A 57,671-nucleotide genomic window follows, 5' to 3' on the forward strand; every position below is an offset into this window, starting at 1 on the left:
TTATCTCAGTTGGAGCGCTCCATAAGGAAGGCTTCGGCAGCATTTGCATCGCACGAAGGGAAAGCGTTAGCTTTTCCGAGGAGGCCATACGCCGCTGAACGGGCGCTTGCGCCTTTTGTCTTTAAAACTCTGCATTCCCTGTTGTTCTTGGGAACGGAATTACATCTCTAATATTTGTCATTCCGGTTAAGTACATAATTAATCGCTCAAAACCGATTCCGTAACCTGAATGCTTTGTGCCACCGTATTTTCTTAATTCTAGGTACCACCAGTAATCTTCTTCGTTCATGCCAAGCTCATTTATTTTGTCTGCCAATATCTCTTCACGTTCTTCACGCTGACTGCCGCCAATTAATTCGCCTATTCCTGGGACAAGTAAGTCGGTTGCAGCGACTGTTTTATTGTCTTCATTCAGTCTCATATAGAACGCTTTAATCTCTTTAGGATAATCAGTAACAAATACCGGGCGTTTGAATACTTTTTCGCTTAAATAACGTTCATGCTCGGTTTGCAAGTCAAGTCCCCATTCTACTGGATAAGCAAACGTTTCTCCAGACTCCCGGAGGATATCTATCGCTTCTGTATATGTCACCCGGCCAAAATCTGCTGTGTAAGCATTATTTAGACGTTCTAATAAGCCTTTTTCGATAAAGCTGTTAAAGAAGTTCATTTCTTCAGGTGCTTGTTCGAGCACATACCCGATTACATACTTAACCATTTCTTCCGCCAAGTCCATCACATCTGGAAGTTCTGCAAATGCTAGTTCTGGTTCAACCATCCAAAATTCAGCTGCATGTCTAGCCGTATTGGAGTTTTCAGCTCTAAAAGTCGGGCCAAAGGTATAAACATTCCGGAATGCCAACGCAAACGCTTCAGCTGATAGTTGACCGCTCACAGTTAAATTCGTTTCTTTATTAAAGAAGTCTTTGGTTAGATCTGTCTTCCCTTCCTCATTTTTTGGAAGATTGTCCATATCTAGGGTGGTCACTCGGAACATTTCCCCTGCACCTTCCGTATCACTGCCAGTGATAATTGGTGAGTGTACATAGACAAACCCTTTGTCTTGGAAAAATTTATGAAGGGCATAGGATGCAAGTGATCTAACCCTGAAAACAGCTGAAAATGTATTCGTTCTTGGGCGTAAATGGGCAATCGTCCGTAAATATTCAAACGAATGCTTTTTCTTTTGTAATGGAAAATCCACATTAGATGTACCTTCAATGACAATGTTGGTAGCTTTAATTTCAAAAGGCTGCTTAGCTTGAGGAGTATGAATAAAATCTCCCTCAACTCTAATAGATGAGCTTATTGGAAGCTTAGCGATGTCTTTAAAGTTCGCTAATTGCTCATCAAAAACAATCTGCACACCTTTAAAAAAGCTCCCATCATTTAACTCAATGAACCCAAAAGTCTTTGAATCGCGTATGGTACGAATCCATCCCGATAATTCTACCTTTTGTTCTATGTAGCTTTCTGTATTTCTGTACAAATCCTTGATTAAGGCCTGTTTCATTAGTTTTCCTCCTAAATCTTATGTAAAAAAACAAATAACCTTCCATCCCGTTTGGGACGAAAGGTAAAATTCCACATTTCTATCATCGGTTTTTCTTTTATCCCTTCAATATTATATAAAAATCATATCAAATTAGCAATATTCAACAAGATTTCTGATTTAAATACGAAATTATTCTAGTTTGCCGTAGATTTCTTTGGAAACTTGCCACTCGCTCCAAAATTTTGTGTAAAAAGCCATTCATGCCTGTCATATATTGCCGCTTCGCATGTAGAAAATAAATGATTACAATCATACCACATTAATTTTTTGGGAGAGCTGGCAGCTGAATAAAAAGAGCGAGCCTGACTCCGATCAATGTATTCGTCATTTTCAGCAAATTGGAATAGGATTGATGCAGGAGAAGCATTTTTCACGTAATGTATAGGATCTAATTTATTTAGACTCGAGATAAAATATTCGTATCGTTCAAGTGGCAGGAAGCTCCTGATTAATAAGGCTATTGGATGCTCACTGGTCATTTGCATCTCAGAAACCTTTCCATAACCAGAAATTAGGATAAACGTTTTGATTCTGTTATCGATACCGGAGAGAATGCCTCCCCATGATGCCCCAATGCCGTGCCCGATAAAAGCAATCTTTGATTCATCCACATTCGGCATTTTCCCTAAAAGAGTAACTCCCCTCCGTATATCCATTACTGTTTGAATATACTTTTGAATATCTGCCATCTCTTCGATTCTTTTTGCAAATTCTAACTTATTTTGTGATTCTCTCCCTCCATCATCTCTTAAATATTGAGCTTCAATTAGTAGCGAAATGAAACCCTTAGTTGCTAATAATTGAGCTTCATGATAGAAAGTTTGCCTGTTACCTTGACTTGGGTGCATAAAAATTAACGCAGGTAGTGGTCCAGCAATATCAGGTACAAAAAGATAGGCAGACACTTTCCCTTTGAAAGGGCTTTCATATTTAACATCATAAATACAAATACCATCTATGGAGTGTGAGGCGATCACCTCAAATCCAGAAAGTCGTTCTTCCTTAAAATCAAACATTTACTACCGCCCCCGCAAGACTCTTTTGTATAATTTATTTGAATTTTCAGATTAACAGAACAATTAAATAGGCGAATCTCTTATTTCGATTTTTTTGAAAATATTCAGAATATTAGCAGGAAAACGTTGCAAATCGTCGAATATTAAAAATATTATACTTTCGAGGGGTGTTAGTGTGGACAAGGTAACTTGTATTGCCTACCTACTATACAAGTCATCCAAGAATCAAGGCATTAGAGAAAAAGCCATACAATTATTAAATGGAGATGTGTCTATCCGCGAATTAAAAAGAATTACGTCCATTCAAGCAAATGTAGTTATTGCCGAATCCTTATTGAAAAAAATCAAATCGACAAAAACCAAGTACAGCTCTTTGCTGAGCAATTTATGTTTCAAGAGGTTTGATATAATCGTTTGATAGGATTTATCCAATTTGTTTTTGATAACAAAAAATACCACTTCCATTTTGTGCGGTAGTTGTTTTATAATAGATAAATCCTAATTCTTCCCAAAACCGTTGTGCTCTTATGTTCTCTTTTAACACACCTATTCTAACGGATTTCTTACCTCGTTTAAGCATCTCATTTTCGTATACTGCATATGCCTGTGCGCCGAAACCATAACCTTGATAATCACCATGAAGCATTAATAAGCCTAGCCATGGGTACTGGTCCCTTGGATTTTCTAATAAGTAGTCTATTATTCCAATGTAAGTATCATCAAGCTTTATAAATGCACTAATAGAATTAGGATTTAAGAATTCTTCTTCCATGTCAGCAAGTGTTCTTGCATCTTTGCCATTTTCAAAGATATTATAGTCTGGATTCGAGTTAACTATTTCTAGTGCAATAAACAACGATTCTTTTTTTACCTCTTCAAAGTACATTGTATTCATTAACCTCCCTTCGTTTTCTAAACCAATTATATCAAATCTGATATTTTTAGTAACGTATGTCGAAAAAATATCGTCATAAATATTTAAATGTCTAAATATGCTTAATCATTGTGATGCAATTGATCACATAACAACCTAATATTTTTTAATAAAAAAGGAGATTTAATTATGGTACAAGTAGAAGTAACAGTAACTTTTGAAGGAAAAAGCTATTTAACAAATGTTATTGCCCATCGGGAAACATCCGAGGATGAAATATTCCAAACAGCACTAGAACAAGTCAAAAAGCAATGGAAGAAATAAATAAGAAACTGTATGTTCGGTTACCGAATCATACAGTTTCTTTTTTTTATTTAGTTTTCAAGTGTATAGGTATCTTTCGGTACCTTCGCCATAAGCGGGGTAATACCCGACCTAGCAATTAGGTGAAGTTCGTGCATGGCCCTTGTGCAGACAGTATAAAATAACTTCCGCTCATTTTCTTGTTTGTATTGGGAGCAATCGTATAAAATAACTGCATCGAATTCAATCCCTTTCGCTAGATAGGATGGAATGATAAGAATCCCTTTTTCATAGGAAATGGTTCCTTTTTCAATGAGATGAAGCTGAAATTCGTTCTTGAGCAATTCAAAAGCATGTTTGCTTTCATCCGCCGTCCGGCAAATGATTGCAATCGTTCGATGCCCTTCCTTTTGAAAATCTTGTACTTTCTTTACTATTAATTCAGTTATATCTTCATTTTTGACCATTGTGACTAATGGCTTTCGTCCTGTTCGGTTAAATGGGACTATATTCTCTCCGCCCTCAATCAACGCACTGGTAAATTGAACAATTTCCTTTGTCGACCGATAGGTTTTTGAAAGGACAAATGATTCAATATCTTTCTCAGAGGTATTTAGTTCAGTTAAGACAGTTTCCGCTCCAGTTGCCCCAGAAAATATGGCTTGATTAAAATCACCAAGTAAAGTCATTTTGCTATATGGAAACAGTGTCTGTATGAAGGCAAATTGAAACGGTGAATAGTCCTGTGCTTCATCAATAAAAATATGACGAATGGCGGATTTGGACTTTCTCCCCTCAATTAAATCCTGAAGATAAACATATGGGGTCGCATCCTCATAAGGAATTTCCATATTCGTTAATTTTTCCAATGTCTGCCTGCATATTTCGCTCCATTCCACCGGGAGGCTTTCATCCATGTTTTTAGCATGCTTAAACAGTTGGTAATACACACGGGGTGAATCAATAAATCGTAAACTTTTCACGCGTACAAATAATGGTTTAAACTTCTCCTTTACGACCATTTCTGCAAGGAATTTTTGTTCCTGCTCAAAATCATCAAAAGAACGATCTGAAAATTGATTTTTTTCCTGAAGTTTTTTATAAGCCTCCATAAAATCTTCTTTTTCGAGATACTGAATTTCTTCTTCCACCCAGCTCCTAGAACGCTCTCGTTTTACTTTTCTCTTTAAATCTCGCAGCAGCCATTGTTTTACAAGCTGCATTCGGTTGGGGATAGTCATCGTTTCATCCAAGGAATAAAAATAATCATGGATTTCCTTTTTAGAAATTAGAACATCTCCTCTAAATTTTAAATCTCTAAAGATGAGTCCGCTTTTCGCTAATCCTGCGGCATAGCGGTCGATGATGGTCTTGAATTTAAGACTTGCTTTATAGCGGATGCCCTCCACCCTTACCTGATAACTATGGTCATTTTTCCCACTAAGTAAAAATTCCATTTGCGTAAATGGATCTTCGACAGAAAATTCTTTCCCTAAACGAGAATTTAAATATTCCTGGAACGTGGATTGCTGCATATTATCCTCACCAAGTTCAGGTAAAACAGTCGAAACATAACTATTAAATAATGGATTAGGCGAAAACAGCATAATGTTTTCTGAATTTAATGTTCCTCGATACCGGTAAAGCAAATAGGCAACCCGTTGCAGGGCAGCAGATGTTTTGCCACTGCCAGCTACTCCTTGGACAATCAATATTTTCGAACGATCATTCCGAATGATTGCATTTTGCTCTCGTTGAATCGTCGCAACAATACTTTTCATTTGCGTGCTGGCGTTATTTCCAAGCACCTCCTGAAGCATCTCATCTCCAATCGTTACTCCTGTATCAAACATTCCTTTTATTTCAGAAGCTCTAATTATAAATTGACGTTTTAAGGTCATTTCCCCTTCAATTGTCCCTTCAGGGGTATGATATTGTGCGGGTCCAGGTGGATAATCATAATATAAACTGGATATTGGTGCACGCCAATCATAAATTAAGAAATTTTCATCGTGCTCATCCATAAGCGAAGCAATTCCAAGGTAAACTTGGTCTGTCGAACCTTCCCCTTTTTCTAAAAAATCGATCCGTCCAAAGTAAGGGGAAAACTTCAATCTTGAAAGCGTTTTGAGATGTTTATCTAAATTTTTATGAGTCCGTTCACGTTCAGACAGCAACTCCGCTTGCTGCTTAATACTAGCTGCCGTTTCAATGACATCATCAGGTTCATCTAAATTAACCGTTACATCCGCCCAAAAATCTTTTCGAATTTCGAGAACGTCAGCACTTACCAAACCAGCATTTAATTTTAATTTGCTGATTTTCTTTTCAATTTCATTTACCACTGACGTGACTCTTCGTTGTTCCGTTTTCCAGTCTGTGCTCTGCAAATCGCTCATCCAACCACTCCCCAGACAAAATTTTGGTTCATTGTTGACAATAGAATTAAATTGTGTTAATGTTATAATAGGTAAAATTTAATAATTACATATTATAAAAATTTCTGCCAACTGTCATTCTATCATGCTCTCTTCGTATTTACAAGGAGATTTTTTATATAATAGCATCTAACGCCTTCTGGGCGTTTTTTTTATTGGCTCTCTGGCTCTCTATCTTCCTCAAACACACCCTGCTATCGAAAAACTAACCTCTCGATTATAAAAGTCTGCCTATCGTTAGTATTGGAAAAAATTCTTAAAAAAATTAATTAAATTTAATTGACATTAGCTTGGTCAACAACATATAATTTATCTTGAATTAAGTTATTTCAGTTTCAAGATAAATGATTTTAAAACAAACATACTGGAGGAGAAATAACATGACAAAAAAAAAATGGGCCCTTGATCCATCACACAGCAGTGTAGATTTTTCTGTTCGTCACATGATGATTGCCAACGTGAAAGGTACATTCAATAAGTTTGACGCAAGCATCGATGCCGATCCAACAGATTTAACCACAGCAAACATTGAATTTTCCGTAGAAACAGCAAGTGTTGACACTCGCAATCAAGATCGTGATGGACATTTGGTTTCAGCAGATTTCTTTGATGTCGCAAACCATCCAACCATGACTTTCCAATCAACAAAGATTGAAAAAACCGATGATGGTGAATATAAAGTTACTGGTGATTTAACCCTTCGCGGTGTAACGAAACCGGAAACTTTTGCTGTTACCTTTGAAGGTCAAGGGAAAGATCCATGGGGCAATGAAAAGGTTGGCTTCAGCGCTGAAGGAACCATCAATCGTTCTGAATATGGTCTTGTATGGAATGCTGCCCTAGAAACAGGCGGCGTCTTGGTTGCAGATAAAGTAAAAATCAATCTTCAAATTCAAGCAGCAAAAGCTTAGTACTATAATAAAAAATGGAGGCTTTCCCATTGAACAGCCTCCATTTTACTTTATTATTATCTTAATGAGCCACCGGCTGGCCGCTCATACCAATTCCAAAGTTCTACCTCTCCTAAAGAAGCCAATTTTATTTGCGCCGAGAAAAACCAGAAGAAGATAAAAAGCCAGTCCATATCAAAGGACTGGCTGAGCTGAATTTTCTATACGGTTAATTGATCTAGTTCCAACTTAAGATATTTTGCAATCTCCAGCATCGCAAATTTTCCCGCCTTCGCTTCTGCGTCCGAATTGTAGTTCGTGTTTGTATTAATGTCATACGTATATAGTTCACCCGCTGCATTACGGATAAATTCGATTCCGGCAATTTGAATCTGGTTGGCCGCGAGTACCTGCTCGTACTTCTTAATAATCGGGTCTGAAAAACCAGCAATAATCTCAAACTTTGGTTTCTCTTCCTTATCTTCTCCAACTGGACAAAATAGATCACCAATCTGGCAGGCATCAGCCGGACATAGTTGAAACCCGTCCGTCGTATCCACTTTAACTGCATAAACGAATTTCCCGCCGATAAACTCGCAGCGTGTTATAAAACTCTCCGGTGCCTGGATGTAATCTTGAATTAAAGTTACCCCATCGATTGATTCTTCAAAACTAGGTCCCTGAACATAGTTTTTTAACTCTTCTAGGGATTGGAAGAGCTGTACACCCAACCCTTTCCCCGCCCGGTTATGTTTGGTAATAAACGGTTTCCCAACGAATTCCACAGCGGCCTCAAGTATTTGTTCCTTCCCCACGGCAGCAATGGTTCGAGGGGTTTGAATTCCATATTTATTTAGTTCTATGTATTGAATCACTTTACTCACTTCAAGCTGAAGAGATCGCGTTCCGTTAAAAACCTTGCGACCATGTGCCTCAAGCCAGGCGAGAACCTGGGCAGTAAATTCAGGGGCAAAACGGTGCCCTCTCGTATGTGAGGAAGCACTCATCCGATTATAAAAGATCCCTTCTGGAGGTTCTTTTGAAAGATCAAGACGTCCTCTGTCGAGATGCCATTCTTCATACGGCACTCCGAGTTCGTCCAAGCGTTTGGTTAAATGAATGGTCCAGTCACTATTTTCATGGATGATATAAACTTTATTCAAAAGAAAAGACTCCCCTCGTACTGAACGTTAATATGTTTAAATTTCAGAAATTCAATCCCATAAAAATTTCATCCTACCTTTTATATTAGAATTCTATTGTCCATTTGTGAAGTGGCTATGTTAGTTCTCGAATTATTTTTCCTAAGGATTTGATAAAATTATTCAAAAAAAATAGATTTTCCGTCGATATATAAGATAATACCTTCGATAAGTGTCCGAATAAACAGAATATTGCAGAAACATTCATATTGTTTTGTTTCAATATTCGAAATATTATTTAATAGCAAGCCAATAAATTTAGGGGGAGTTTTATGAAGAAACTATTAAAAACAGGTTTAACTACTGTAGTAATGGCTGGTACATTATTCGCAGGATTTCCCGGAAACTACGCAAGTACTTCAAGCGGGGACAAACTCCTACATAAAAGTCCTAGTACTGTCTCTCAATCTTATGGTTCATTAGATTTGTCTGTAGTAAACCTAGACAAATTGCTAGAATCATTAATTAAACAAGGGGTTATCTCTAAGGATGCATCATCTGCTGAGCAGCAAAAGGCCTTACACAAATACTTAGAATTAAAAGGAAAACAAGAAAAGGTAACTCAATCTGATCCACTTGCCGCAAAGGTAAAGGCGGCAGAATCAAAAAAACAACGGAAATTTAAGGATTTCACTAATGGCCTCCTAAAGGGTAAGGGGAACAAATATGGGCAGTTAAAGGGCAATCCAGATCCGGTACAAGAAGGAAAATCACCAGGAATCCAAAAGGAAGGTAAGCTTCTAACACTCGTAGTGGAGTTTTCTGACCTACCACATAATAGCATTGAACCAGGTGAAACGAATAATTATTACAAGGATTATTCAATTGACCATTTTGAGGAAATGATTTTTGGTGTAAATGGCGTAACTGGTCCGAATGGTGAAAATCTTGTTTCCCAGAAGCTATATTATGAACAGCAATCTGGAGGAACATATACAGTAAATGGACAAGCATATGGCTGGTTAAAAGTACCTGGTACTGCAAGCTTCTATGGTGCTGACAGAGCAACCGGCGGTCATGATAACGTTACACCAGGAGGATCAAAAAAATTAGTTGCTGATACCTATGCTGCTGCTAAAGCTGCTGGCGTTCCTCTACAAGATTATGATTTAGAAGATCCGCATGATTTGGATGGAGACGGTAACTTCTGGGAGCCAGATGGATTAGTTGACCACTTGCAAATTATCCACTCTGGCATGGGTCAAGAAGCTGGCGGAGGAAAACAAGGCGATAACGCCATTTGGTCACACCGTTCAGCAGTATTTGTTGATCCAGATGGACTAGGGAAAGGGTTACCTGGATTTTACGATTACACAATGATGCCTGAAGACGGGGCGACTGGCGTATTTGCTCACGAATATGGCCATGACTTAGGTCTTCCGGATGAATATGATACGGCCTACTCAGGGACAGGAGAGGCAAACGAATATTGGTCGATTATGTCGAGTGGTTCATGGGCTGGGAAAATTCCTGGGGCAGAACCAACAGGCTTCTCTCCTTTTGCTAAGCAGTACTTCCAAAGCACACTTGGCGGAAAATGGACAAATCCAACGGTTGTAAATTGGGAAGATGTGTCTACAAAAGGAACACAATTCTTACTTGATCAAGCAAATTCACCACTCGGACAGAACAATCAAGCTATTCGTGTAAATTTACCTAAAAAGAAAACTCCTGTAAACACCCCTGCTGCTGGAAGCTTTGAATATTGGGGCGGACAAGCCGATGAAATGGATTCAAACATGGTAACAGACGTTGATTTAACAGGAAAGACTTCAGCTACGTTAACATTCGATGCATGGTACGATATTGAAGAACAATGGGATTTTGGTTTTGTTCAAGTATCTACAGATGGTGGTAGTACTTGGAAATCATTAGGAAACGATCATACACGTTCAGATGTAGTCCCTGAAGGATATCCGACAATCCTAAATTCTATGCCTGGATTTACAGGTAAATCCGACGGCTGGGAAGCACAGACTTTTGACCTTTCATCATATGCAGGTCAAAAAATCAAACTTCGCCTTCGCTATGCAACAGACTGGGGCAGTTCTTTCGTTGGTTTCTTTGCTGATAACATTAAAGTTGTTGCCGATGGAAAAACAGTGGTCGATGATGGGGCTGAAAGTCCTACAACACCATTTACATTAAATGGATTTACAAAAATGGATGGTAATAAGCTTACCAACCATTACTATTTACTGGAATGGCGCAACCATAAAGGTGTCGATGAAGGTCTTGCTCATATTAAACGCGGAAACTCTTTAATGAGCTATGATGGTGGTTTAGTAGTTTGGTATGTTGATGACAGCTATACAGATAACTGGACTGGGGATCACCCTGGGGATGGATTCCTAGGAGTTGTTGATGCTCACCTTGGTAAGAGTATAAAATTAAGCAATGGTGATGAAGCTATATCACGTTTCCAAGTGGCAGATGCTGCGTTTGGATTAGATCCTACATCAGGATTAAATATTTATTACCCGACTTACTCGATTTTGTTCCCTAGCCAACCGGCAGTATCACTGTTTGATGACAATAACTCTTTCTTTAACACATTTATGCCTGATGCCGGCCGTAATATTGGTCACTTCGGACTAAAAGTGCGAGTTAACGGGCAAGCCACAGATAAATCTGTTGGATCAATTGTAATCTATAAGTAATAAAATGAGTCCCACCCTCTAACTTTAGAAGGTGGGACTTTTTTAGGGACGTATTGTAACTCTCGTTCCATTGGGCACCATATCAGCCAGTTGCAAAACATCCCGATTGTACATTCTTACACAGCCGTGTGAGACTGCTTTGCCAATTGAACTAGGGTTGTTCGTTCCGTGTATGCCATACCCCTGTTTTGATAAGGAAAGCCACAAAACACCAAACGGTCCACCAGGATTATACTGCCGATTAACAATTACGAAATCACCCGTCGGCGTATTCGTCAGCATTTTCCCTACCGCGATTGGAAAAATTTTTACTAGCTGACCATTGTTGTATAATGTAAGTCTTCTTTTTCCAACCGAGATTTGAATCGAATAAGGTATGGTTGAAGGCTCTGGCAGGCCGGGAATTTGAATTTTTTGTCCAGCATGTAAATGCCCCACACCAGGATTTGCTGCATAAAGGCTTTGAAGGCTTACGCGATAGTTAGCAGAGATACTACCTAACGTTTCACCGGGCTTAACTGTATGAATCATGAGATCCCACCTTTCTCTAGCTAGCATATGCCCAAACGAGTTTGTGGGTCATTATTAGTTAGGTTCAAAACTCAACCTCTAAAGGAATCAAGTAAACCGAAACAGTGGCGCCATATCTGCTCTTTTGTGGTGAACATAAAAGTAATCATTGCTTGCTTTATCATAGAGATAATCGTTTTTCCATTCCTTAATATTTAAGGTGATTTCTCTAATCGCATTCACAAAAAGAATAATTTCATCGTTTGTCATAATCGGATGTAATGAAAACCGCACCCAGCCTGGTTTCTCAGACATATCACCTTGATTAATTTTTTTAGATATTTCCGTGGAGGTTTGTTTATCAATTTGAAGCAGATGGTGCCCGTAGGTCCCTGCACATGAGCATCCGCCTCTTACTTGAATCCCATATCGGTCATTAAGAAGGCGAACAATCAAATTATAATGGATATTTTCAATATAGAACGAAACGATACCGAGACGTTGGGCTTGCTGTCCATCGAGTACATGAAGTCCCGGAATTTCTTTTAATCGAGGTAATAAAATGCCTAACAGCTCTTTCTCTCTTTTCAATATATTTTCTACACCCATTTGAGTTTTCAAATTCAAACAAAGAGCGGTCCGAATTGATTGCAGGATCCCTGGGGTTCCGCCATCTTCTCGATGCTCAATATCAGAAAGATACTGATGCCCACCCCATGGATTCGTCCATGTGACCGTGCCGCCACCAGGGTGATCCGGGATATGATTAGCATATAATCGAGTATCAAATACCAAAACACCACTCGTCCCTGGTCCCCCTAAAAACTTATGGGGCGAGAAAAAGATCGCATCTAATTTTTCCAGTGGATCGATTGGGTGCATATTAATGGTTACATACGGGGCAGAGGCTGCAAAATCTACTAAGCAAATACCGCCATGTTGATGCATAATTTTCGCCAATTTATGATAAGGGGTTTGGATTCCAGTTACATTGGAGCATGCGGTAAAGGATCCAATCTTCATTTTCCGATTTTTATATTGATGGAGAAGATGAACGAGTTGGTTGGTGTCTACACCCCCATCCTCGTCAGGGGGTACAATCACTACGTCCCCCAGTGTCTCAAGCCAGGATGTTTGATTGGAGTGATGTTCCATATGTGTAATAAAAATAATGGGCCGTTCATTTTCAGTTAACTCTAAACGTGTCTTCCACTTCTCATGAACTCTCAGGCCTAATAATCTTTGAAACTTATTCATCACCGAAGTCATCCCAAATCCATCCATAATCAGAGCATCATGTTCGTCAGCATTAACATGTTCTTTAATGATTTGTTTAGATTGATTATAGATTCCTGTCATCATTAAACTGGTTATATTTGATTCAGTATGTGTATTTGCCATAAATGGCCCAAATACCTCAGAAATTTTCCGCTCGATTGGCCGATAAAGACGCCCACTAGCCGTCCAGTCCGCATAGATAATTTTCTTACTTCCATAGGGAGATTCAAATTCCTGATTCATCCCTATTACTTGTGAGCGAAACGGGTGAAAATATTCCTCAAGATTATCTGGAATTCGATAGGTCCTACTGCCAATATTTGCGGTGATCATTTGTTTCACACCTCACAATTTAAATCTGTTATTAATATATGCAGGACACTATCGTACTGGTTCATAACCGAAAGCTAAAAAAGCAACCTAATCAAATGATCAGGTTGCTTTCTAAAGTTATTGGCCTAATAAGTAGTAATTTTCGCTGATTCTTTTCTGGTTACTTCCTCAATCTTTTGAATAAACATTTGAAACACACGCCTTTTTTCCTCTAGGTCCTTTATGTATTCCTTAAGCTGATTATAGCTTTCTTCAAAGGGTTTATGATACATGTCACGAATTTTTTCAATAATTTCTTCGTTTACTGTGGATTGAATTACTTGCTTTGTAATCCCATATTTGTAGGAATAAACCTTTAATTCCTGTGCTACCTCATCATATTCATTTGCAATTTCAGCTAAAACGAGTGAAATATCATCCTTCCACTCATCAAGTGACTTTTGCAAGTAGGATTTTGCCATTGTCTCATCCATTTAAACACCGCCTAATAATGTCAGATTACATTTACACTATTATAACGTTGTTTGATTACATAGAGATTTCGGCTAGTTTACATTTTAATAAAAAACTGTGCTTGCCGACAAAGTGGCTGCACAGTTTTTCCTCATTTAACTAAATGATGGTTTTCGTAAGGAACAATTTGTACTTTCGGAAAGGAGTTCTGGTGCAAAAACAGCAAGCTTCTTAATAAAGTAACAGGTCTCTGGAAAATGATGCTCTAAAAATCTTAGCGTGGTTTTATTTAATATTCTTTCCCCTTTGTACTTTTCAACAACGGTTCCTATATACTTATTCATCTCGATTACAGTTCTACCTACTTCTAAAGCCAGTTCATTTTGGCGAGGAAACCCTTGTTCAGTAAATCGTAGAAATCCTTTTATATGATGGTTTTGTAGTATAAACATCTGAAAACGCTGGGAATAAAGATCTGTTTGTCGTTCAACCGCTATTTCAATCGGGTCTATCAAATTCCTTAATAAAATGATGTGACCCAACTGGTCCTCCAGCCATAAATCCAGCAGTTGATCAAGACGCTGCGGCACAGCTTCCTGACCATTGACATAGTAAGACAAAAGCCGTAAGTATTCTTGATTCTCACTCAAAGTACCGTTCAAATAGGTAGGTGATAAATTAAAATTGATTTGGTTTTTAATTCTTAGATTTTGTAAATGTCCTTCGTACCGGTAATATTCATAGGCAACAGAATACGCTTGTTGTGCAAAAGAAACCCATTCACTTCCTGAAGAACTCAAGGCTGGGTCAATTTTTCGAAGATTATTTAGCAAAATACCGAATGAAGAAATAAACCTCTCTGCCATAGCAATTTCGTTTTTTTCTTCAGGTGACAAATGATCGCGAACAAATATGGCATGATCTTGAAGAATTTCTAGCCAAAATAAATGTTCCTCCCACACACTAATAGTTGTCATAATACTCCCCCCTTTTAGAGAATATTCATCACCAACAACTATATATGTAACATTTTTGTTTATTTTTATCTTTCGAAAATAATAGCTTTAAAAAACGATTACCTTTGTAAAGTATTCGTTCATTAATTAGTTCACATTAACCAATTTTTCGAATTCAGCCAGTGTCGTTGAATATTTTATATATATTCGCGGTAAATAATAGAGTTCATTTTTATATCCTGTCAGCGAAAATGGACCTGGCGTAGTCGTGAGTCCATATTGATAATACTTTTTCGTTTCAGTCACGACATGTTGATTAGTATTCCCATAGGGATATGCAAGTGCAATAACTGGTTTGCCAGTTATTTGTTGAATTTTTTCTTTGGATTCCTGTAGTTCATATTTTAGATTTTCCACTCTGGTTAAATCAGGATGTGTAGCAGTATGAGATTGAATTGAGATTAGTCCTGAGTTTGCTAACACTCTCAAATCTGATTTCGTTAAGCGGTTTGCCCTTCCAATAAAATCGGAAATGACAAAAAAGGTAGCAGTCGGCCGAAAGTTTTCATTAGTGAGCTTTTGAAAAATTGAAAATGCATGGAGATTATTTTTATAGCCATCATCAAGGGTGATAAAAATCGGCTTTGGTACTGATTCAATATCCTGCCAACGTTCAAATGTTAATAGGGTATACCCATGGTTTTTTAAAAAGGTCATTTGCTTCTCAAAGTTTTCAGGAGTTACATATAGCTCCTTCGAGCCAATGCCGGTAAATTCATCGATGGAGTGATAAACTAAAATCGGAACTTTTTGCTTAGCGGACACATTTTTTGGAAGTCCTAAAAGGAGAAGAGTTAGGAATAGCAGGAACATCTTTTTCATAAATTTGCCTCACTTTTATCAGTTTGCCTATCCCCCTTAATATTCCTCCTAACTTCTCAAATCACACGATTTAAATAACAGAATTAGCCGTAGGTCCTGATGAATGTTTCTTACTGTTCTTCGTTCTCCATTCAACAAACAAGAGGTTCATTGCAATCGATAAATAGACTGCGATTGGAAAAGCGACTGAACTATCCAAAAATATCGAAAAAGGGATGACGAAAATCCGAAAAGTGACAAACACCCATGTAATCGCGTAACTACGTAGGATCCATAGCTTATGTTCACTTATTTTTCGCTGGGTAGCTTTGATAACACCCATGGCAGTTGTCCACAGCCAAAAGGCATTTAGGACTAGAAAAGCAATTGTTGAGCTTCTTCCACCTGTAGCAGAAAGAGAAATATATGGGACTACAAGAATATTTATGAATATGGCTGTTGCATAAATCTTCCCTAACAGTTTGTGCAATTTTGGTTTCCTTCGACTGATCTTAGTCAGTTGAAAAGGGCCAATCGCAAGTGAGATCGTGCCAAATAAAATATGAGGATAAAAAAACAATTTCCAGGTTGACAATGAGAAATCTGGATTTTCCATTTTCCCCTTAACCATAGGGGCCCACTCGACTCCATTTAGTAGAAACATAATAAAGATATAAATAGCGAATAAAGCGATCGTAAAATATAATCCACCAATTGTAAGTTTCCTTTTTGTCTCAATTTGCATTTTATTTTTCTCCCTGTTCTAAAATTTTTTCAAAACATTTATATGATACTGACCGAAATGGAAAGCGAATGGTCCCTCTCTCTTGAAATCCAGACCGTTCGTACAGAGTTAATGCCCCTGGATTTTGTCTATATACATCTAGACGAATGCTTGAATACCCATTTTGAAGGGCAAATTCTTCAGCAAATTGGAGCAATTGCTTCCCATATCCTTTCCCTTGAAACTTAGGATGAACCACTAATCGATGATACCGACAGTCGGTTTGTTTTATCGTGCTACCCACCCCTTACCAGGGGGGTTCAGCGCAAGAATCATGTTAAGGTCTTCATTATCATATTAAAAATATCACTAGCGTCTACTTTGTCTTCCTCTGATGAGCTTAGACTTTGTGTTACCCGCAAACCATAGGAAAAGGTCATCATCAGGGTTGACATCTTTTCTGCATCAATTGTTGAAGGAATCACCCCATTTGCCTGCCCCAATTTAATCCATTCAGTACCTGTATCTTTGCTGTAGCGGAAAAGATCCGTGAGTATTCTTTTGACCTTTTCATTATCCTGACTTAACAGGTATATAAAAATTAAGTTTCCAATATCCTTGTTATTTTGCCGCGAGTGAAAAAATTGACTGACAACCCCAAATCGACCTTGATTAGGACTCTCTTCTTTCAAGGATTTAGTAATGGTCATTAGGAATTTTTCATTCATTTCTTCTATTTTCGATTTTAGAATGAGCCCGAATAATTCATCCTTACTGTCTACATAGTGATAGATGGCCCCTTTTGATAGCCCCGATCTTTCAATAATGTCTTTTAAAGTGGTATTTCTACAGCCTTTTTCGAGAATGATTTCTTCAGTTATTGAGAGGATGTGTTGAAAGCTGGGATTATTATAAATAGTTGAATTAGCCATACTACTACCTTCCTTAATATCATGATGTGTTATTGATTATTTATTAATTGGTCTAGACGTATTTTCGCATACCTGCGATATCCTATTGTGAATAGTATCGCCGCACCTATCACACCGTAAAAGATCAGTTGTGATACGGCTAAAAATGTAGAGATTGAAAGTTCGTAGACAAGAATAATCTTGACCACAGCCTCACCTAGTAAAGCAATTCCCCATATTGCAGTCATGATTCGAAGGACAAAACGGAAATAGGGGACCTCCCAATTCTTCTCAAATTTACCCTCAGTTTCATCCTTTGCACTGAATCTGATTGCGAAATGATAAATCAATGGCTTTGCAAAAAACAAGGATGCGATAAATATTAGACCTAACAAGCCAGTAACCACGGATTCCCTTAAGAGAATCAGCCTTTCATTTCCACCAAGAACGAAGGCCAGTAAACTTAATACAAAGCCAGTTAACATAAATAAACCAAATGCATCCGCTATTCGATATTTAATGATATGGTACAAATTATCCCCTAATGGAATCAATGTCGCAAATAATAATGAGACAAAACTGGAATAATGATCTACTAAAAAGTTATAGACCAAAACAGGTAATGCTCCATTGATGATCAGACTTACAACAATTGTTTGAATCACTTTCTTTTTAGATTTAAAATCCACGTGTACTCATCCCCTTTTCACTTTCTAAATATTATAAATCAATAATACAAACCGACCGTCGGTTTGTCAATTATTTAATTTACTTTTTTTACCTATTTTATTACTATCAATTTTATTGATGTGACTTCCTTAAACTAAAAGTGGTAGACTAAAAACAAAATTCTTCGTAAGGAGCTGCATATTCAAACATGACTAACTATAAAGTTTTATTTTTAGATATTGATGGTACTTTAGTGAGACCTGATGACACCATTGAGGATTCAACAAAGGAGGCTATTTCACATGTTCAGGCAAAGGGCTTGGAGGTTTTCTTAGCCACTGGCCGGCCACTACATGAAATTAATGAACTAGCCAAGGAGTTAAATATTAACTCTTTTATTGGCTATAACGGTGCCTATGCCATTTATAAAGGTGACGATCTATTCCAAAAACCGATGAATAGTTCAACAGTTCGGAAATTCTTAGAAATTGCGAAGGAAAACAAGCATGAAATGGTCCTTTATACTAATAGTAAGAACGTCTTTACCAATTTAGATTCAAAGGTCATAACTGAATTTATGCATACATTCCACTTACATAAAAATGAACTATATTCTCCGTCCGTCAATGATGCTGTTTTAGGAATAACACTTATCAATCTTAAGGAAAATGATTCCCTCCTATACAAAAATGAAGAGGGAATCCATTTATCTCAAATCAATGTGGATGGGATGCGGCATTGTTATGATGTCATAAGAGACAGTGTGAACAAGGGTTATGGAGTACAGGTTGTTTTAGAGCAGCTGGGTATCAGTAAGGAAAGCTCGATTGCCTTTGGGGATGGAATGAACGATAAGGAAATGCTCCAAACTGTTGGGGAAGGGTTTGCCATGGGGAACGGCCATCCCGATCTTTTCCAATACGCGAAGCACCAAACGACCAAAGTCACGGATTCTGGTGTTTTTAATGGTTTGAAAAAGCTAGGACTCATCGACTAAAAAAAGTGCAGTGGATTTCAATTCATTTTGAAATTCACTGCACTTTTTTTATGAATGAACATTAAATTCATATGGACCGTTTTGTTAGTAATCGCAAAACCTCCATTTGTCTCGACTCAATTGTTTTTTTGCTAATTTTCGTCATAAAGGATGTTTTTTGCAAAAATTTGTTGGTATTTCGAGTTATCCGTCTTGTTTTGATAGCTTTTGTCATGTTGCAGGAAAATGTCCTACCAAATGGTGAATAACTAACACAAGACGAATAATTTCCTAGAGATAGAGAAAGGATTGACCTTTACAATGAAGACTTATACCTTAAAAGAAGCCGCTAAAAAAATAAATATTAAACCTGGCATGTTACGTCAGTGGGAAAATGATTTCGATGAAATACTTGAAATCCCTCGGTCAAAACAAGGGGCAAGAATATATACAGATTTAGAAATTGATATGCTGGTAGAAATAAAAAAAATGTTTGAAAATAAATTAAGTAAGGAAGACATCATAGAAGTAATCCAAAAAAGACTGCATCCTGAAAGTGAATTGGTCAAAGAAGCCGCCGAGGTCTCACTCGAGGTCATTTCTGAACCTGCCCCACCAATAACCATCCAGGATGCTATAGACGCCCATCAGTTTTTCGAGGCAATGGAAACGTATAAGCAATCCTTCTTAAGTGATGTAAAGAATGAGATTAGGAATGTTGTACGTAAAGAGGTTTTAGAAGAAGTAAAGAAAGAAATAAACAAGGGAACCTATACCACAGTTAAGTCTATATCTGACTCAATTTATAAATCATCGGCTAATACCCAGGCTGAAATACAAGAACTATCAAAAACACTAGAACAGACATCTGAACTCTCAGCTGATTCATTAGAATACCTTTCTAATAATATTGCGAACGTTTCGATCGAGACTTCTCAGGAAATTTATTCGCTCTCAAAGCAGCTATCAGAAACATCGGAGGAATTATCACACTACGTGGATGTTACTAACAATGAGATTTCAAGTCTAACGGAGGCAATGTCCAAAGAGCGGGAATTTTTCATTGAAGAACGTAATCAATACCGCCAAGAAATTACCCAAAGGGAAATCGCATTTCAACAAATGTTAAACAGTTATCGTGATGTAGCCGCAGCCAAGGAAAAGAAATGGTGGAAGTTCTGGGCTTAATATTGAAGAATGATTAAATCATTGGAGGGATTCGAAATGAATACTAGTGAAGTTGCAAAGTTATTAGGTGTATCTACCAGTACTATTCAACGCTGGGTCAAACAACTCGAGTTGCCAATGGAAAGAAATGAGCGTGGTCATTATCATTTTAACAATGAGGATATTGAAATATTAAAGAAAATTCATGAACAACTTCAAAATGGAACACTAATCCAAGAAATAACCCCAATGAAAGAGAAAAAAAGTCCTCGTAAAGCGACGCTTAAACCTGTTGAGGAGAATCAAGCATTAGAAAAGTTGGCTTCCAAAGTCAGTGAATTAGAAATAGAGCTCCATTCAAAAGCAGATGGTGTTGTTTCCTATCAACTACTCCAGCATCGAAGAGAAATAGAGGATTTGCAGGCTCAGGTAAATGAGTTGACTGAGCAGCTTGACCATTTTCAAAAGCTTTTTAATAAACTTAATATACCTAATCAAATTGAAGATCCTATCGTATTTGACTCCAGTAAAGGGAAGCGAAAAAAGAAAAATATCGTTAGCTCATTATTTGGATTCTTGTAGAAGTGAAATAGAGCCGAACCCAGTCAAGGTTCGGCTCTATTTCATATTTTCCCTTGTCGCACTATATCCTTAATTCCACAAGTGGTCGAGTATATTTTTTTGTAAAGTAACTGCCAAGAAATAAACAGATGATTAATGAAATAATGATCAATAAAAGATAGTTTCCTGAAAATGTGGTTAAGTGTTCGTCAGGAACAACTACCTGAAGCGATTTAATTATAAACCCATGGAACAAGTATACATACAGAGTTCTCTCGCCTATTTCGGATACCTTAAGTGGGTTTGAAGGTATCAACATTAAAAAACCAAACACGACAATTAATGTTAGGATATATTGAAGTCCCCGAAATAGCCCATCCGACCATTCTTCCTGACCCATATTAGCATACGAGGTGTCCCCTAATAGCCACGGCACGGCATCATGCGGGAATTTGAATCCTAAAAAGAAAAGTGTCCCAAGGATAATAACTAAACCAATAGGCAGAGAGTATTTGGCCCGAATTGCCTTTTTTAGCTGATCCCCATTGAGTAAATACCCCAATAAAAAATAGGGGAAAAAGACAAAGGTTCTAGATATGCTTAAATAACTACCGACATGATCAATAAAACCAATGCTAATCCCCAGTCCAACCGCCCAGAAAAACCCCATCCATTTAAACCTTGCAAAAACATAGAGTAGTAAATTCCAACAAAATAAACTCAATAAAAACCAAAGAGACCAATGTGGCTGTAATAAGTTGATTTCTAAATGAGATTCTTGCCCATTTAAGTAATAATAAATGGAATAAATAATTTGAAAAATAACATAAGGCAACAATATTTTTTTAACCGACTTAGCAAAGTAGCCTTTCTTTTTAAAACCCTTTGCAAAATATCCTGAAATAAAGATAAAAGCTGGCATGTGAAATAGAAAAATGACTGTATATAAGGTAAATAGAATCCCATCTTTTTCTTTCAAAGGACTGATCAAATGACCGAAGACAACCAAAAAAATCAGGATAAATTTAGCATTATCAAAATACTTACTCCTTTTAGATGTTGAAGCCATCCTATCACCCCATTGTCTTATTCACCAAAAGGTATATTACTATATTTATTCAACATGTCAATCAACAAATTCTACCATCCAAAAACCAGTGAAACCTGGCAAAATATCATCTTTAATCTAATCATAACGTAAAGGTATTACAGATGTATGTTAGTGAAATTACTTTATGTTTCATAGCGATTACAATATTGAAATAACACTCTCAAAGACCTACGATTAAATTACCATTTGAACCTTAACAAAACATTAATTAACCCACACAAAAAGAGCTTGGTCATCCCAAGCTCTCGTTTATTCCTTAACTATATCGATCAAGAGATTATTAATCATCTCGGTATGGTTTTGCTTTATTTTATCAATAGGGACCTTAAACAAGGCGGATAACTGATAAAAATAGTCTTGATCATATTGAAGCCATGAAGAATAATTTCTTTTCAGATAACGCTCCGCTTCCTCAAACGTAGCAAAGGTTTGCTCCAGCTTCTTCTGATTATGTACGATATCATAATCACTTTCACCCTTTGCGATGATGTATGAAATATCGTTCATTTGATTTTGGAAGGCAGAGACAGCATTAGAATTTCTCAGATTGTATTCATTCCGATCTGCATCTGGTTTCATTGGAAGGAGCTCAAACACATTCACCACAAATTGCTGAAACGCTTCACTTGTCATTTCAGATCCTGAAGCTTTTGGATGTCCCCCTCCACCGTAACGTTTGGCAAATTTAGCTACGTTTATTTCATCATGAATGGTCCTAAACCCCATTTTCTTACCACTCATATTCAGGAGGACAATCATATCCATATGTGGGTACAAATTGTTTAGCGCATTTCCTAGCTCTGATAAATATTGCTCTGCATGGACTATCCCGATGCAAAAATCATCAATAAAGGTTTGGACAATTTGCCTGCTTTTTGAATGAATATACCGATTAATCTTTTGCTCCTCAATATCAAGAAGCATATTTTCAGTTTCAGATAACGTAAACGAATCAGTATTTTCCGTTAACCTTTTCAGCATTTCTTCTTCAAACTGCTCTCGATTTCTTATGTAGAATAAATCATTTAATCGTTTAGCTGCTATATTATTATTTTCATCCCATTCCCAGGTATCATATTGGCGTACTAATTCAATAAACTCCTCTAACGCTTTACTTCTCTCGAGCTTCCCATGTGTAATTAAGTAATCATAAAATAACGAAGTGGCACATGTCTTCTTACCAGTTTCATACTCAGGAATCACGCTTGCCCATTTGTATTCATTAAAATGCATTGCCGTCACATGATGGTCAATCATTTGCACAGGTCTCCCCTGCTGAAACCGCTCCTCGAGTTTCTTTTCCACCTGTTCATTCACTGCCAAATCAGTAATATAAATTTCCTCTTTATTATTCTCTGGATTTTTAATAACAGCCTCGACTCGCTGATTTAAATTCCGATAAGAACAATAATAAACATGGGCTTTATCTCCAAAAACTAACTTGGCAATCAGCCCGCAGCCTAGACCATCAAGGTCGATATCTGTAAATATAATCATAATTATTACCACCATCCATTTTTTCAGTTCATACCGTATCGTTTGGTTTCCACAAATTTTTTATACAGTAAGTTACTATTAAAAACCTTCAGGTCTTATTTTAACATACTAGTAAATTATACCACCTGCCCTTATGACCTGGTGATAGTAATCACAGACATATCAAAAATACCGTGGTATGATTTATCAGAAGTTTCTAATTCAAAACTGTGAAACGGGGTTATAAATTGAACTTTCCACAACTTAAAATAGGTCACATGATGCCTAAGGTTCCCATTATGCAAGGCGGAATGGGTGTAGGTATTTCACTTAGCAAATTGGCTTCAGCTGTTGCAAATGCCGGCGGAATTGGAATTATATCAGGTACGGGGATTTCTACAGACGAGATGAGAGCACATATCAGAACGGCGAAAAGCCTTATTAAAGATGCTGGCTACATTGGAGTAAATGTTTTATTTGCAATGAATGACTTTGCCGAAAAAATGAAAGCTGCTTTAGAAGAAAAAGTGGACTTTATTATTTCTGGCGCTGGAATCTCCCGCGATATGTATGCTTGGGGAAAACAAGCAGGAATTCCGGTTCTCTCGATTGTCTCTTCTGCTAAATTAGCTAGAATTTCCGAACGACTTGGAGCTGCAGCAGTTGTCGTTGAAGGATTTGAAGCAGGTGGACATCTTGGTACGGATCGCCCGATGTTCGATATCCTTCCAGAAATTGTTGAAGCAGTTTCCATTCCCGTTATTGCTGCAGGCGGAATCATGACTGGCGGCGATATTGCAAAAGCACTGGCAATGGGTGCGTCTGGTGTACAAATGGGGACTCGCTTTGTCGCGAGCGAGGAATGCGATGCACCATTAGCTTTTAAGCAAAAATATGTGGATGCAGGTAAAGAAGATCTAGTCTTGGTAAAAACAACAGTTGGTCTTCATGGACGAGCCATTAATAATAATTTTGCTAAATTAATCAGCGGACCAGATAAATTAAAAATTGCAAAATGCATTGATTGTCTAAAAAATTGTTCTTACCGCTTTTGTACCATGGATTCTCTACTGGTATCAATGAATGGTGATGTTGAAAATGGACTGGTATTTGCTGGAGCAAGAGTTGGTGAAATTAAAGACATACTTCCTGTTCAAACTATCATCGACAACCTCACCCAAGAATACAAGGAAGCAACGTAACACTTGAAAATGACCAAAGAAAAACAACGAGCCAACCAAAGTATTCTAGTTGGCTCGTTGTTTTTTTAATTACTAAATTTATAATATCCCCTTTTTAATCCGTAATAACAGAACCATAGTGCTTGAGCAAAGAAAAATATCCCCCAGATTTGCGCTGGTATAATCCCTGTAAGCCGCGCAAGATTAGCTGCGTCCCCTGCAGACTGCGGCTGCAATAGGCTGATATACAAGATTTCATAGGCACTTTGGACGGAGTCCACTAATAAGATCGAGGCAATTAAAAGTAACAAATGATCTCTAAAGCTTTGATTCCCTTTAATAAGTAAGAAAAGAAAGGCAACGGCAAATGAGCATAGCCAAAACAAACCATAAGGATTCCTTACCCAAAAGATCAGATTCAAGACAATAAATCCTAACAAAATATCAACCAACAAATTTTGCTTTTTCTTACCAATTAATAAAAAGGACAAACACGCCATAAATGAGGCAAATGTGTAGCCCGCTAGACTGGTTAAGAAACTTCCAATCCACGTTGACTGATTACTATATGTAGCCCCTTCGGAGTTCATGAATAATGAAATTCTTTCGACATTCCCGCCAAAAAGAGCAATTAAAGCATGACCGGACTCATGGATTAGCGTATTGATGACTTTTACATAGTTTCCTAGGAAAGGCACATGAATTAACAGAAAAGCAAATACGAGGAAAAGGAAAAACTTCGCACTGAATTTGTCTCGAACAAAGCTCAAAATAGATTCTCCTCTTTTTTATCAATTTTTAATCTATCTATATTTTAACATCTATTGCTGTTCCTTTTCCAAATTTAAACTTCAAATATGGGAAATCAAAAAAAACTAGCAATCACTCAGATTGCTAGCAGCTTACACTTATTTTCTGTTTCCTTGTTCAATTAGTTGTCCATCTCTCATTACATAAATCCGATCACAAAGCGGGAGGATCTGCTCATCATGAGTAACAATGATTGCAGATTTGTTTTGCTCTTTTACGATGTTTGAGATTAACTCAATGATGGCAATACTTCGATTGGAATCCAAACTAGCAGTCGGTTCATCAGCTAAAATGATTTCAGGAGCATTTATAAACGCTCTGGCAATGGCCACTCGCTGTCTTTCTCCACCTGATAATTGATGTGGATAAAATTTTGAACGATGTTCCATCTCCACTGCAATTAGCATGGCTTTAACCTTTCTTTTACTATCTTTGGACCATTGATTCGCCATTTTTAAAACAAGGCTCAACTGTTCCTCGACCTTTAAATAAGGGACCAAGTTCGATGTTTGGAAGATATATCCTAAGTGATTTAATCTAATGTTTGCCTTCTCCACATCGCTAAAAGATGCTATATCTGTTCCATTTATAATCACCTTTCCACGATCAGGGGATTGCAAGGCACCCGCAATTGATAAAAATGTCGACTTACCCGATCCAGAAGGTCCAACAATTGCCACCACTTCACACATTTTTAAACGGAAGGATAAGTTTTTCACGATATGATTTACCTTATCCCCATCTTTAAATGATTTTTCTACATCTTCCAAAATTAACGGTTCCATCATCATATTATTCTACTCTCCCCATTGCTTGAATTGGATCAGCCTTGACAATATTTAATACCGATAATAATGAGCCGAATATCGATACGAGAAATAAGATTCCTGAGAATTTAGCGATTTGTACAAAATCGAATATAAACGGGATATCATCTGGAAGTATTTCCATAAAACCCTTTGTAAAGGCAACTGCAGCAGCAATACTAACTATGGTTAACATGATAACCTGAAAGATGGTTGATTTAACCAATTGGCTCGATTTTGCACCGATGGCTTTCAGGATGCCAAATTGTACCGTTTTTTGGATGGTCATAATATAAAAGAAGGCAGCTAAAACAAAAACAGCAATCACGATTAAAAACGATAACATCATATAAAGTGAATTTTGTTCAGCTGTATAGCCAGGAATACCTTTGACCACCTGGTCCTTTTCCACCCATTCACCATTTTTCATTAAGCTAGCAATTTCCTTTTTCACTCTTACATTTTCTTTGCTTATAGCAATACCATTAAATTCACTTTTACCAGATCTGCCTGCGATCTCTCCCCATGTGCCAAGCGATATAAGGGCAACAGGTGTATGGCTAAAGGTTTGGTCATCAAGAAAACCTGCAACCTTTAAACTGACGCCACTCCTTGCGTCTTCAACAATCATTCCTTTTTTAACAGTTCCTGAGAGCGAGCGGTCTAGGAAGACAGCATTCTCCTCGCGTGTTTCTAAACCCTGACCAGCTGGGTCTAAAAAACTACCTGGCTGTACAGCCATAAATGTAATATCTAATTTATCTTCGGAATTCACTTTAGAAATGGCTCCCATTTGAATGCCAATTGGCTGCGCCTCACTTTTCGCTGTCAATTTCTCTAAATCAACCCTTAAATGGGAACGATCAATTCTATCCTCTGCACTCTTTTGCAAATAAAATGATTGTGCAGGCATATTAATGATTGAAGAAGCATTGTTCATCGACAGGCCATTGGCAAGTCCACTAATGACAAAAACAAGTATCGCTACAAAAAAAAGAATAAAGCTGATTAATAAATATCTCACTTTAAAAAATGTCATTTCTTTAAATGGTAATGAGTACATAAAAAAATTCACCTTCCCTTTCATTTCATAAACAGAATACTGTTTGAATATGAACGGAAGATGAACGTCACTTTACAATTTCGGAAGAAACACTGTAAAAGTAGTCCCTTTCCCTTCTTTGCTTTCTATATCAATTTTTCCATGGTGTAAATCAACAATGGATTTGACGATGGACAAACCTAAACCAGTACCTTCAACTGAACGTGCTCTTGACGCATCTGCCCTGTAAAAGCGGTCAAAGATTCTTTCAAGTTCCTTCAGACTTAAACCCACGCCTGAATCTATAATAACTACGACAACTTCTCCATCCGTTTCGGTCAATTCAATTTCAATCGTTCCATTTTCGCGATTATACTTTATTGCATTCGTCAACAAATTTTCCCAAACAGAATATAACAATGCCGGATCCCCTTTAACCGTAGCATCAGGGAGTGAATAACTCATCATAATTCCTTTATCAAGAGTACTCCATTCGTATTGGTGAATAACAGCTTTAAGCTGTCCTGAGATATCAACCGTACTAACATCCATTAAATCCGTTTTACTTTCAATGGTAGATAGAAGTAAAAGCTGCTTGGTCATACTAGAAAGCCGATTTACCTCCGATTGGACCACCTCTAGATATTGTTGCTTTTCTCTCTCACTTTTGTCGCTATTTTCCATTAAGTTCAGATAACCTTTTATGTTGGTTAGTGGTGATTGAATATCATGAGATATATTGGTAATTAGCTCTTTTCTTAACGCATCTACTTTTGCTAATTTTTGAGACATCCTCGTAAAACTAACAGCTAAATTTCCAAGTTCGTCGCTTCGGTCAATATCCAACTTTATTGAAAAATTTCCTTCTGCAATTTCTTTTGTTGCATCATTAAGTTTTCTGATTGGCTTAATTAAAAATTTCGTACTAACTAGAACCAATATGACACTTAGCACAATTGAAATGATTAGCAGCCAGCCAAACAGAATATGCATCTCATTAAACATGAGCTTAATATCCGGTCTGATAAACATGGCATATTTTTTTCCTTTATACTCAAAAGGAACACCGACCGAATTTTTTAATTCGTTTGCGAAAAAGCCAGTTACAAAGGTTTTATGAGGAAAGATCCGAATTCCATGATATACCTTTCCCTCTAATACTTGACTAGGAATATCATTGGGTAGATTTTTTTCTCTAAACGCTGAGCCAAAAAATTGCTCATCCTTATCGTTATTTAGTAATAGTATTTGATAACCAATTGCACCGATATGATTAAAATAGTCCTCTAAACTAATCAAAGGGTGCTTACTCGCAAAGTCAGCTATTTCATAAGCAAAATTGGTAATCTTCTCGTCATTTTGCTGTTTCAATTTGATTTGGTAATAAGCATTGGATAGAAGAAATGAAATAATCCCACTGACAACCATGATCATAATCGTGATAAAGGCAAATTTACTATACAAAGATTTCATTATCATAAGTTATAGAACCTCCAGGGAATAGCCAACACCTCTGATCGTTTTGATGACAAAATCATCGGCAATATTAGCAAACCTCTCCCGTAATCGTTTGATATGAACATCGACGGTTCGTTCATCCCCGTCAAAATCAAGTCCCCATATTTTTTCAATTAAATGACCGCGGCTAAATACTTGATTTGGATGGGTAGCTAGGAAAGTCAATAATTCAAATTCCTTTAAGGGGAGCATGAGTGTCTTGTTTTTGATCTTCACCTCATAGCTTTTTTTGTTTATGTATAACGAACCAACCTTAATATTCGCTTCACCCGTTTTTCCGTATCTTCTTAACAGGGCATTGACCCTAAAAATTAATTCTTTGGGTTCAAACGGTTTAATTAAATAATCATCCGTCCCTGAGTCAAAGCCCTTTTCCTTATCTTCAATCTGGCTTTTGGCCGTTAATAAGATAATGGGAATATCATACTCTTTACGAATTTCAGTTGTTAAATGGTACCCATCCATGACTGGCATCATAATATCGACAATTGCCAATTCACAAACCTCTTTTTCTAATAATTCAAGTGCTGCTAGACCATTTTCCGCTTCAATCACTTTAAATCCTTCTTTCATTAGAAGGCTTGTCACAAGATTGCGGATTAACAGATCATCATCAACAATTAAAATAGTTTTCATCCTAACACCCACTTACTCTTTCGCTATTTTTCTCATCTAATTGTACTTAATGCCTAATGAATTGGAAAGGAGCAAAATCGAACATGATTAGACAAACTAACAACTCATGTGTTACCATTAAGTTGTTGCATTTAAACAGCACCTATTTTATTACAAGGGGGAATGAAATTGATCGAGTTTAAAAATATTGTTAAGAAATATCGAACCAAAACCATTATTAAGCCTTTTTCATTGGATATTGAGGCTGGTCAACTGGTTGTTTTTATCGGACCGAGTGGCTGCGGGAAAACGACCTTGCTGAAAATGATTAATAAGTTGATTCAGCCAACCTCAGGAAAGATTTTTGTAAATGGAACAGATATCTCGACCATGAATCCAATTGAACTGCGCAGAAATATTGGGTATGTGATTCAAAATACTGGATTGTTTCCTCATATGTCGATTAAAGAAAATTTAGAGTTGATTCCCAAGTTAAAAGGTGAAACCCCTGATTCCATTGCTAAGAAAACTGGAGAACTGCTTGAGCTAGTTGGATTAGACCCTAATGAATACTTACATCGATATCCTAAAGAATTAAGTGGCGGCCAGCAGCAAAGAATTGGCGTCGCAAGAGCATTCTCTACCAACTCCGATATCATTTTAATGGATGAACCATTTAGCGCATTAGATCCTATCACAAGGAGCTCCCTTCAAGATGAACTTTTCCAAATGCAAAAGGAATTAAACAAGACGATCATCTTTGTCACTCATGATATGGATGAAGCTATTAAAATAGCTGATAAGATTTGTATTTTAAAAGACGGTGATATTCTCCAATATGATACACCTGAAAATATTCTAAAGAATCCTGCCAATGACTTTGTTGAAGACTTTATTGGCAAAAGAAGGGTTTGGAATAATCCTGAATTATTAATGGCGGAAGATATTATGATCCCTAATCCTGTTAAGATTACCGCCATGCGTACCGTACTTCAGGCGATTGAGATTATGAAAGATCAAAAGGTTGATAGTTTAATGGTTACTGATAAACATAATGTTCTTAAAGGTTTAGTGACTTTGAAAAGCATCCAATTACTAAATCGAACGACACCGATTGAAATGATTATGGAGCATAATGTTCTTTCGGTTTCTCAGGGGGCTAATTTGATTTCAGTTTTAGCTACAATGAATGAACATAAAATTGGTTACGTCCCTGTTGTGAATAATACGAAGCAATTGATTGGTCTTATTACAAGAAGTAGTATTTTATCAGCATTAAGTAGTCAATTAATCGATTTGGAGGTGGCCTTTTAATGAGTGGATTTTGGAACTATATAAGCACGAACTACGATCAGATTTTTAGTTTACTAGGCCAACATTTATATTTAAGCGTAATATCAGTCCTGGTAGCGATTATTATCGGGATTCCGCTTGGCATTTTAATTTCACGGGAGCAAAAGTTAGCAAAACCAATTATTGGAACTACGAATGTGATTCAAGCTGTACCGAGTTTGGCATTACTAGGGTTTCTCATTCCCTTTGTAGGAATTGGGAGTACACCAGCGATCATAATGGTCGTTCTTTATTCGCTTCTGCCAATCGTTAAAAACACTTATACAGGCCTGACGAATATCGACGGAGACATTCTGGAAGCCGCCAAAGGAATCGGTCTGACCAAGAGTCAAACGATGCGAAAGGTTCAGTTACCACTAGCCTTCCCGATGATTATGGCGGGTATCAGAATTTCAGCGGTTACCGCTGTTGGATTAATGACAATTGCTGCATTCATCGGAGCGGGCGGCCTTGGGTATCTTGTGTTCTCCGGAGTACAAACGGTCGACAATTATATGATTTTGGCCGGAGCCATTCCTGCCTGTATCCTTGCTCTCCTCATCGACTTTATTGTTGGGAAACTAGAATCCTCCCTTTCCTATACTAGTAAACAAAAGTCGGCATTACGGGTGAGCAAAACGTCAAAAAAATTAATGATTAGTTTTACAAGTATTTTATTAATCATCGCTGGTGCTTTTACCGTTTATGCAAAGGCGACAGCAGAAGAGAAAATTGTCATTGGTTCAAAAAATTTCAACGAGCAATTAATTTTAGGAAATATGTATGCCGATTTAATTGAGGCTAAAACGGATATTAAAGTCGAACGAAATCTGAATCTTGGCGGAAGTCAAGTTGCCTTCAGTGCCCTTAAAACCGGCGACATTGATATGTATGTAGAATATACAGGAACGGGTTTAGTGAATATCTTAAAACAGCCTCCACAAAGCGATCCAGATAAAGTTTATAATGTTGTTAAAAAGGAATTCAAACAACAATATGGTTTTGATTTATTAAAACCGATTGGATTCAATAACACCTATGCTTTAGCTGTACGTCAAGACACTGCAAAAGCATATGATTTAAAGACGGTATCCGATTTAGCTAAAGTAAGCCCTGATTTAACAATGGGACCTACAATTGAATTTTCAAATCGAGAAGACGGGTTACTCGGACTATCTAAAGAATATAATATGAAATTTAAAGACGTAAAGGCGATTGATGGCGGGTTGCGCTATACCGCACTAGACAATCATAAGAGCGATGTCATCGATGCCTTCTCAACTGATGGGTTACTTGAAGAATTCCATCTCAAGGTCTTAAAGGATGATAAAAACTTCTTCCCCCCTTACTATGCGGTTCCGATGTTCAGAGAGGAAACATTAAAAGAATATCCCGTACTTAAAAAAGTTACCAATTCCTTAGCCGGAAAGCTAACAGATGAAAAAATGCGAGAACTCAACTATAAGGTTGACAGTCTCAAACAATCTCCTGCAAAAGTAGCAAAGGAATTTTTAAAGGCAGAAGGATTATTAGATGAATAGTGAAATGCAAAAGCCGGTCTGTTTAACGACCGGCTTTTGCATTTTCTTTCAACCATTTTACTCTTGCATAAAATGAAGGACTCTATCATATGTTTCTTCTGCACCAATAATAAGGAGAACGTCACCCTCAAGAATAAGTGCATATGGACCCGGTGAAATAATTAATTCACCTTTTCGCTTCATGCCAATAACCGTCCCTCCTGTATTTTGCCAAAACTTTACTTCTGAAATAGTTTTTCCGATGTGAATACAGTCTGGAAGTACTTCGATCTCGATCGGTGCTAATGGATTAGTGTGACGCAGCTTTCCGGAATAGTCCATGATTTTTCTGAGAGTTTCAAATAACCGTTCATCTAGCTTATCCCGTTCGGATATAAGTGAATTCATTTGCTTCTCTAAGTCCTTAATACTTGCCAAGCTTGAGAATCGTTGTATGTATTTATAAGCGTTTTCGCGTGATGATATTTCAATTCCACTCCCCTTTGTGGAGTGAACAATTTCTACGTCCTCTAAAATCTTGATAGCTCGCCTGACCGTTTCTGGAGAAACCTTATATTCACTAGCTAAAGTAGATCTTCCATGTATCTTCTCGCCAACCTTGAATTTCCCATTGTATATTCTATTGGCTAAATCGATCGCAATTCGTTCGTAAGTCGGTATTTGTGCTTTTTGCATAACATCCTCCACCGCCATCTTTATCTATGTATACCTTACCAATATACCCTTTTGTATGTGCTGATGCGAGTTTTCCTTGCAAAATATCTAAGTGATTTCATTTACACTTATTGGACATAATTGTAATGAACCATGTTTAATGAGGTGAGCAATTGAAACGAAAAGACCTTTTCCTATGGGGCAGTATATTTGTATTATTTATGATAATTTTATTGATTTTTTACCTTTATAAAGGGGAATCTTCTAAGTGGCAAGTTGCCTTGGGCGGCATTTTAGTAAGCGGACTGCCAGTACTATTAACCTTTATGAAAAATAATCCCTTTAACGTTCCCAGTATCGTCGGTTTTTATCTGTTTATATTCTGTTCCACCTATTTAGGATCAATTGCCGATTTTTATCTTAAGTACAAATGGTGGGATTCAACTATTCATTTTTATAAAGGGGTGTATGTTGCTTTAATCGGAATCACCTTATATAAATTAATGATTCCTGAACAGATCAGGAGCGAAACCTCCAAATGGATTCTTTCTCTTTTCGTTTTTTCTCTAGCTGTCCTCGCTAGTGTCCTTTGGGAAATCTATGAGTTTATTGGGGATCAAACTTTTACACATATCATGCAGCTTGGGGGAAATAAAGATACCATGTATGACCTATTGTGCGGATTGTCTGGTGGACTCTTAGCTGCCATTTACGCCTTTGTTCGAAAGGAAAAAGTTTGAGAGGTGGAAAATTATGAATCGAAAATTGGTCATCATTTTAAGTTTTATGTATGTCCTTTTCATGGCTGCTTTAGCTGTTTACTACTATTTACATGCTTCCTCCTTTAAAGGATCGGTTGCCATCGGCGGAATCATTTGCGGTGCGATTCCGTTAATTTTAGCTCTCTTTACTAAGTTACAATTCAATTTACCAATTGTCATCTCTTATTTAATTTTCTTAGTCGGTTCTCAATATTTTGGTTCGATCCTAGGCTGGTACGGTCTTGGTTGGTGGGACACCTTTATGCATTTAGTCAGTGGGATCATTCTTGCTTATTCTGGAATTGCGTTATATGAAAGACTGATTCATAGAAAGGCTGGTGATGAAATATCAGCCTGGTTTGTGTTCCTATTTACGTTATCCTTTGCTGCACTAGGCGGCGTTTTATGGGAAATTTATGAATTTTGCTCCGACCAATTCTTCGGAATGAACCTACAAGGCGGAGGGAATAAAGATACGATGACGGATTTAATTGCTGATACGGTTGGCGGACTTGTGATTGCTACGTTGGCTGGCATCCGAACAAAGAGAAAGTTAAAAAAAGCACATTGAAAAAGGTACGTTGTTTTTAACGTACCTTTTTGGGTCATGTATTACACAGTAACTGCGACAAAAAATTCCTCATATAGAGCCTGAACGGCTCTTTTTTCATCTACTTCTTTCACACCAAACATCATGCTCACCTCAGAAGACCCTTGGTTGATCATCTCAATATTAATTTGAGCTTTCGCCAATGCTTTAGAGGCTCTTGCCATTGTGCCAACATTATGGCGCATTCCCTCGCCAACAACCATGATCAGTGCAAGACTATGCTCAAATTTCACTTGATCAGCAAGTAATTCAGCTTCAATTCGCTCTTTAATTGCCTGTTCTATACCCTTATCCATTTGATTTTCACGAAGAATAACGGATACATCATCAATACCGGAAGGCGTATGTTCATAGGATAGTCCGAAGTCCTCTAAGATACTTAGAAGTTTTCGTCCAAAACCGATTTCTCTATTCATTAAGTATTTGCTTACATAAATACTACAAAAGCCTTGATCACTGGCAATACCAATAACAGGACCATTGGTATTATCCCGCTCGTACACAATCCTCGTTCCTTGTGCACATGGATTGTTTGTATTTTTAATGTGAACTGGAATTCCTGCTCTAAATGCCGGAACGAGTGCTTCATCGTGTAACACAGTAAATCCCGCATAGGAAAGCTCACGCATTTCCCGGTAGGTCAGTTCTTTTATTTCCCTAGGTTTCTTTACGATAGAAGGGTTTACGGAATAAACGGCATCTACATCGGTAAAATTTTCATATAGGTCAGCTTTCAGGGCATTGGCTAGAATTGAACCGGTTATATCCGACCCGCTTCGCGAAAAGGTAAATACCTCACCTTGTTTGCTATAGCCGAAGAATCCTGGGAAAATTAAGATACCTGGATGCTCGTGAAGAGAATATAACTGACTATACGCTTCTGGAAGTGCTTGAGCATTACCTGGCTCATTGCTGACAATTAGGCCCGCTTCTTTAGGGTCGATATAAGATGCTTCAACTCCTTGCTCTCGGAAATAGGCAGCAACTAGTTTGGCATTGTTATCCTCCCCGCTTGCTTTCAATAAATCCAAAAAGCGGTCAGGTTTTGTTTTATCTGCACTCAACCGGTTGGCTAAATCAGCTTGAATTTCGACGATAATTTCTTGAGGCAGGGATAACTCTTCGGCAATAGAAGAATATCTTTCAAGGACAGCATCAAATTTTTCCCTCGGGTCTTTATTTTGCAGACAAAGCTCTCCACATTCAATTAATAAATCCGTCACTTTATTATCTTCAGCAAACCTTTTTCCAGGCGCAGATACTACCACTACCTTTCGCTCGGAATCTGAAATTACGATCTTAAATACCTTCTCTATCTGTTTGCCTGATGCTAACGAGGACCCGCCAAACTTTACGACCTTCATCCCTACATCTCCCTAATATCTAAAAATATAATCTTAATTTTAATCATATTCAGAAAATAATCAAGTATTTTCTCCTAGGTGAGGACATTTGTGCACGTATAGTGGACAAATAAATAAAAAAACAGTGGATTTCAAAGCGAAATCCCCGTTCTCTTAATCAGAAATCAACTTATTAGTTTTATAAAATGAGAAAGTATTTTAGCCGTTAATCCCCAAATTACTTTCCCTTCATAACGGTAAAAATATTCCTCAATCCCTCTTGTCCGCCAATTATAATTTTCTCCCCCGACAATTAGATCAAAAGGAAAGTTTGCCTCAGGCTCTGCCCTAAATTCAATATGATAAATCTCAGGCTCATTTTGACGAAAAAATGAAAGTGGGACGGTGAAAACCTCGCCAACTTCTGATGGATTTGGCGAGATATTTTTAGGATCGCTAATCAAGCCTACAAAGGGAAAGATCATCATGCCAAAAGGTGAAATCATATAATCTAATGGGTGCACCTCTGAGATTTGCTCTTTGTTGATTCCAAGTTCCTCAACCGTTTCCCGAATCGCTGCATTTCTTTCATCACTATCCTCGGAGTCAATTCTCCCACCAGGAAAACAGATTTCTCCGGGCTGCCTTCGTAATTCCAGGGAACGCACTTCTAACAACACATGGACCCCGTCCTCTTTTTGAATAAGTGGGACCATTACTGCATACTTTGAAAATTGATCACTGCCAAGTATCTTCGGTGTATGACTTTTTATTTTCGATAAAATAGGATCCAGCTCCATGACTTCACCTCCGTTCATTTTTATATTATACATACTACTACCATATCACTTTTTACCTATAGTTTGAAAAAAACAATCCAACTTGTTTTGTTGGATTGTTTCCGGATTAATCATTATTCCTTCTTTTCATACCAAGAATACATATATGCAGCATCCTCTATTTCTTGTGCGGTCTTTACGATTTTCAGCGGATGAAAAGTGTCAATCATTACGGCTAGTTCGAGTGTTTCCTTCTTTCCAATACTCGCTTCTGTTTTTCCCGGATGAGGTCCATGCGGTATTCCACCAGGGTGGAGTGTAATTGAACCTTCCTGCACCCCTTTACGACTCATGAAATTACCTTCGACATAATAGAGTAGCTCATCACTATTCACATTACTATGATAATATGGGGCAGGTATGGATTCTGGATGGTAATCATACAGTCTCGGAACAAATGAACAAACGACAAAATTATTGCCCTCAAAGGTTTGATGAACTGGCGGAGGCTGATGAACTCTTCCTGTAATTGGTTCAAAATCCTCGATATTAAAGGCCCAAGGATATAAATACCCATCCCAGCCTACTACATCGAGTGGATGATGCCCTAAAATATGCGAGGTTATCTTTCCTCTCGACTTCGTTAAAACTTCATATTCGCCCTTTTCGTCAAAAGTCTTTAATTCTTCCGGTCCACGAAGGTCCCTTTCACAAAAAGGACTATGCTCTAACAGCTGGCCATATTCATTTCTGTACCGTCTTGGTGTGGTTATTTGGCTGAAGGATTCAACAAACAGAAATTTCGTCTCCTCATTTTCATCAGGAATGACACGATAAATGGTCCCAATCGGAATAATCAGGTAATCACCCGGCCGGTAAGTTAAAGTCCCAAACATTGTTTCCAGTTTTCCAGAACCAAAGTGGACGTACAGCATTTCATCGCCATCCCCATTCCGGTAAAAGCTTGGCATCGGTGCGGTAACATGGGCTGTTCCGATTAATAAATCCTGATTCCCCAATATATATTCCCTAGCCTTCAGGGCGTCCCCCTTTTTTTCTACTTTACTTGATAAAAAATGACGGTGTTTTAGGGGCTGCTGGTCCTCATATACTGGCAAATACTCCCCTATTAATTCCGCTCTCACCACTTCGGTCGGCATATAGTGATGATACAAAATCGATTGCGTTCCCGAGAATCCGCGTGTGCCCATTACCTGCTCCCTAAAAAGGCTCCCATCGGCCTTTTTAAACATGGTATGACGTTTGTGTGGTATCTTCCCTATTTGGCGGTAAAACATGGTATCACCTCTCTTCAGCGATTATCTTATTCTGTAGCACCCCAAGAATATCAATCTCTAATTCTACCTGATCACCCTCACATAGCCAGCGGTGCACTTGATGACCAAGTTCTAGAATACATCCAGTCCCAACTGTTCCGGATCCAATGATTTCACCTGGATATAAAGTAACCCCAGCTGAAGCGCGTTCAATCATCTCAGCAAAGGAGTAATTTATATCTTTCATATTCCCTTCGGAAAGCAGGCGCCCATTTACTTTGGCTTTCATGGAAAGATCAAAACCTTTTCCTCTTTTCAATGGCTCTAACTCATCTTTTGTCACAATCCATGGTCCAATCGATGTTGCAAAATCCTTGCCCTTCGCGGGTCCAAGTCCAACTTTCATTTCCTTCCTTTGCAGGTCCCGTGCACTCCAGTCATTTAAAATACAGTACCCAAAAATATGCTCATCCGCTTTTTCAGCAGAAATATTTCGTCCTTCCTTCCCAATGATGCAGGCCATTTCAAGTTCATAATCAAGCCAGTTACAGTCTTTTGGCTTAATTATTTCTTCGCCAGGTCCTTTAATGGCCAGATGATTGGAAAAATAAAAAACAGGAATTTCGTACCATTCTGGAATCATTTCAAGTCCTCTATTTTCCCTTGCTGTTTTCACATGTTGCTCAAAGGCATAAAAATCACGAAAACTTCTCGGGACAGGCAATGGCGCTTTTAACCATAGCTCGCTTAATGGGTAAACTCCTTTTTGATCCTTTGTGAATGAAAGGAAAGCAATTTTTTCCAGATATGCTTCACTGTTTTCTAAAAACTTTATTAGATTACTTGGTAATAAACCACCAGTTGCTTCATGCATATCAACCACATAATCTTCGTCTAATAACCAACCTGCTCTGATTGACCCATCCTGTTTTTCAAACGTTACAAATTTCACGATGCTCACCTTTTCTAGGTTTTTCTCTTCATTTCAAATGTTTTTGCTAAAGGGTCTGTAAAGATATTCCCAGCCATTCTACCGATTGGCTTTAATTTCTCAGGATCAATTCTTCCTTTATCATACAGTTCATCATTCACATGGACATGAATGACTTTTCCAATCACTAGACTGCCTGCTCCAGGCTTATCCCCAAAATGCAGTACCTGTTCAAGTTCGCATTCTAAATGGACAAGCGAGTCTTTAATCCGCGGCACATTGACCATCATTCCAGGTTCTTTCGCTAAACCTGCTTCAACCATCTCGTCGATTTCCGGACTAAATTCAATCGCGCAATCATTCATTTGTTCCGCCATACTTGTACTTACAATATTAATGACAAATTGACCTGTGCTCTCAATATTGACCAGTGTATCTTTTTTAGCCCCGTCTGTTCCTCTTCTCATTGGGGAGAAACAGATGAGCATCGGGTCTGCACAAATTGCGGTAAAAAAACTAAACGGGGCGGCATTTGCGGTCCCATTTCCATCGATTGTGGAAACAAAGGCAATCGGACGAGGAAGGATGGAGCCGACTAATAGTTTATATGCCTCTCTCCATTCCAGTGTTTTCGGTGAAATCTCCATGATATTATCACCTCATTCCATTGAACTTTAAAAAGGGAGAAGTCACTCTCCCTCTTTTCGCACCTTTAAACATTTAAACTAGATATCTATAAATTCCCTCTTCTTTCCTGCTCCCGTTCAATCGATTCAAATAATGCTTTAAAGTTGCCTTCCCCAAAACCACGGGCTCCTTTTCGTTGAATAATTTCAACAAATAGAGTTGGGCGGTCCACGATTGGTTTAGAGAAGATTTGCAATAAATATCCCTCATCATCTCGGTCTACTAATATATTTAGTTCACGGAGCTTTTCAATCTCCTCATCAATTTTTCCAATTCTTTCTCCTAAGGATTCATAATAAGTAGCAGGAGTGTTTAGAAATTCTACCCCGTTCTCCTTTAAGATGCCTACGGTTGACACAATATCTTCTGTTAAGATTGCCAAATGCTGGACACCCGGTCCATTGTAGAATTCTAGAAATTCCTGGATTTGTGACTTCCGTTTCCCCACTGCAGGTTCATTGATAGGAAACTTGATCCGCCCGCCATTATGCATGACCTTTGACATAAGGGCTGAGTATTCAGTGGTAATGTCTTTATCAGAAAAATGTTTCATTTCCTTAAAGCCCATGACCTTGGCATAATATTCTACCCACTCCTCCATCCTTTCTACGTTACCGACCACATGATCAATCCCGATTAATCCGGCATCTTTAACCGGTAGTGATGCTGAGTAGGCAACAAATCCAGGCAAAAAAGCACCATGATAATTTTTCCGTTCAATTAACGTATGGATGGTATCACCATATGTACCAAGAACGGCTTTTTTAATAACACCGGTTTCGTCCTTCATTTCAATTGGTGCAGCAATAGCTATAGCACCTCTTTTCACGGCTTCTTCAAATGCTTTCTCGACATCATCGACGACCAGAGCTATGTCCTTTACACCCTCCCCATGTTTCTTTACGAATTGGGCAACTTCAGTTTCTTCAGAATATGATCCTGTTAGAACGAGACGTATATTTCGTTGCTTTATACAATAGGAAGCGTTTTCACGATTGCCTGTTTCTAAACCTGAATAGGCTACCGGCTTAAAACCAAAGGCAGTGCAAAAAAAGTGACATGCCTGCAGAGCATTCCCCGTATAAATCTCAATATAATCCACATCACGGACTGGAAAAAAATCATCCGCTAATTGATCTGCTCTTACTCTATTTTCTTTCATTCAGAAACCCCCATCTGCTCAAAAATAATAATATTCTGAATTCATTCTAAATGAAGGGATCTTGTCCTATCAAGGATAGGATGTAAAGCAATAACGCTTTTTCGTGCTAAAGAAATTGAGCAAAATAATGAATTATTTCCCCAAACAACAAAAAGAAACTTACCCATGAAGGGAAGTTTCTACATTAATGATATTGGAAATATTTTTTATAATGGCAAAATCAAAAAAAATCAATCAAAAAAATTTTTTCTCAACTTAGGAAAGAACGGCACGATCGCTTGCCATTTGGACGCCGCGTATCCTTTTAAACTCCATCAATAAACTTTCAATGGTAAGTTGTTTCTTTTCTTCCTTATTGACCTCTAAAATAATTTGGCCCTTATCCATCATAATCAGACGGTTGCCTAAATCAATCGCCTGCTGCATGTTATGGGTAACCATTAATGTGGTCAGTTTGTATTTATCGACAATCTCTCTGGTTAAGTTGGTAATTAATTCGGCTCTTGATGGGTCAAGCGCTGCTGTATGCTCATCTAGTAACAGAATAGAAGGCTCTGTAAAGGTAGCCATTAACAGTGACAATGCTTGACGCTCTCCCCCTGATAACAAACCTACCTTCGCACTTAAGCGGTTTTCGAGGCCCAGATGCAGTGATTCTAATACTTCACGAAAATAATCACGTCGCTTTTTGGTTACTCCTTGACGAAGTGTTCTCATTTTATTACGAGAATAAGCCATTGCTAGATTTTCTTCAATCGTCATACTTGGTGCAGTTCCTGCCATTGGGTCTTGAAAGACGCGGCCAATCATTTTTGAGCGCTTAAACTCTGACATATTCGTAACATTTTTACCACCAATATTTACTTCCCCTACATCAGGGATTAAAACACCAGAAATGATATTCATCAACGTTGATTTCCCTGCCCCGTTGCTGCCAATGACGGTTACAAAATCACCCGGCTTAAGAGTTAGGTTCACATGATCAATTGCGATTTTTTCATCCGGTGTCCCTTCATTAAAAATCTTATGAATCTGATTTAATTGTAACATGGTTATCCCCCTTCACTGGTCCTGAAGTCTGTGCGATGTTTAATCTTTCTGATCTTTTGAGGGCCTTCCGCTTTCTCTCTTTGATACCTTCTATGGTCTTAGGAGCCGTAAGGGCGAGAATCACAATCAGAGCAGTAATCAGTTTCATATCACCTGGATCGAGGAAGTCAACTCGTAATGCTAAAGTAACAACAATACGATAAATAATCGAACCGCCAATTACGGCAAGCGTTGTTCTAGCAATTGTTTTTGTACCAAATAAGGCTTCGCCGATAATAACAGACGCAAGACCAATAACAATCATCCCAATCCCCATCCCGACATCAGCAAATCCACCTTGCTGAGCGATTAAAGCGCCGGAAAAAGCTACGAGAGCATTGGAAAGACCTAAGCCAAGCACAACCAGAAGATTGGTATTGGCAGATAGGCTCCGAATCATCCGTTTATTATCTCCCGTAGCCCTGACGGCAAGACCAATTTCCGTTTTCAAAAACAAGTCAGTTAGGAATTTAATTACAAATGTGACAATAATCATGAAAATAAGGATGCCCCATGTTTCCGGCAGGCTGTCACCGAGACCGACCATGGTGAAAAAACTATTGAAAAATGAGTCTATCCCCGTTTTTTCAAAAATACCGCTGATTTTCGTAAAAGCTGTATCAATATTTAATAAAGGGATGTTTGAACGCCCCATAATCCGCAGATTGATAGAATATAGGGCAATCATCATTAAAATACCGGAAAGCAGGTTATTAATCTTCCCAAATGTGTGAAGAAGCCCCGTCAAACATCCTGCTGCAAAACCGGCAAATAGCGCCATGATTGTTGCTAGAAATGGATTGGTTCCATTTGCAATCATAACCGCTGAAATTGCTGCTCCAGTGACAAAACTTCCATCAACCGTTAAATCTGGAAAATCCAGAATACGAAAGGAAAGATAGACGCCCAGTGCCATAATCGCGTAGATGATACCTGCTTCAAATGATCCAAATATGGCTGTAAACATTGAGATCATCCTTTCTTTAACATTTTAGTCCGCGTTTTAGACGCAAGACCTGTTTAAACTAGTATGTATGATACAAAGAGGCAGCCTTCAAAAATGAAGGCTCCTCTTTTTCAAACTAATCAATTAATTACCTTCGTAGAATTCTCCTAAACTGCTCCATGCATCATTGACTTTTAATCCTTGAGCCTCAGCTGCTTTCTTATTAATAACAAGTTTTAAGCTATTCGGAAGTTCTACTGGAATTTCTGATGGTTTCTTCTTCCCGCTTAAAATATCAGCAGCCATTACACCCGATTGATAACCGATGTCGAAATAGTTAAATCCACTGGCAGCAACCGCACCTTTCTTCATCGAATCAAGTTCACCAACGAAGAGTGGAATTTTCTTGTTGTTAGCGACAGCAATAACGGAATCAAGGGCAGTGACAACTGTATTATCTGTTGGAACATAAATGGCATCCACGCGCCCAACCAATGATTCTGCAGCTTGCTTTACTTCAGCTGTCGTAGAAACAGATACTTCAACTAACTTTGCACCCTTTTCTTCAGCGATCTTTTTGACCTCTTTTACCTGAACAACAGAATTCTGTTCACCAGAATTGTAAATGACACCCACATTTTTTGCTTTTACTTCATCTGTAATAAAGCTGATTGTTTTTTTCGTTGCGTCAGGATGGTTATCCGTTGTCCCCGTAATATTTTTTCCTGGTTTATCAAACGACTCAACCAAACCTGCTCCGACCGGGTCCGTAACTGATGTAAAAATAATTGGAATATCCTTTGTCGCATTCAATGCGGCCGTTGCACTTGGCGTAGCGTTCGCAAAAATTAAATCAACTTTATCCCCAACAAAATTATTAGCAATTGTTTGCGTGTTGTTCATATCTGCCTGAGCATTTTGTTCATCAAAGCTAACTTTAATCCCTTTATCCTTTAAGGCTTTCTTAAAGCCTTCTGTCGCTGCATCTAAGGATGGATGTGGTGCAAACTGGGTAATGCCAACTTTAAATTCTTTATCCGCTCCCCCTGTTTCAGTACCTCCTGCTTTTTCTTTACTTCCGCAGCCAGCAAGCAGCAGCATACCTGCTAAGGCAATCGATAAAGCTTTAACATTTCTTTTCATCTAGCAAAATCCCCCTTAAATATTACAATATTAATTTTCAAAAAATTTAATATATTAAAAATTATTCTAGTATCTTTTTGTGTAAAAAGCAATAGATATGTCAAAAATATTTTTCCGCTTTAAAGCAGCATAACTTAATAGATGTTCTTCTCTTTTATTATTATTGCGAGTATCTACAAAACGACAAAAAATGCCCCCATATATTATGGAAGCATTCTAGAAATTATGAATTCAAAAATATTATTTTACCAATCTCTCGTATTTTCAAGTAAAAGATCAATTTCAACTTTTTTGATTTTATTGTTATTTTTCTCAGATGTTAGATTTGACGTAGCTTCTAGTAATTTGTCGATATCAATAAGTACAGTTCCCATTTCTAACCTCCTGAATGGTTTATTTGTTTTTTCTTTGATAAAGCATTCGACGAGCCCACAGAAATAATGGGGGTACACTAATATTTTTTTCTTAAGAAGAATACTAGTATCTGCTCTGCTTAATGTTGAACAGCAAGTGCAAGATAGACGATTTCAAGCAGTATCCTAATAGATAAAAAATCCAGCCTTTGTTTTGGCTAGATTTTTAGATTCGAATATCGTTAGATGCCAACATCACGTAAGCTTGAGTTTTTTACCTTTAAGTGTTTATCGCCTTGGTTGAAAAAATATTTCATCATTGGAGGAGTAACGATGGTGGTAACTAGTACTACTACCACTAAAACGGCAAATAATTCTTGACTGACTAGTTTAGATTCTAACCCGATGGTGGCAATAATCAACGCGACCTCTCCACGTGAAACCATCGCAGACCCAATTCCCAGTGAATTCTTCCAAGAAAATCGGGCCAGTTTTGCTCCTGCAGCTGCACCAAGTAGTTTGGTTACAATGGCAAGAATGCTGAGTCCGATAATCAGGCCGATATTTTGTGTAAATCCATCAAAGCTTACCGCTACCCCGATTGAAGTAAAAAAGATCGGCACAAAAATAGAATAGCTGATTGTCTCTACTTTCTTAAAAATTTGCTGATGATAATCGGTTTGACTTATGGCAACACCTGCAATATAGGCACCAATAATTCCGGCAACTCCTGTTAATTCAGCTGCATAAGCGAACAAAAAGCAAATAATTAATGCTCCAGAGACAAGGGATTCTGTGACCTTTAATGGGCCAAATTTCTTTAAGAGCCACGGTACCCCCCTCCAAGCTACTAATATTGCTCCAGCGAAAAAGAGAACTTTTTTTATGATCATCATGCTTAAATTCACTTCACCACCAGCCATACTCATTAAAAAGGCCAAGGCAATGATCACAACAACATCATCAATGACAGCAGCACCTAAAATCGCTGTCCCTTCTTTAGACTGGATTTTATTTAACTCTTTAAGAGCTTGAACAGATATGCTAACACTTGTTGCGGACAGTAATAATCCTAGAAATAACGCTTCAATGGCAGTCATATTCATTAAAATTCCAGCTAGGTAACCTGCAAATAAAGGTACAATGATGCCACTGATTCCCACAAAGGTTGATGCCTTCCAGGATCGTTTAAATTCATTCATATCCGTCTCCATTCCGGCCATAAACATTAACAATATGACACCAATCTGACTTAGTTCCGCTAATGTTTTTGAATCGGAAACAATACCTAATACGGCTGGGCCTAGAATGACACCTACTAACAATTTTCCTAAGACCGAAGGCTGCCCTAGTTTCACACTTATATCTCCGGCAATCTTTGAGGCAAATAAAATAATCGCTAATTCTAAGATAAATTCCATCCAATCACCTTTCCTTTTTAAATATAAAAGGGTCTGCTTTTATAAAACAGACCCTTTTTGGTAAAACAAAAAAGCCTGTCAACCAAGGGACATAGTAGTCCCTTGGTGACAGGCTCCTCCAGATAAACCAAATATTTTATTATTACTATTATAACATTCTTTATACTCTCATTCAAGGAAAAGTAATGCTCAAGCGGTATCGGCTAATCCCACTTTTTCATTCTATCAATGACTTTCTCCTTAAGAACGGTTATAAAGGTTGTTTCTCCCTTATTCACTTTTTGCTTATTCCATTCATTAAAGCTGGCAACGGTTATTAAGATTAGGCCGGCAATTAATAAATAGAACCACCACGGCATATTCCCCCAATAAGGTCTTGTTTGAAGAAAAACATTTAATAATAATACGCCTGCCCCCACAAAGAAGTATGATTTAATTTGCAGGAACATCCCTGCCATCATCGCTAACAAGGAAAGCGATCCTAAAATAATCGCATCATAGATGGTATGGCTAGTTAAACCATCCTGAATTAATAAGAGCGAAACGATAATCAGGACACCCCATTGAACAGCCTTAGTTAGATCAGAATATTGGCCCTTTAGACAGCGCCGGATGAAAATAATGAGAATAATAAATGGTAGAACCATTACTTCTCTTTCCCAAAGTGGCGGAATATTAAGCATAGCGATAATGGAATAGTATGGTTGTAATAAATAGGCTCCACCAAGGATCGTCATTAGGACAGAGAACCTTGCTGGTACTCTTTTTCTTTGCAGCAAAAAGGAAAACGAAATTAGCACGCCTGGCAGTGCGCGGCTCCAGAGGTATTGATTCTCAAAACTGTACATTAGCACAAAAAACATAATAGAAACCAGCGTATAACCGTCTAATTGTATGTTCTGGATTTTCTTTCCACATTCAACTACCTTGCCATATAATAATTGCCCCGTTATTGACAGGACGATTCCTAATCCTCCAACCAAGAACATTTTACCCAGTTCATCTAATTCACCTGTATAGGTGAATTCAATCGTTGCAATAAATGCTAAGAATAACGGAACAACCCCAAGAAAATCCCATTTTATTTGATACAAATAAAATAGTGTCCCAATCGTATAGGCAGCCATTACAAGATATGGCAGCAAATTGAATGGGTATGTAATCGTAATAAACACCATTCCGAGGATTGAAAATGGGACTAAATAGTAAGCTGTCCGTTTTTTATTTGCCCCTGTGGTGATTAAAGCAAAGAAGACCATCAAACCACTTGTAATTGGAAACTCATAGTTTCCAAAATATTGATTAATGATTAGGTCTAGCCCTATTGATACGATAAAGAATAAGGATGTAAAACTACTATAAAGAAAAACTTTGATTTTCCATTCTACCTTTGTCAACTTAGTGCTAAAAGCATAGACAAACATGGCGATAATAAAGCTATAAATGGCGTCTGCCTGAAAAGCAAACCAGGTATAGATAAGCGCTAATGGATAGATGCTATGCCCGACCCACCCAAACGCAAAGGCTAAGTTTAAATCTTTTTTGCGACTGAGATTACCGAAAAGAAGTAAGATTACTGCACCAGTTGTAGCAATAAGTGAAAGGAATGGAGAGCTTAATGATACTATTAGCATAATTGACTGCATAATCGAAAAATACGTAAGCAACCCAGCTACACCTACTAAAAAAGGAACCCACTTCGTGCCAATCTTTTTATACAAATAATAATACATTCCAATCCCGACTAATAATACAAGCGGTTGAACCCAAAGATGATTTATAGAATTAAACAATGCATTAAAAATGGAAAGAGTATAGAATGCCTGTGAGGTATATAGTGATATTTTAGCTAACTGCTCTTCCCTTACTTTTCTCCAAATAAACCCTGTTACTAAAACCACGATTGCTCCAATAGCAAAGTTCATTCCATACCCATATTCATCTCGATAGACAGAAAAATTCTTATTTATTTCTTCTCCAAAGGCAATGATTGAAAAACCTAGTAAACATGGAATCATCCATACAGCAGATTCTTTAAGGAAGAGCCTCGTCTCCTTCTTATATACTATAAAAGAAGCAGCCATGAATAGTAATAAGATCACCCCTAGTTCCCACCATTGTAAAAAGGATATAGCAGTCAACATCGCAAGCACCAATAAAGACAAGCCGACATCTCTGGATGCTGACTGAATGATTTTAACGTATTTTAAGTTAAGCAAAATGCCCAACACACTAAAAAGGATGAAGCCTGTGATCGATAACTGAAGAGCAAAATGAATCGAATCTAGAGGCGTGCTCAATATTGCAATTGTTTCATAAATTCCCGAAGCCGCAAAAACGGCACTTAAATATGGAAATAATCTTCTTGAACCATTATGGGATAAATAGATAAAGTTAGCTGCAATGATAAAATAAGCGGCCATCAGCACCAGCGATGGCTTTCCAGCACGAAGGAAGATACCTTCAAGACTAATGTAAATAAACGCGAAACCAGAGATCACTGCACTGGTATATTGGAATGCTTTGTTTAAAGTGAATTTATCATCCAATACCTTTGGAACGAAAATGATTCCAAAGCCAATTAACGCATAAACAATCTCACCAAAATAATCGAGGAAGCTGTGCTCAATGAGCTGATACGCTCCGTAAACAATCATCATACTAAAAATAAAATGATATTCCTTTCGACCACTCACATACATCATTGATAAATAAATTATCGCTGTTAGGAGCAGATTGAAGCTGTACAACACCTCGTTATCAAATAAATAAAGCATAAAAAGTGTACACAAAACGAGATTGACTTGAACATAGGGAATAAATTCTTTAGTAAATAATTTCAACGATTCCTTGTGTTTAATCCGATGGTACACAACGATTAAAAGTGCATTAAAGACCATCATCCCGAGGTAAAATAAATCAATGTTCAGTTGGAAGCTGGCGATGAGAAAGGCAGTACCAATGGATAGTGAAACAAAGGCGAACCAAACAAATAATCTAGAAGCCAGGTTCTTTGCAAATAAATAGTAAACAATGATGGGCAGAAAACTTCCCAACATACCAAGTAGATACCGTCCGTCACCTTTTATTGATAAATATGATCCTAATAGACCGAACCAGCCCAAGGAGAGAATAAAAATCGGCAAAAATAAACTTCCAAGAACACTGAAAGCAAATGCAGTCTTTTCAATTTTTAATATCTTTTTTGTTATTAATGCAATACCGTAAAATAATAAGGCTACAATGGCGATAGAGCCGCTTTTCATAATGTTTGTCATTGATTCCCAATTACTAGTTGCAACAAATAGACCGCCAATTAATAAAAAGATGACGCCAATATTTAATAACCAGGTAATATTTCTTTCACGAATCTGTTCCGGAGTCAGTGTTTTCTTTACCTTTGGCGGTTTGGATGGGATTGGCGCAGAAATAGGAACTATCTCCGTTATTTCATTGACAGGTGTTTTGTTCTCCATTTCAAATAAATCCAAATGGTACTGATGATGGGCTCGTGCCACTCTGTCAACGATAGCCTCAGAAAGGTACCCCTCCTCTCGTAGAGTGAAAAGCTCTTTTCTAAAAATCCTTCGGTTCTCTTCCCTTTTATTTGATTCCATTAAATCTCCCCACAATCATGACAAATTGGAAATTTTGTTAAAAAATGTCTGTATAGTGTAATTTTACACCATTTAAAAATATTTACAATATATTATCAAAAAAACGAACCTTCGTACCATTTTTTAAAAGATTTTACGTTTGGGTAAAATATCTGTATGATAGTGGAGTGTTATTTAAAAAAACGGAGGAAACTATGCTTACATACAATGAAAAATTAGCGATTATTGAATCTTTTCCAGAATTGGAACGAAAAAATGTCTCACTTGGCCGAGTGAATTTTCAATTCGAAGGCAGTGTCTCAGATAAGAAAAATATAGTCTACCACTTACATCCAAATGGAAATGGATTTGTCTATGCAGGACAATTAGAAAATTATGATACGGATGAAAAAGGGATGGTCAATATCCGTGATTTCTCGGAGGATGAACTTCGCCAATTATTAAAACAATCGATTCATTCACTCTCACCTGTCGAAAAAACGGCTGGAGAAGAAGCAATTATTGGGGAAGCGCAAGAGGAACGCTGGGTAGACAGCGAAAATAATCAACTCATTTTAATTGAAGAAAATGAATCTTGGAATATCTATTTTGGAATGAACCTGGATGCTACTTATGATACTTATGAGGAAGCCGAGGCATTTTTACGGGAAGAGGGCTTTACTAGGAAATAATCTAAAAGAAAGGCGGTGCAGTTCACATCTGCACCGCCTTTCTTTATTCAAGTTCAGTATCAATCCATTCGTCCAGGCGAGTAATACTTTGTTTTGCGCGTTCATACTCAATTGTACGGTAATGGTGCATTCCGCCTTCTTCCTCGTCCTTTTCATCCGCCCATTTAACTATTTGCTGTAAGGGTGTCCGAACAATATCGTTAGAGGGTAAAAACGAATCGGTATGAAATAAAATGGCAAGTGCAATTGTCTTCGCTTTGATTGGGTTTTCACCAAGTCGAATCAGGAGTTTATGTGCTCTTTCGGCCCCTTTTATGGGGTGAATGTCATTTTGCTTATATAAATCATAATCCCATTTTCCATTTTTATACCACGTATAGTGACCCATATCATGTAGAAGTCCAGCTTTTGCGGCAATATCCACATCCAATTGATGCTCTTTCCCTAAATGAAAAGCATGGTAGGCAACAGCAATCGCATGGGCTAGACCTGAACGATTCAAATATTTTTGGGCGATATGATGTTCAAATATGTTTAATAAGGTAACGTCTCTCATGCGATCCCTCTCCTAACTTTTTCAAAATAATTATTTCATCTATTATATGCTATCGAATAGTGCTTGGCTAATTTTTTATTAAAATAAAAAAAGAAGCAGGCATCTATGACGATTGCCCGCTACTAATTTTCTTTAGGTATTTTACAAAATGCATAATAAAAAGAGAGAAGTCATTCCTTCTCTCTTTTCATTACTATTGTCCAGTTGATTCTTTGTTTCCTTTTGGACCTAAATATTCATAATCGTTAGGGTTAATCGGTGTAAAGCCATCTGGCTTATAGAACCTCAGCAAGTCTTTATAAACAATCTCATCAGACATATTTAATTCCATGTTCACTTTGCTATCTACATCCTTACAAATGGAATTATCCACTAATAATTCACCAGTTGTATAGGAATAACATTTCTCATTTATCTGGATGGCATCCGATGTTACAAAATCACCGTTTCTAAATAGTGCCCAATTACGATGTTGTTTTGACAACAAATCAGAACCAAATTCCATATAATCCTTCGTATCAATACCTAATAAATGGAGAACTGTTGGACGGACATCTACTTCCCCGCCTACTTGGTGTTGCACTCCGCCTTTTACTCCAGGTACATGAATAAACAATGGGACACGTTGAAGCTTTGCATTAATTGCAGGAGTGATTTCGTCAACACCCATAACCTTTGCCATTGCCTCATTATGGTTTTCTGAAATACCGTAATGATCACCATACATGACAATGACAGTATTATCATACATACCGTTTGCTTTTAAGTCGTTAAAAAATTGCTCAAATGCCTGGTCCATATAATTGGCGGATTGGAAATATTGGTCTACAACCGTATCCCCGTAATCTCCTGCCGGAAAAGTAGTATCTTCCGGGTCCATTTCAAATGGGAAGTGATTAGACAAGGAGATAAACTTTGTATAGAATGGCTGCTTTAAGCTTTCAAGTAATGGAATAGATTCTTTAAAGAAAGGTTTATCTTTCATTCCATAGTTTTTTGTATTTTCATCAGACATACTGTAGTACTCAGCATCAAAGAATTGATCGTATCCAAATGCTTTATAGATCACATTACGATTCCAGAAGGTCTTATAGTTACCATGCAACACGGCAGAACTATATCCCTGTCCCTTTAAAATTGCTGGCATTGCTTGGTAGGTGTTTTGAGCCTTGTTAACAAAAACAGCTCCCTGTGCCATTGGATAAAGTGAATTTTCCATCAAAAATTCGGCATCCGACGTTTTTCCTTGACCTGTTTGATGATAGAAATTATCAAAGTAGAAGGTATTTTTATCTTGTGTCAATGAATTCAAAAATGGCGTTACTTCTTGTCCGTTAGGCATTTTATAATTAATCATAAAACTTTGAAATGACTCCATCGAAATATAAATTACATTCATACCCTTAGCTTTACCAAAGTATTTTGGATTTGGTGCAGCATAGTTTGCTTTTCGGTAGTTCTCTACATCAGTAATATCACTGCTGTCCGCTAACGCACGCTGACTGGATGATTTAATATTTTGGATGACATCATAAATGGTAAAGTTATAAGCACCAAGATATTTTACTAAATAATTTCGGTCAAACGAACGAGATAATAATTGCGGCCGATCTTTTTCGGCTAATCCTAAATTAAATAGAAAAGTAGTAATTGAAAATAATAGGACAATTTTATAGGTTTTTCTATTCGTGACCGTTACCTTCTTGAAAATCGTTAACGCTAAGGCAATTAGGATAAACATATCAGTAAAGTAAAAAATATCAAAGGGTGACATTAATGAAAGTGCACTATCTCCCAATTGTCCTGCATTTGTTTTTGTTTGCATTAGAACAGGAACGGTAATGAAATCATTAAAGAAGCGATAATAAGCTATATTAGCGTATAGTAAAAATGATAAAAAGAAATTAATGATTATCATAATCTTCTTTGAATGCTTCTTAAAAAGTAGTGCCAAGCCAAAAAAGAAAAGTGCTGAACTTAATGGATTTATCAAAAGTAAGAACTTTTGTAGGTTATTTTCAATACCTAAGTTAAATTCAATTTGATAGGCAGCATAGGTTTTAATCCAAAATAATAAAACAGCAACTGCAAAGAAAGTAATATGACTATTTTTTAAAGTTTTGGATAATCTAATTTTATTCATTTTAAAAATTCTCCCCTCACTTACCAATTAAGCTTCGGTAAACGAACCTCAATTACTATATCACATTTCTTGCAAAATTAAAAACAAAAATCATCCTGTATTTCTCGGCTCTTTTCAACAAAAATCTACATCAATTGCGAATTTCAAGCCACCCATTTTAGTTTGCTATCTTCTAAGTCATTTCTAATTATCCGATTTATTCCCTCTATTTCTATGTCAGATAACAGTTGGACATGACTAATTTTCAATCCTCAATAATATAAGACGAGAAAGTTTTATTTTAGTTTCAATTTTTTTATTGTAAATAGGACCGTTTCTTTTTAGATTTATATTTGTCCCCGGATCCTTGGGTGTCATCCATTCATTTCTAATTATCATAAACCTGAAAATATAAGCCAGCAATATGAAGATAGTCTTATCTTTTACAGCCATGAAGCAACATATTTACTGAATGAACTTTGTAAACATTGGAAAGTATATACTCAGAGGAAAAAAGAAAAAATTTAAAAGGAGATTACTATGCCCAGAATTAGGCCCGAATTCACAAAAAGTCCGTATTTTGTAGACGAACCAGGCAATTGGCATTTAAAACCCGGTGCTCCGAGCGAACTTCAGGCGGAACTTGAAAATTATCTAAGTAGATTGGGAGATGTTGACGAGCCAGGAACGATAAACGGAGTACATATCGATTATCCATATTAACTCAGACACCTATATATACAATAGAAGAAAGCGGTTACATTATAATTCACTTTGAAAATAAAGATACCTAAAAAAACTAATTATTAGGAGTGTATTTCATGAATACTAACCGAGTAAAACAAATTTTATCATCTTCCGCGGATATTGAGGTCAAATATAATGGTGCTTCCGTATGGATTGACCAAATAAATGAAGATGGGCATACCGCTACCGTTCATTTACGAGGCCCATTAGAGGAACGTTCCATTGTTGAAATTGGAGAACTAATCGAAGAATAAATCTTTTCTCTATCCATTATATTGGGTAACCATATTCGACATAATAAAAGGCAGGATTAATATCCTGCCTTTTACATGGTCATGATTTTTAAATTTTCATTAGTGATTTAGTATGCTGTTCTTGGCTAATAGGTTTAAAGTCATATCATCCATTGGCGGATTATGTAGACCTGCCCTAACGTCCCGGTAGTAGCGCTGCAATGGATTACTTAAGGAGAGACTTTTGGCTCCGACGATTCTCATTGCTAAGTCAACAACTTCGATTGCCAAATTGGTCACTGATAATTTTGCCGCTCCTAAACACGCGCCCATCTTTTCCCGTTCATCATCATTCGAAGAATCCCACTGTTTAGCAACCCCATACAGAAAGTACTCTGACTGTAAAACCTTTAATTCAATTTCACCTAGTTTTTGTTGGACATTTGGTAACTCAATAATCGGGCCAACAATACTATTGGGTGAATATTCTTTTGCAAATTGAATGGCATATCTTTGAGCCGCTTTTGCTATGCCGAGATAACAAGCTGGAATGTGAAGGAGCCATCCATTTACTTTTTTTCCGCTCGGATTAAACTCTTCGACAAGATTTTCATTCTCAACAAAACAATTTTTCAGAATTAAGTCATGACTGCCTGTTCCTCTTAACGCGATACTATCCCAGGTTTCCTCAATAATTAATCCATCTGTAGTCCGTGGGATAAGGAAATTCGCAATTTCTTCTGTCTCTTTGATAGTTGCACTTACAATAAAGAAATCCAGAACGGGTGACATGGTTGTAAATATTTTTCTACCATTAATAACCCAGCCATTTTGAGTTTTTTCAGCCGTGGTTTCTGGTTTTCCACCCCGAGTTGGACTACCTGTTGTTGATTCACTTTGAGCACTATTTATTAATGCTCCCTTCTTCACTTGTTCACACAACGTTTTAAAGACGCCCTGCTTCCAGGTTTTCTTTTCATTAAGATTCATTATTATCCCCATATGCCATCCAATTGAAAGCGCGGTTGCTCCATCCCCTTCAGCAATGGTTTCTTGGTGTCGAATAAGCTCATAAAGTGTTATTTCCTTACCACCATAATGGGAAGGTACAGTTAATGTTGTGTATCCACTATTTTTAAGATCATCAATATTGTCATACGGAAAGCTGCCTTCTATGTCAATTTGATGTGCTCTTAGGCTAAATTGTCTTGCTAGATTCCGCATCAGTTCAATTCGTTCATCTACTCCATTTGTATCTTGAAATTGCATCTATTCTCTCTCCCATCATGTAACAAAATAACCAATCACTCTAAAATGAAAAATAAAATACATTAAAAAATTACCCAATGGTGATTTTTCCCTTTGGGTATCGAAATGCATCAGGATTTCTACGGATGGTCACCGCGTATGCTATAGTTAATGGACCAACCCGGCCGGCAAACATGGTAAAAATAATCAACACCTTGCCTATTGGTGATAATTCGGGTGTTAATCCCATCGAAAGACCCACGGTAGCAAAAGCAGAGGTTACCTCAAAAATAATCGCTAAAAAATCCTGCCCGTGTTCCGATATCGTTAAAATTAGCGTTATAAGCATGACCATAAATAAAGCACTTAAAGTTACGGTTAATGCTTTATAAATTGTTTCATATTCAATCCGTTGACGGTAAAAAATTACATCCTCTTTCCCACGTATTTGTGACCAAACAGCACCAAGTAGTGTTGTAAATGTAGTTGTTTTTATTCCGCCGCCTGTCGACCCTGGTGAGGCACCCACGAACATAAGGAGGATGATTAATAATAAAGATGATTGCGTTAAATCACCTATATTTAACGTGTTCGCACCGGCAGTTCTTGCTGTAACAGACTGGAATAGGGATCCAAGGATTTTCCCTGGCAACGACAGTGGTTTGAGTGTTAATTCATTGGTATATTCAAGAAAAAAAATACCTGCTGTTCCGACTGCTAAGAGAATCATGCTTGTAATCAACACAATCTTCGTGTGAAGCGAGAGTCGTTTAGACTTTCGATATTCGTATAATTCGTTCATAACAATAAATCCGATTCCCCCCAAAATAATTAAGGCACTAACTGTTAATGTGACTGTTGGGTCATCCACATAATTCGTTAAACTATGAAACTCACCCATTAAGTCAAAACCAGCGTTATTAAAGTTAGAAATCGAATGAAATATTCCATAATAAATTGCTTTACCAAGGCTCATGTCAAAAGAAAAACGAATGGTTAATAGGACTGCACCGACAAGCTCAATAACGGCCGTAAAAATTAAAATCCGTCGAGCCAATCGCACTATGCCTTCCATCGATAAATTGTTTAATGATTCCTGGAGAATGATTCTTTCTTTCAAAGAAATTTTTTTCCCTAATAAGAACGCAAAAAAAGTAGCAAAGGTCATAAACCCAAGTCCTCCGACTTGAATCATACATAAAATAATTACTTGTCCGGTTACTGTAAAAGTTGTGCCGGTATCAACGACAACTAAGCCAGTTACACAGGTTGCTGAGGTTGCTGTAAATAGGGCATTTAAAAAGGGCAACCCTTGCCCATTTGTAGTCGAGATCGGTAAGGTTAATAAGAATGAGCCTAATAAAACAATCATTAAAAAGCCCAAGACAAGGATTTTAGGTGGGTCTAGAAATTCTTTTTTCCGTTGCATGTCATTCTCCCTTCCTAGCCTATTTGTATTTTTTGTAGAATTAATTGTATATCAATATTGCAGAAAAATCATACAAATTCGATAAATGATGTAAATATAATAGATCGTCTTCAATTCATTGTATATTTTTAAAGTTTGTGTCTAATGTGTGTCATACCTCACTGTACGCCATCTACAAATTGTTCTATAATACAAGAAGTAATTTTTTCCAAGCTAATCACATTCTTTCAAATTATATATATCGACCGAATGAGGAAATAATAAAATAGCATGGAATTGAAGGGGGATTTTTATGAAGCAAGGACCAAAACAACTAGTTATCCAAACTGGAAGCCTTATAGCTGGGTTTATGGTTTGGGTATTAATATCATCGCTTATGCCTTTTATTAAAGTTGATATTGAACTTACTTCAACACAAATTGCTTGGGCAACAGCCGTTCCAGTCATCCTTGGCTCACTGCTGCGAGTGCCGATTGGCTATTGGACCAACCGTTATGGTGCTCGCCTATTATTTTCAATTAGCTTTATTATACTACTTATTCCAATCGCCTTGTTAAGCTATGCTAATTCCTTACTTACGCTAATAATCGGCGGTTTATTACTAGGAATTGGCGGCGCTGTTTTTTCCGTTGGAGTTACTTCCCTTCCAAAGTATTATGATAAAAAAAAGCATGGGTTTATAAACGGAATTTACGGAGCAGGAAATATTGGAACAGCCATTACATCCTTTTCTGCACCTGTTCTTGCAACTGCATATGGTTGGAGAAACACCATAAAAATCTATTTGGTCGTTGTATTAATCTTTGCCCTTTTAAATTTTATTTTTGGAGATAGACGGGAACGGAAGGTTAATATTCCCTTGCTAGAACAAATCAAGGGAGTTTATAAAAATCCGAAATTATGGTTTTTAAGTTTATTTTACTTTATCACGTTTGGTTCCTTTGTTGCCTTCACCATTTATTTACCATCATTTTTAGTCAATCACTTTGAATTAGATAAAGTGGATGCAGGACTCCGGACTGCCGGATTTATTGCACTGGCTACCTTTTTTAGACCGATCGGCGGATGGCTAGGTGATAAAGTTAATCCATTTCTGATATTAATGGCGGTTTTCTTTAGTCTTACCTTTGCAGGATTTCTATTGTCTTTTACCCCATCACTGCCAATTTATTCATTTGGTTGCTTATTAGTAGCTTTCTTTGCAGGAATTGGTAATGGCGCAATCTTTAAATTAGTCCCATTATATTTTTCCAAACAGGCTGGAATTGTAAATGGTATTGTTTCAGCCATGGGAGGACTTGGTGGCTTTTTCCCACCAATTATTCTCACAATTCTCTTTGGCTGGACCGGTCATTATGCAATTGGGTTTATGGCCTTATCTGAGTTTTCCTTAGCAAGTCTTGTCATCGTTGTGTGGCTATATTATCAGGATAAATTAGATATTTCTGCTAAAATTGTCAACCTTGCAATGGATGGCATTTGTGTAACCGATGTTCACGGACTAATTCAAAGCGTTAATCCTGCTTTCACAAAAATTACTGGCTATCGTCAAGAGGAGGTTGTCGGTAAAACTCCAAGTGTTCTTCAATCAGGTGAACATGATAATCAATTTTATAAAAATATGTGGAAAAGTTTAAAGGATAATGGCGTTTGGGAAGGCTATATTTGGAATAAACGTAAAAACAATGAGGTCTACCAAGAATGGCTAACGATTACGGCTATTAAAGATGATGCAGGTGAAACAAAGAACTATGTAGGTATGTTTTATGAAGATAACGAGAAAAAATAGAGAAACATTAGGAGATCTTCCCCATGGGAGGTCTCTTTTTTTCAATTTAAGAACGTATATGCTTTTGAAATGAAACTAGTTTACGGTCTAGCGAAAGCGGATCTAGACTCTGTGACAACTTTTTGTCAACCTAGATGTGTTCACAATTCGTTCACTGCTTTTGTGACGTACGTCACAAAAATCATGTAGCTATCTGTTTTATAGTGAAATCACAAACAAACAACAACAACTTCCATTTAAAATTAATGTTTGAAAACAAACTAAGGGGGAATTATCATGGCTCGAATTAATTATTGGAATCCAGAAGATGAACAATTCTGGAAGTCAGAAGGAA

54 protein-coding genes (1 of these 54 running past the window's edge) are annotated in these 57,671 nt (G+C 37.4%); 16 read left to right on the forward strand and 38 right to left on the reverse strand.

The genetic code is table 11. The annotated features are described in order from the left end of the window. Positions 1-121: 121 nt before the first annotated feature. The 3 genes from asnS to V7121_RS20230 form a co-directional block, all read right to left on the reverse strand. Entirely contained in the window at positions 122-1,513 is a 1,392-nt protein-coding gene (gene asnS, locus V7121_RS20220) for an asparagine--tRNA ligase (protein ID WP_335503648.1), read from the reverse strand. A gap of 176 nt (positions 1,514-1,689) precedes the next feature. Further along, the gene (locus tag V7121_RS20225; protein ID WP_335503651.1) at positions 1,690-2,571 is read right to left on the reverse strand and encodes an alpha/beta hydrolase; all 882 of its coding nucleotides are present in this window, start codon (positions 2,569-2,571) and stop codon (positions 1,690-1,692) included. A 424-nt stretch (positions 2,572-2,995) separates the two neighbouring features. Then, positions 2,996-3,466 (reverse strand): GNAT family N-acetyltransferase, encoded by a 471-nt coding sequence (locus V7121_RS20230; RefSeq protein ID WP_335547593.1) that lies wholly within the window; start codon positions 3,464-3,466, stop codon positions 2,996-2,998. Between the two features lie 168 nt (positions 3,467-3,634). On the opposite strand from V7121_RS20230, the gene V7121_RS20235 reads away from it, so the two are divergent. Next, positions 3,635-3,769 (forward strand): BA3454 family stress response protein, encoded by a 135-nt coding sequence (locus tag V7121_RS20235; RefSeq protein ID WP_335503659.1) that lies wholly within the window; start codon positions 3,635-3,637, stop codon positions 3,767-3,769. A gap of 50 nt (positions 3,770-3,819) precedes the next feature. On the opposite strand, the gene helD is transcribed toward V7121_RS20235, so the two are convergent. Next, positions 3,820-6,147 (reverse strand): RNA polymerase recycling motor HelD, encoded by a 2,328-nt coding sequence (gene helD / locus V7121_RS20240; RefSeq protein ID WP_335547595.1) that lies wholly within the window; start codon positions 6,145-6,147, stop codon positions 3,820-3,822. Between the two features lie 419 nt (positions 6,148-6,566). On the opposite strand from helD, the gene V7121_RS20245 reads away from it, so the two are divergent. Beyond that, a complete protein-coding gene (locus tag V7121_RS20245) occupies positions 6,567-7,097 on the forward strand; it encodes a YceI family protein (protein WP_335547597.1) in 531 nt (176 codons plus the stop codon). Positions 7,098-7,297: 200 nt separating this feature from the next. On the opposite strand, the gene V7121_RS20250 is transcribed toward V7121_RS20245, so the two are convergent. Next, on the reverse strand, positions 7,298-8,239 hold the full coding sequence (locus V7121_RS20250) for an ATP-grasp domain-containing protein (protein ID WP_335547599.1): 942 nt from the start codon (positions 8,237-8,239) through the stop codon (positions 7,298-7,300). Between the two features lie 311 nt (positions 8,240-8,550). Here V7121_RS20250 and V7121_RS20255 point away from each other — a divergent pair, with 311 nt between their 5' ends. After that, entirely contained in the window at positions 8,551-10,938 is a 2,388-nt protein-coding gene (locus V7121_RS20255) for an immune inhibitor A domain-containing protein (protein ID WP_335500022.1), read from the forward strand. Positions 10,939-10,980: 42 nt separating this feature from the next. Here the strand turns inward: V7121_RS20255 and V7121_RS20260 are convergent, their stop codons facing one another. The 9 genes from V7121_RS20260 to V7121_RS20300 form a co-directional block, all read right to left on the reverse strand. After that, positions 10,981-11,469 (reverse strand): L,D-transpeptidase family protein, encoded by a 489-nt coding sequence (locus V7121_RS20260; RefSeq protein WP_335500025.1) that lies wholly within the window; start codon positions 11,467-11,469, stop codon positions 10,981-10,983. 87 nt (positions 11,470-11,556) lie between these two features. Beyond that, a complete protein-coding gene (locus V7121_RS20265; RefSeq protein WP_335547600.1) occupies positions 11,557-13,059 on the reverse strand; it encodes an aminotransferase class V-fold PLP-dependent enzyme in 1,503 nt (500 codons plus the stop codon). Positions 13,060-13,184: 125 nt separating this feature from the next. Then, on the reverse strand, positions 13,185-13,532 hold the full coding sequence (locus V7121_RS20270; protein WP_335500028.1) for a hypothetical protein: 348 nt from the start codon (positions 13,530-13,532) through the stop codon (positions 13,185-13,187). 135 nt (positions 13,533-13,667) lie between these two features. Further along, entirely contained in the window at positions 13,668-14,489 is an 822-nt protein-coding gene (locus tag V7121_RS20275) for a DUF2935 domain-containing protein (RefSeq protein WP_335500030.1), read from the reverse strand. Positions 14,490-14,615: 126 nt separating this feature from the next. Next, complete coding sequence (locus V7121_RS20280; RefSeq protein WP_335500032.1) at positions 14,616-15,350, reverse strand: polysaccharide deacetylase family protein; 735 nt, start codon at positions 15,348-15,350, stop codon at positions 14,616-14,618. Positions 15,351-15,420: 70 nt separating this feature from the next. Then, positions 15,421-16,074, reverse strand: coding sequence for a DUF2306 domain-containing protein (locus tag V7121_RS20285; protein WP_335500034.1), 654 nt, complete (start codon positions 16,072-16,074; stop codon positions 15,421-15,423). 1 nt (position 16,075) lies between these two features. After that, positions 16,076-16,357 (reverse strand): GNAT family N-acetyltransferase, encoded by a 282-nt coding sequence (locus V7121_RS20290; RefSeq protein ID WP_335500035.1) that lies wholly within the window; start codon positions 16,355-16,357, stop codon positions 16,076-16,078. Positions 16,358-16,385: 28 nt separating this feature from the next. Beyond that, a complete protein-coding gene (locus V7121_RS20295; protein WP_335500037.1) occupies positions 16,386-16,985 on the reverse strand; it encodes a TetR/AcrR family transcriptional regulator in 600 nt (199 codons plus the stop codon). A 29-nt stretch (positions 16,986-17,014) separates the two neighbouring features. After that, complete coding sequence (locus V7121_RS20300) at positions 17,015-17,653, reverse strand: VC0807 family protein (RefSeq protein WP_335500039.1); 639 nt, start codon at positions 17,651-17,653, stop codon at positions 17,015-17,017. 188 nt (positions 17,654-17,841) lie between these two features. Between V7121_RS20300 and V7121_RS20305 the strand changes: the two genes are divergently transcribed. The 3 genes from V7121_RS20305 (at position 17,842) to V7121_RS20315 (ending at position 20,358) form a co-directional block, all read left to right on the forward strand. After that, on the forward strand, positions 17,842-18,630 hold the full coding sequence (locus V7121_RS20305) for an HAD family hydrolase (protein ID WP_335500040.1): 789 nt from the start codon (positions 17,842-17,844) through the stop codon (positions 18,628-18,630). A 300-nt stretch (positions 18,631-18,930) separates the two neighbouring features. Next, entirely contained in the window at positions 18,931-19,797 is an 867-nt protein-coding gene (locus V7121_RS20310; protein WP_335500042.1) for a MerR family transcriptional regulator, read from the forward strand. Between the two features lie 36 nt (positions 19,798-19,833). Beyond that, a complete protein-coding gene (locus V7121_RS20315) occupies positions 19,834-20,358 on the forward strand; it encodes a MerR family transcriptional regulator (protein ID WP_335500043.1) in 525 nt (174 codons plus the stop codon). A 61-nt stretch (positions 20,359-20,419) separates the two neighbouring features. On the opposite strand, the gene V7121_RS20320 is transcribed toward V7121_RS20315, so the two are convergent. Both V7121_RS20320 and V7121_RS20325 read right to left on the reverse strand, forming a co-directional pair. Beyond that, the gene (locus V7121_RS20320) at positions 20,420-21,406 is read right to left on the reverse strand and encodes an acyltransferase family protein (RefSeq protein WP_335500046.1); all 987 of its coding nucleotides are present in this window, start codon (positions 21,404-21,406) and stop codon (positions 20,420-20,422) included. Between the two features lie 291 nt (positions 21,407-21,697). Then, positions 21,698-22,945: a DHH family phosphoesterase gene (locus tag V7121_RS20325; RefSeq protein WP_335500048.1), complete on the reverse strand. Its 1,248-nt coding sequence runs from the start codon at positions 22,943-22,945 to the stop codon at positions 21,698-21,700. 209 nt (positions 22,946-23,154) lie between these two features. Here V7121_RS20325 and V7121_RS20330 point away from each other — a divergent pair, with 209 nt between their 5' ends. Then, a complete protein-coding gene (locus V7121_RS20330; RefSeq protein ID WP_335500050.1) occupies positions 23,155-24,126 on the forward strand; it encodes an NAD(P)H-dependent flavin oxidoreductase in 972 nt (323 codons plus the stop codon). Between the two features lie 65 nt (positions 24,127-24,191). On the opposite strand, the gene V7121_RS20335 is transcribed toward V7121_RS20330, so the two are convergent. The 5 genes from V7121_RS20335 to V7121_RS20355 form a co-directional block, all read right to left on the reverse strand. Beyond that, the gene (locus V7121_RS20335; RefSeq protein WP_335500052.1) at positions 24,192-24,875 is read right to left on the reverse strand and encodes a M50 family metallopeptidase; all 684 of its coding nucleotides are present in this window, start codon (positions 24,873-24,875) and stop codon (positions 24,192-24,194) included. A gap of 138 nt (positions 24,876-25,013) precedes the next feature. Further along, positions 25,014-25,706 (reverse strand): ABC transporter ATP-binding protein, encoded by a 693-nt coding sequence (locus tag V7121_RS20340; protein ID WP_335547603.1) that lies wholly within the window; start codon positions 25,704-25,706, stop codon positions 25,014-25,016. Position 25,707: 1 nt separating this feature from the next. Next, entirely contained in the window at positions 25,708-26,784 is a 1,077-nt protein-coding gene (locus tag V7121_RS20345) for an ABC transporter permease (protein ID WP_335500056.1), read from the reverse strand. A 72-nt stretch (positions 26,785-26,856) separates the two neighbouring features. Next, positions 26,857-28,242, reverse strand: a complete 1,386-nt coding sequence (locus V7121_RS20350; RefSeq protein ID WP_335547605.1) for a sensor histidine kinase — start codon at positions 28,240-28,242, stop codon at positions 26,857-26,859. A 3-nt stretch (positions 28,243-28,245) separates the two neighbouring features. Beyond that, positions 28,246-28,917, reverse strand: coding sequence for a response regulator transcription factor (locus tag V7121_RS20355; RefSeq protein WP_335547607.1), 672 nt, complete (start codon positions 28,915-28,917; stop codon positions 28,246-28,248). Positions 28,918-29,085: 168 nt separating this feature from the next. Between V7121_RS20355 and V7121_RS20360 the strand changes: the two genes are divergently transcribed. Together V7121_RS20360 and V7121_RS20365 are read left to right on the forward strand one after the other, a co-directional pair. Further along, entirely contained in the window at positions 29,086-30,210 is a 1,125-nt protein-coding gene (locus V7121_RS20360; protein ID WP_335547608.1) for an ABC transporter ATP-binding protein, read from the forward strand. Next, a complete protein-coding gene (locus V7121_RS20365; RefSeq protein ID WP_335500063.1) occupies positions 30,210-31,769 on the forward strand; it encodes an ABC transporter permease/substrate-binding protein in 1,560 nt (519 codons plus the stop codon). The genes V7121_RS20360 and V7121_RS20365 overlap by 1 nt, the downstream gene beginning before the upstream one ends. Before the next feature lie 57 nt (positions 31,770-31,826). Here the strand turns inward: V7121_RS20365 and V7121_RS20370 are convergent, their stop codons facing one another. After that, entirely contained in the window at positions 31,827-32,444 is a 618-nt protein-coding gene (locus V7121_RS20370; protein ID WP_335500064.1) for a TrkA C-terminal domain-containing protein, read from the reverse strand. 152 nt (positions 32,445-32,596) lie between these two features. Between V7121_RS20370 and V7121_RS20375 the strand changes: the two genes are divergently transcribed. Then, positions 32,597-33,163, forward strand: coding sequence for a membrane-spanning protein (locus tag V7121_RS20375; RefSeq protein ID WP_335547610.1), 567 nt, complete (start codon positions 32,597-32,599; stop codon positions 33,161-33,163). Between the two features lie 13 nt (positions 33,164-33,176). Next, positions 33,177-33,755, forward strand: a complete 579-nt coding sequence (locus tag V7121_RS20380; protein WP_335500067.1) for a hypothetical protein — start codon at positions 33,177-33,179, stop codon at positions 33,753-33,755. Between the two features lie 41 nt (positions 33,756-33,796). Here the strand turns inward: V7121_RS20380 and V7121_RS20385 are convergent, their stop codons facing one another. The 12 genes from V7121_RS20385 to V7121_RS20440 form a co-directional block, all read right to left on the reverse strand. Continuing rightward, positions 33,797-35,158, reverse strand: coding sequence for an aspartate kinase (locus V7121_RS20385; protein ID WP_335547612.1), 1,362 nt, complete (start codon positions 35,156-35,158; stop codon positions 33,797-33,799). A gap of 164 nt (positions 35,159-35,322) precedes the next feature. Then, complete coding sequence (locus V7121_RS20390; RefSeq protein WP_335500440.1) at positions 35,323-35,937, reverse strand: NUDIX hydrolase; 615 nt, start codon at positions 35,935-35,937, stop codon at positions 35,323-35,325. 113 nt (positions 35,938-36,050) lie between these two features. Next, positions 36,051-37,214 (reverse strand): homogentisate 1,2-dioxygenase, encoded by a 1,164-nt coding sequence (locus V7121_RS20395; RefSeq protein ID WP_335547614.1) that lies wholly within the window; start codon positions 37,212-37,214, stop codon positions 36,051-36,053. A gap of 4 nt (positions 37,215-37,218) precedes the next feature. After that, positions 37,219-38,148 (reverse strand): fumarylacetoacetate hydrolase family protein, encoded by a 930-nt coding sequence (locus tag V7121_RS20400; RefSeq protein ID WP_335547657.1) that lies wholly within the window; start codon positions 38,146-38,148, stop codon positions 37,219-37,221. Positions 38,149-38,159: 11 nt separating this feature from the next. Further along, the gene (locus V7121_RS20405; RefSeq protein ID WP_335500444.1) at positions 38,160-38,771 is read right to left on the reverse strand and encodes a flavin reductase family protein; all 612 of its coding nucleotides are present in this window, start codon (positions 38,769-38,771) and stop codon (positions 38,160-38,162) included. Between the two features lie 86 nt (positions 38,772-38,857). After that, positions 38,858-39,973 (reverse strand): 4-hydroxyphenylpyruvate dioxygenase, encoded by a 1,116-nt coding sequence (gene hppD / locus V7121_RS20410; protein ID WP_335547615.1) that lies wholly within the window; start codon positions 39,971-39,973, stop codon positions 38,858-38,860. A gap of 255 nt (positions 39,974-40,228) precedes the next feature. Next, on the reverse strand, positions 40,229-41,023 hold the full coding sequence (locus V7121_RS20415) for an ABC transporter ATP-binding protein (RefSeq protein WP_335500073.1): 795 nt from the start codon (positions 41,021-41,023) through the stop codon (positions 40,229-40,231). Beyond that, on the reverse strand, positions 40,998-42,029 hold the full coding sequence (locus tag V7121_RS20420; protein WP_335500076.1) for an ABC transporter permease: 1,032 nt from the start codon (positions 42,027-42,029) through the stop codon (positions 40,998-41,000). Before V7121_RS20420 ends, V7121_RS20415 begins: the two co-directional genes overlap by 26 nt. 123 nt (positions 42,030-42,152) lie before the next feature. Next, positions 42,153-43,151, reverse strand: a complete 999-nt coding sequence (locus V7121_RS20425; RefSeq protein WP_335500078.1) for an ABC transporter substrate-binding protein — start codon at positions 43,149-43,151, stop codon at positions 42,153-42,155. Positions 43,152-43,396: 245 nt separating this feature from the next. Then, on the reverse strand, positions 43,397-43,525 hold the full coding sequence (locus V7121_RS20430; RefSeq protein WP_335500080.1) for a hypothetical protein: 129 nt from the start codon (positions 43,523-43,525) through the stop codon (positions 43,397-43,399). Positions 43,526-43,746: 221 nt separating this feature from the next. After that, positions 43,747-44,925, reverse strand: a complete 1,179-nt coding sequence (locus V7121_RS20435) for a cation:proton antiporter (protein WP_335500082.1) — start codon at positions 44,923-44,925, stop codon at positions 43,747-43,749. A 203-nt stretch (positions 44,926-45,128) separates the two neighbouring features. Next, positions 45,129-48,542, reverse strand: a complete 3,414-nt coding sequence (locus V7121_RS20440; RefSeq protein ID WP_335547617.1) for a hypothetical protein — start codon at positions 48,540-48,542, stop codon at positions 45,129-45,131. Between the two features lie 194 nt (positions 48,543-48,736). Here V7121_RS20440 and V7121_RS20445 point away from each other — a divergent pair, with 194 nt between their 5' ends. After that, positions 48,737-49,213, forward strand: coding sequence for a hypothetical protein (locus tag V7121_RS20445; protein WP_335500086.1), 477 nt, complete (start codon positions 48,737-48,739; stop codon positions 49,211-49,213). Positions 49,214-49,256: 43 nt separating this feature from the next. Here V7121_RS20445 and V7121_RS20450 read toward each other — a convergent pair whose 3' ends face one another. Next, complete coding sequence (locus tag V7121_RS20450) at positions 49,257-49,769, reverse strand: HD domain-containing protein (protein WP_335500088.1); 513 nt, start codon at positions 49,767-49,769, stop codon at positions 49,257-49,259. A gap of 193 nt (positions 49,770-49,962) precedes the next feature. After that, positions 49,963-51,912, reverse strand: coding sequence for an LTA synthase family protein (locus tag V7121_RS20455; protein WP_335547619.1), 1,950 nt, complete (start codon positions 51,910-51,912; stop codon positions 49,963-49,965). Between the two features lie 519 nt (positions 51,913-52,431). Between V7121_RS20455 and V7121_RS20460 the strand changes: the two genes are divergently transcribed. Continuing rightward, positions 52,432-52,614: a hypothetical protein gene (locus V7121_RS20460; RefSeq protein WP_335547621.1), complete on the forward strand. Its 183-nt coding sequence runs from the start codon at positions 52,432-52,434 to the stop codon at positions 52,612-52,614. 98 nt (positions 52,615-52,712) lie between these two features. Further along, a complete protein-coding gene (locus tag V7121_RS20465) occupies positions 52,713-52,892 on the forward strand; it encodes an H-type small acid-soluble spore protein (protein WP_335500093.1) in 180 nt (59 codons plus the stop codon). A 99-nt stretch (positions 52,893-52,991) separates the two neighbouring features. Here the strand turns inward: V7121_RS20465 and V7121_RS20470 are convergent, their stop codons facing one another. Further along, complete coding sequence (locus tag V7121_RS20470) at positions 52,992-54,140, reverse strand: acyl-CoA dehydrogenase family protein (RefSeq protein WP_335500095.1); 1,149 nt, start codon at positions 54,138-54,140, stop codon at positions 52,992-52,994. Positions 54,141-54,210: 70 nt separating this feature from the next. Beyond that, entirely contained in the window at positions 54,211-55,548 is a 1,338-nt protein-coding gene (locus V7121_RS20475) for a TrkH family potassium uptake protein (RefSeq protein ID WP_335500097.1), read from the reverse strand. Positions 55,549-55,840: 292 nt separating this feature from the next. Between V7121_RS20475 and V7121_RS20480 the strand changes: the two genes are divergently transcribed. Together V7121_RS20480 and V7121_RS20485 are read left to right on the forward strand one after the other, a co-directional pair. Continuing rightward, entirely contained in the window at positions 55,841-57,337 is a 1,497-nt protein-coding gene (locus V7121_RS20480; protein ID WP_335500099.1) for a nitrate/nitrite transporter, read from the forward strand. A gap of 276 nt (positions 57,338-57,613) precedes the next feature. Continuing rightward, positions 57,614-57,671, forward strand: partial view of an MFS transporter gene (locus V7121_RS20485; RefSeq protein ID WP_335500101.1) — the 5' end (the start) only. The gene runs 1,244 nt beyond the window's last position; 58 of the gene's 1,302 nt are visible here — the first part of the coding sequence; it begins with the start codon at positions 57,614-57,616; the stop codon falls past the right edge of the window.

The sequence above is a fragment of the Neobacillus drentensis genome, assembly GCF_036962125.1.
Taxonomy (GTDB): Bacteria; Bacillota; Bacilli; order Bacillales; family Cytobacillaceae; genus Neobacillus; species Neobacillus drentensis_B.

Excerpts from the sequence above, each read along its gene's own strand:
- asnS (WP_335503648.1), bottom strand. The coding sequence starts at position 1,513 with ATGAAACAGGCCTTAATCAAGGATTTGTACAGAAATACAGAAAGCTAC.
- V7121_RS20225 (WP_335503651.1), bottom strand. The coding sequence starts at position 2,571 with ATGTTTGATTTTAAGGAAGAACGACTTTCTGGATTTGAGGTGATCGCC.
- V7121_RS20230 (WP_335547593.1), bottom strand. The coding sequence starts at position 3,466 with ATGAATACAATGTACTTTGAAGAGGTAAAAAAAGAATCGTTGTTTATT.
- V7121_RS20235 (WP_335503659.1), top strand. The coding sequence starts at position 3,635 with ATGGTACAAGTAGAAGTAACAGTAACTTTTGAAGGAAAAAGCTATTTA.
- helD (WP_335547595.1), bottom strand. The coding sequence starts at position 6,147 with ATGAGCGATTTGCAGAGCACAGACTGGAAAACGGAACAACGAAGAGTC.
- V7121_RS20245 (WP_335547597.1), top strand. The coding sequence starts at position 6,567 with ATGACAAAAAAAAAATGGGCCCTTGATCCATCACACAGCAGTGTAGAT.
- V7121_RS20255 (WP_335500022.1), top strand. The coding sequence starts at position 8,551 with ATGAAGAAACTATTAAAAACAGGTTTAACTACTGTAGTAATGGCTGGT.
- V7121_RS20260 (WP_335500025.1), bottom strand. The coding sequence starts at position 11,469 with ATGATTCATACAGTTAAGCCCGGTGAAACGTTAGGTAGTATCTCTGCT.
- V7121_RS20265 (WP_335547600.1), bottom strand. The coding sequence starts at position 13,059 with ATGATCACCGCAAATATTGGCAGTAGGACCTATCGAATTCCAGATAAT.
- V7121_RS20270 (WP_335500028.1), bottom strand. The coding sequence starts at position 13,532 with ATGGATGAGACAATGGCAAAATCCTACTTGCAAAAGTCACTTGATGAG.
- V7121_RS20275 (WP_335500030.1), bottom strand. The coding sequence starts at position 14,489 with ATGACAACTATTAGTGTGTGGGAGGAACATTTATTTTGGCTAGAAATT.
- V7121_RS20280 (WP_335500032.1), bottom strand. The coding sequence starts at position 15,350 with ATGAAAAAGATGTTCCTGCTATTCCTAACTCTTCTCCTTTTAGGACTT.
- V7121_RS20285 (WP_335500034.1), bottom strand. The coding sequence starts at position 16,074 with ATGCAAATTGAGACAAAAAGGAAACTTACAATTGGTGGATTATATTTT.
- V7121_RS20295 (WP_335500037.1), bottom strand. The coding sequence starts at position 16,985 with ATGGCTAATTCAACTATTTATAATAATCCCAGCTTTCAACACATCCTC.
- V7121_RS20305 (WP_335500040.1), top strand. The coding sequence starts at position 17,842 with ATGACTAACTATAAAGTTTTATTTTTAGATATTGATGGTACTTTAGTG.
- V7121_RS20310 (WP_335500042.1), top strand. The coding sequence starts at position 18,931 with ATGAAGACTTATACCTTAAAAGAAGCCGCTAAAAAAATAAATATTAAA.
- V7121_RS20315 (WP_335500043.1), top strand. The coding sequence starts at position 19,834 with ATGAATACTAGTGAAGTTGCAAAGTTATTAGGTGTATCTACCAGTACT.
- V7121_RS20320 (WP_335500046.1), bottom strand. The coding sequence starts at position 21,406 with ATGGCTTCAACATCTAAAAGGAGTAAGTATTTTGATAATGCTAAATTT.
- V7121_RS20325 (WP_335500048.1), bottom strand. The coding sequence starts at position 22,945 with ATGATTATATTTACAGATATCGACCTTGATGGTCTAGGCTGCGGGCTG.
- V7121_RS20340 (WP_335547603.1), bottom strand. The coding sequence starts at position 25,706 with ATGATGATGGAACCGTTAATTTTGGAAGATGTAGAAAAATCATTTAAA.
- V7121_RS20345 (WP_335500056.1), bottom strand. The coding sequence starts at position 26,784 with ATGTACTCATTACCATTTAAAGAAATGACATTTTTTAAAGTGAGATAT.
- V7121_RS20350 (WP_335547605.1), bottom strand. The coding sequence starts at position 28,242 with ATGATAATGAAATCTTTGTATAGTAAATTTGCCTTTATCACGATTATG.
- V7121_RS20355 (WP_335547607.1), bottom strand. The coding sequence starts at position 28,917 with ATGAAAACTATTTTAATTGTTGATGATGATCTGTTAATCCGCAATCTT.
- V7121_RS20365 (WP_335500063.1), top strand. The coding sequence starts at position 30,210 with ATGAGTGGATTTTGGAACTATATAAGCACGAACTACGATCAGATTTTT.
- V7121_RS20370 (WP_335500064.1), bottom strand. The coding sequence starts at position 32,444 with ATGCAAAAAGCACAAATACCGACTTACGAACGAATTGCGATCGATTTA.
- V7121_RS20380 (WP_335500067.1), top strand. The coding sequence starts at position 33,177 with ATGAATCGAAAATTGGTCATCATTTTAAGTTTTATGTATGTCCTTTTC.
- V7121_RS20385 (WP_335547612.1), bottom strand. The coding sequence starts at position 35,158 with ATGAAGGTCGTAAAGTTTGGCGGGTCCTCGTTAGCATCAGGCAAACAG.
- V7121_RS20390 (WP_335500440.1), bottom strand. The coding sequence starts at position 35,937 with ATGGAGCTGGATCCTATTTTATCGAAAATAAAAAGTCATACACCGAAG.
- V7121_RS20395 (WP_335547614.1), bottom strand. The coding sequence starts at position 37,214 with ATGTTTTACCGCCAAATAGGGAAGATACCACACAAACGTCATACCATG.
- V7121_RS20405 (WP_335500444.1), bottom strand. The coding sequence starts at position 38,771 with ATGGAGATTTCACCGAAAACACTGGAATGGAGAGAGGCATATAAACTA.
- hppD (WP_335547615.1), bottom strand. The coding sequence starts at position 39,973 with ATGAAAGAAAATAGAGTAAGAGCAGATCAATTAGCGGATGATTTTTTT.
- V7121_RS20415 (WP_335500073.1), bottom strand. The coding sequence starts at position 41,023 with ATGTTACAATTAAATCAGATTCATAAGATTTTTAATGAAGGGACACCG.
- V7121_RS20420 (WP_335500076.1), bottom strand. The coding sequence starts at position 42,029 with ATGTTTACAGCCATATTTGGATCATTTGAAGCAGGTATCATCTACGCG.
- V7121_RS20425 (WP_335500078.1), bottom strand. The coding sequence starts at position 43,151 with ATGAAAAGAAATGTTAAAGCTTTATCGATTGCCTTAGCAGGTATGCTG.
- V7121_RS20430 (WP_335500080.1), bottom strand. The coding sequence starts at position 43,525 with ATGGGAACTGTACTTATTGATATCGACAAATTACTAGAAGCTACGTCA.
- V7121_RS20435 (WP_335500082.1), bottom strand. The coding sequence starts at position 44,925 with ATGGAATTTATCTTAGAATTAGCGATTATTTTATTTGCCTCAAAGATT.
- V7121_RS20440 (WP_335547617.1), bottom strand. The coding sequence starts at position 48,542 with ATGGAATCAAATAAAAGGGAAGAGAACCGAAGGATTTTTAGAAAAGAG.
- V7121_RS20445 (WP_335500086.1), top strand. The coding sequence starts at position 48,737 with ATGCTTACATACAATGAAAAATTAGCGATTATTGAATCTTTTCCAGAA.
- V7121_RS20450 (WP_335500088.1), bottom strand. The coding sequence starts at position 49,769 with ATGAGAGACGTTACCTTATTAAACATATTTGAACATCATATCGCCCAA.
- V7121_RS20455 (WP_335547619.1), bottom strand. The coding sequence starts at position 51,912 with ATGAATAAAATTAGATTATCCAAAACTTTAAAAAATAGTCATATTACT.
- V7121_RS20460 (WP_335547621.1), top strand. The coding sequence starts at position 52,432 with ATGCCCAGAATTAGGCCCGAATTCACAAAAAGTCCGTATTTTGTAGAC.
- V7121_RS20465 (WP_335500093.1), top strand. The coding sequence starts at position 52,713 with ATGAATACTAACCGAGTAAAACAAATTTTATCATCTTCCGCGGATATT.
- V7121_RS20470 (WP_335500095.1), bottom strand. The coding sequence starts at position 54,140 with ATGCAATTTCAAGATACAAATGGAGTAGATGAACGAATTGAACTGATG.
- V7121_RS20475 (WP_335500097.1), bottom strand. The coding sequence starts at position 55,548 with ATGCAACGGAAAAAAGAATTTCTAGACCCACCTAAAATCCTTGTCTTG.
- V7121_RS20480 (WP_335500099.1), top strand. The coding sequence starts at position 55,841 with ATGAAGCAAGGACCAAAACAACTAGTTATCCAAACTGGAAGCCTTATA.